At 35.9% G+C, this 57,671-nt stretch carries 55 protein-coding genes and 1 tRNA gene (2 of these 56 running past the window's edge); 45 read left to right on the forward strand and 11 right to left on the reverse strand.

The features are described 5' to 3' along the window. On the reverse strand, positions 1 to 105 hold the 5' end (the start) of the coding sequence (locus GJU43_RS03385; protein WP_154339427.1) for an aminotransferase class IV. It extends 732 nt beyond the left edge of the window; the window shows 105 of its 837 coding nt (coding positions 1-105); it begins with the start codon at positions 103 to 105; its stop codon lies off the left edge, out of view. 54 nt (positions 106 to 159) lie between these two features. Then, a complete protein-coding gene (locus tag GJU43_RS03390; RefSeq protein WP_026727620.1) occupies positions 160 to 552 on the reverse strand; it encodes an START-like domain-containing protein in 393 nt (130 codons plus the stop codon). A gap of 153 nt (positions 553 to 705) precedes the next feature. Here GJU43_RS03390 and GJU43_RS03395 point away from each other — a divergent pair. The 3 genes from GJU43_RS03395 to GJU43_RS03405 all read left to right on the forward strand — a co-directional run bounded on the left by GJU43_RS03395 (position 706) and on the right by GJU43_RS03405 (position 2,353). Further along, a tRNA-Met gene (locus GJU43_RS03395) sits at positions 706 to 779 on the forward strand. 57 nt (positions 780 to 836) lie between these two features. After that, entirely contained in the window at positions 837 to 1,115 is a 279-nt protein-coding gene (locus GJU43_RS03400) for a GIY-YIG nuclease family protein (RefSeq protein WP_154339428.1), read from the forward strand. Positions 1,116 to 1,348: 233 nt separating this feature from the next. Further along, on the forward strand, positions 1,349 to 2,353 hold the full coding sequence (locus tag GJU43_RS03405; RefSeq protein WP_154339429.1) for a chemotaxis protein CheB: 1,005 nt from the start codon (positions 1,349 to 1,351) through the stop codon (positions 2,351 to 2,353). A gap of 30 nt (positions 2,354 to 2,383) precedes the next feature. Here GJU43_RS03405 and GJU43_RS03410 read toward each other — a convergent pair whose 3' ends face one another. Both GJU43_RS03410 and GJU43_RS03415 read right to left on the reverse strand, forming a co-directional pair. Next, a complete protein-coding gene (locus GJU43_RS03410; RefSeq protein WP_154339430.1) occupies positions 2,384 to 4,828 on the reverse strand; it encodes a PAS domain-containing sensor histidine kinase in 2,445 nt (814 codons plus the stop codon). A gap of 34 nt (positions 4,829 to 4,862) precedes the next feature. Continuing rightward, on the reverse strand, positions 4,863 to 7,595 hold the full coding sequence (locus tag GJU43_RS03415; RefSeq protein ID WP_195760012.1) for a chemotaxis protein CheB: 2,733 nt from the start codon (positions 7,593 to 7,595) through the stop codon (positions 4,863 to 4,865). Between the two features lie 476 nt (positions 7,596 to 8,071). On the opposite strand from GJU43_RS03415, the gene GJU43_RS03420 reads away from it, so the two are divergent. The 9 genes from GJU43_RS03420 (at position 8,072) to metQ (ending at position 14,239) form a co-directional block, all read left to right on the forward strand. Continuing rightward, complete coding sequence (locus tag GJU43_RS03420) at positions 8,072 to 8,329, forward strand: hypothetical protein (RefSeq protein WP_154339432.1); 258 nt, start codon at positions 8,072 to 8,074, stop codon at positions 8,327 to 8,329. A gap of 252 nt (positions 8,330 to 8,581) precedes the next feature. Continuing rightward, positions 8,582 to 8,959: a VOC family protein gene (locus tag GJU43_RS03425; RefSeq protein WP_154339433.1), complete on the forward strand. Its 378-nt coding sequence runs from the start codon at positions 8,582 to 8,584 to the stop codon at positions 8,957 to 8,959. 32 nt (positions 8,960 to 8,991) lie between these two features. Then, on the forward strand, positions 8,992 to 9,342 hold the full coding sequence (locus GJU43_RS03430) for a DUF2200 domain-containing protein (protein ID WP_154339434.1): 351 nt from the start codon (positions 8,992 to 8,994) through the stop codon (positions 9,340 to 9,342). Positions 9,343 to 9,376: 34 nt separating this feature from the next. Then, positions 9,377 to 9,709, forward strand: a complete 333-nt coding sequence (locus tag GJU43_RS03435) for a hypothetical protein (protein WP_154339435.1) — start codon at positions 9,377 to 9,379, stop codon at positions 9,707 to 9,709. Positions 9,710 to 10,082: 373 nt separating this feature from the next. Then, positions 10,083 to 10,430, forward strand: a complete 348-nt coding sequence (locus GJU43_RS03440) for a hypothetical protein (protein WP_195760013.1) — start codon at positions 10,083 to 10,085, stop codon at positions 10,428 to 10,430. 397 nt (positions 10,431 to 10,827) lie between these two features. Beyond that, positions 10,828 to 11,391 (forward strand): DUF6642 family protein, encoded by a 564-nt coding sequence (locus tag GJU43_RS03445; RefSeq protein ID WP_154339436.1) that lies wholly within the window; start codon positions 10,828 to 10,830, stop codon positions 11,389 to 11,391. 321 nt (positions 11,392 to 11,712) lie between these two features. Continuing rightward, positions 11,713 to 12,744 (forward strand): methionine ABC transporter ATP-binding protein MetN, encoded by a 1,032-nt coding sequence (gene metN / locus GJU43_RS03450; protein WP_154339437.1) that lies wholly within the window; start codon positions 11,713 to 11,715, stop codon positions 12,742 to 12,744. Further along, positions 12,737 to 13,390: a methionine ABC transporter permease MetI gene (metI, locus tag GJU43_RS03455; protein WP_132036518.1), complete on the forward strand. Its 654-nt coding sequence runs from the start codon at positions 12,737 to 12,739 to the stop codon at positions 13,388 to 13,390. Before metN ends, metI begins: the two co-directional genes overlap by 8 nt. Positions 13,391 to 13,420: 30 nt before the next feature. Then, positions 13,421 to 14,239, forward strand: a complete 819-nt coding sequence (gene metQ, locus GJU43_RS03460; protein WP_154339438.1) for a methionine ABC transporter substrate-binding lipoprotein MetQ — start codon at positions 13,421 to 13,423, stop codon at positions 14,237 to 14,239. Between the two features lie 103 nt (positions 14,240 to 14,342). Here the strand turns inward: metQ and GJU43_RS03465 are convergent, their stop codons facing one another. After that, positions 14,343 to 15,518 carry an MFS transporter gene (locus tag GJU43_RS03465; protein ID WP_154339439.1) on the reverse strand — a complete coding sequence of 392 codons (1,176 nt, stop codon included), beginning with the start codon at positions 15,516 to 15,518 and terminating at the stop codon, positions 14,343 to 14,345. Positions 15,519 to 15,621: 103 nt separating this feature from the next. Here GJU43_RS03465 and GJU43_RS03470 point away from each other — a divergent pair, with 103 nt between their 5' ends. From GJU43_RS03470 to GJU43_RS03500, 7 genes are all read left to right on the forward strand, one after another. Beyond that, on the forward strand, positions 15,622 to 16,455 hold the full coding sequence (locus GJU43_RS03470) for an AraC family transcriptional regulator (RefSeq protein WP_154339440.1): 834 nt from the start codon (positions 15,622 to 15,624) through the stop codon (positions 16,453 to 16,455). A gap of 70 nt (positions 16,456 to 16,525) precedes the next feature. Continuing rightward, entirely contained in the window at positions 16,526 to 16,912 is a 387-nt protein-coding gene (locus GJU43_RS03475; RefSeq protein ID WP_154339441.1) for a hypothetical protein, read from the forward strand. Between the two features lie 171 nt (positions 16,913 to 17,083). Beyond that, a complete protein-coding gene (locus GJU43_RS03480) occupies positions 17,084 to 17,611 on the forward strand; it encodes a DUF3347 domain-containing protein (RefSeq protein WP_154339442.1) in 528 nt (175 codons plus the stop codon). A 2-nt stretch (positions 17,612 to 17,613) separates the two neighbouring features. Further along, on the forward strand, positions 17,614 to 18,174 hold the full coding sequence (locus tag GJU43_RS03485) for an AraC family transcriptional regulator (RefSeq protein WP_154339443.1): 561 nt from the start codon (positions 17,614 to 17,616) through the stop codon (positions 18,172 to 18,174). 219 nt (positions 18,175 to 18,393) lie between these two features. Next, entirely contained in the window at positions 18,394 to 20,934 is a 2,541-nt protein-coding gene (locus tag GJU43_RS03490) for a heavy metal translocating P-type ATPase (RefSeq protein ID WP_154339444.1), read from the forward strand. A 9-nt stretch (positions 20,935 to 20,943) separates the two neighbouring features. After that, complete coding sequence (locus GJU43_RS03495) at positions 20,944 to 23,175, forward strand: multicopper oxidase domain-containing protein (protein ID WP_154339445.1); 2,232 nt, start codon at positions 20,944 to 20,946, stop codon at positions 23,173 to 23,175. A gap of 129 nt (positions 23,176 to 23,304) precedes the next feature. Then, a complete protein-coding gene (locus tag GJU43_RS03500) occupies positions 23,305 to 23,871 on the forward strand; it encodes a hypothetical protein (protein WP_154339446.1) in 567 nt (188 codons plus the stop codon). A gap of 74 nt (positions 23,872 to 23,945) precedes the next feature. Here the strand turns inward: GJU43_RS03500 and GJU43_RS03505 are convergent, their stop codons facing one another. Beyond that, entirely contained in the window at positions 23,946 to 24,890 is a 945-nt protein-coding gene (locus tag GJU43_RS03505; protein WP_154339447.1) for an NADP-dependent oxidoreductase, read from the reverse strand. Positions 24,891 to 25,019: 129 nt separating this feature from the next. Here GJU43_RS03505 and GJU43_RS03510 point away from each other — a divergent pair, with 129 nt between their 5' ends. From GJU43_RS03510 to GJU43_RS03520, 3 genes are all read left to right on the forward strand, one after another. Further along, positions 25,020 to 25,379 carry a helix-turn-helix domain-containing protein gene (locus GJU43_RS03510; protein ID WP_154339448.1) on the forward strand — a complete coding sequence of 120 codons (360 nt, stop codon included), beginning with the start codon at positions 25,020 to 25,022 and terminating at the stop codon, positions 25,377 to 25,379. Positions 25,380 to 25,843: 464 nt separating this feature from the next. Beyond that, complete coding sequence (locus tag GJU43_RS03515) at positions 25,844 to 26,482, forward strand: M949_RS01915 family surface polysaccharide biosynthesis protein (protein ID WP_154339449.1); 639 nt, start codon at positions 25,844 to 25,846, stop codon at positions 26,480 to 26,482. A 115-nt stretch (positions 26,483 to 26,597) separates the two neighbouring features. Beyond that, entirely contained in the window at positions 26,598 to 26,762 is a 165-nt protein-coding gene (locus GJU43_RS03520; RefSeq protein WP_154339450.1) for a hypothetical protein, read from the forward strand. Positions 26,763 to 26,922: 160 nt separating this feature from the next. Here the strand turns inward: GJU43_RS03520 and GJU43_RS03525 are convergent, their stop codons facing one another. Continuing rightward, a complete protein-coding gene (locus GJU43_RS03525; protein ID WP_154339451.1) occupies positions 26,923 to 27,375 on the reverse strand; it encodes a DUF4442 domain-containing protein in 453 nt (150 codons plus the stop codon). 231 nt (positions 27,376 to 27,606) lie between these two features. Here GJU43_RS03525 and GJU43_RS03530 point away from each other — a divergent pair, with 231 nt between their 5' ends. The 5 genes from GJU43_RS03530 to GJU43_RS03550 all read left to right on the forward strand — a co-directional run bounded on the left by GJU43_RS03530 (position 27,607) and on the right by GJU43_RS03550 (position 31,928). Then, on the forward strand, positions 27,607 to 28,086 hold the full coding sequence (locus GJU43_RS03530; RefSeq protein ID WP_229654992.1) for a DUF4870 domain-containing protein: 480 nt from the start codon (positions 27,607 to 27,609) through the stop codon (positions 28,084 to 28,086). 128 nt (positions 28,087 to 28,214) lie between these two features. Next, on the forward strand, positions 28,215 to 28,547 hold the full coding sequence (locus GJU43_RS03535) for a PadR family transcriptional regulator (protein WP_017498072.1): 333 nt from the start codon (positions 28,215 to 28,217) through the stop codon (positions 28,545 to 28,547). 2 nt (positions 28,548 to 28,549) lie between these two features. Continuing rightward, positions 28,550 to 30,271: a PspC domain-containing protein gene (locus tag GJU43_RS03540; protein WP_154339452.1), complete on the forward strand. Its 1,722-nt coding sequence runs from the start codon at positions 28,550 to 28,552 to the stop codon at positions 30,269 to 30,271. 3 nt (positions 30,272 to 30,274) lie between these two features. Continuing rightward, complete coding sequence (locus GJU43_RS03545; protein ID WP_154339453.1) at positions 30,275 to 31,009, forward strand: head GIN domain-containing protein; 735 nt, start codon at positions 30,275 to 30,277, stop codon at positions 31,007 to 31,009. An 85-nt stretch (positions 31,010 to 31,094) separates the two neighbouring features. Further along, positions 31,095 to 31,928 carry a GIN domain-containing protein gene (locus tag GJU43_RS03550; RefSeq protein ID WP_154339454.1) on the forward strand — a complete coding sequence of 278 codons (834 nt, stop codon included), beginning with the start codon at positions 31,095 to 31,097 and terminating at the stop codon, positions 31,926 to 31,928. Positions 31,929 to 32,091: 163 nt separating this feature from the next. Here the strand turns inward: GJU43_RS03550 and trxB are convergent, their stop codons facing one another. Further along, positions 32,092 to 33,039, reverse strand: coding sequence for a thioredoxin-disulfide reductase (trxB, locus tag GJU43_RS03555; protein WP_154339455.1), 948 nt, complete (start codon positions 33,037 to 33,039; stop codon positions 32,092 to 32,094). Positions 33,040 to 33,513: 474 nt separating this feature from the next. Beyond that, positions 33,514 to 34,284, reverse strand: a complete 771-nt coding sequence (locus tag GJU43_RS03560) for a hypothetical protein (protein ID WP_154339456.1) — start codon at positions 34,282 to 34,284, stop codon at positions 33,514 to 33,516. A 407-nt stretch (positions 34,285 to 34,691) separates the two neighbouring features. On the opposite strand from GJU43_RS03560, the gene GJU43_RS03565 reads away from it, so the two are divergent. From GJU43_RS03565 to GJU43_RS03595, 7 genes are all read left to right on the forward strand, one after another. Beyond that, a complete protein-coding gene (locus GJU43_RS03565; RefSeq protein ID WP_154339457.1) occupies positions 34,692 to 35,411 on the forward strand; it encodes a hypothetical protein in 720 nt (239 codons plus the stop codon). A 184-nt stretch (positions 35,412 to 35,595) separates the two neighbouring features. Beyond that, positions 35,596 to 38,841: a hypothetical protein gene (locus tag GJU43_RS03570; RefSeq protein ID WP_154339458.1), complete on the forward strand. Its 3,246-nt coding sequence runs from the start codon at positions 35,596 to 35,598 to the stop codon at positions 38,839 to 38,841. 52 nt (positions 38,842 to 38,893) lie between these two features. After that, positions 38,894 to 40,591 (forward strand): hypothetical protein, encoded by a 1,698-nt coding sequence (locus tag GJU43_RS03575; RefSeq protein WP_154339459.1) that lies wholly within the window; start codon positions 38,894 to 38,896, stop codon positions 40,589 to 40,591. Further along, a complete protein-coding gene (locus tag GJU43_RS03580; RefSeq protein ID WP_154339460.1) occupies positions 40,584 to 41,603 on the forward strand; it encodes a hypothetical protein in 1,020 nt (339 codons plus the stop codon). Before GJU43_RS03575 ends, GJU43_RS03580 begins: the two co-directional genes overlap by 8 nt. Before the next feature lie 156 nt (positions 41,604 to 41,759). Continuing rightward, positions 41,760 to 43,082: a HEPN/Toprim-associated domain-containing protein gene (locus tag GJU43_RS03585; protein WP_154339461.1), complete on the forward strand. Its 1,323-nt coding sequence runs from the start codon at positions 41,760 to 41,762 to the stop codon at positions 43,080 to 43,082. A 236-nt stretch (positions 43,083 to 43,318) separates the two neighbouring features. Next, the gene (locus tag GJU43_RS03590; protein ID WP_154339462.1) at positions 43,319 to 45,217 is read left to right on the forward strand and encodes a class I SAM-dependent DNA methyltransferase; all 1,899 of its coding nucleotides are present in this window, start codon (positions 43,319 to 43,321) and stop codon (positions 45,215 to 45,217) included. A gap of 13 nt (positions 45,218 to 45,230) precedes the next feature. Further along, complete coding sequence (locus tag GJU43_RS03595) at positions 45,231 to 46,283, forward strand: restriction endonuclease subunit S (RefSeq protein ID WP_154339463.1); 1,053 nt, start codon at positions 45,231 to 45,233, stop codon at positions 46,281 to 46,283. Positions 46,284 to 46,439: 156 nt separating this feature from the next. On the opposite strand, the gene GJU43_RS03600 is transcribed toward GJU43_RS03595, so the two are convergent. Both GJU43_RS03600 and GJU43_RS23040 read right to left on the reverse strand, forming a co-directional pair. Continuing rightward, positions 46,440 to 48,197, reverse strand: coding sequence for a UvrD-helicase domain-containing protein (locus GJU43_RS03600; protein WP_229654993.1), 1,758 nt, complete (start codon positions 48,195 to 48,197; stop codon positions 46,440 to 46,442). 2 nt (positions 48,198 to 48,199) lie between these two features. Continuing rightward, a complete protein-coding gene (locus GJU43_RS23040) occupies positions 48,200 to 50,467 on the reverse strand; it encodes an ATP-dependent endonuclease (protein ID WP_229654994.1) in 2,268 nt (755 codons plus the stop codon). A gap of 573 nt (positions 50,468 to 51,040) precedes the next feature. On the opposite strand from GJU43_RS23040, the gene GJU43_RS03610 reads away from it, so the two are divergent. The 11 genes from GJU43_RS03610 to GJU43_RS03660 all read left to right on the forward strand — a co-directional run. After that, the gene (locus GJU43_RS03610) at positions 51,041 to 51,418 is read left to right on the forward strand and encodes a single-stranded DNA-binding protein (protein ID WP_154339464.1); all 378 of its coding nucleotides are present in this window, start codon (positions 51,041 to 51,043) and stop codon (positions 51,416 to 51,418) included. A gap of 43 nt (positions 51,419 to 51,461) precedes the next feature. Beyond that, positions 51,462 to 52,535: a DUF932 domain-containing protein gene (locus GJU43_RS03615; protein ID WP_154339465.1), complete on the forward strand. Its 1,074-nt coding sequence runs from the start codon at positions 51,462 to 51,464 to the stop codon at positions 52,533 to 52,535. Between the two features lie 53 nt (positions 52,536 to 52,588). Beyond that, entirely contained in the window at positions 52,589 to 52,786 is a 198-nt protein-coding gene (locus GJU43_RS03620; protein WP_154339466.1) for a DNA-binding protein, read from the forward strand. Between the two features lie 12 nt (positions 52,787 to 52,798). Continuing rightward, positions 52,799 to 52,993, forward strand: a complete 195-nt coding sequence (locus GJU43_RS03625) for a hypothetical protein (protein ID WP_154339467.1) — start codon at positions 52,799 to 52,801, stop codon at positions 52,991 to 52,993. 12 nt (positions 52,994 to 53,005) lie between these two features. Then, positions 53,006 to 53,605 (forward strand): PRTRC system protein E, encoded by a 600-nt coding sequence (locus GJU43_RS03630; protein ID WP_154339468.1) that lies wholly within the window; start codon positions 53,006 to 53,008, stop codon positions 53,603 to 53,605. Between the two features lie 25 nt (positions 53,606 to 53,630). Then, positions 53,631 to 53,849 carry a PRTRC system protein C gene (locus GJU43_RS03635; protein WP_154339469.1) on the forward strand — a complete coding sequence of 73 codons (219 nt, stop codon included), beginning with the start codon at positions 53,631 to 53,633 and terminating at the stop codon, positions 53,847 to 53,849. A 17-nt stretch (positions 53,850 to 53,866) separates the two neighbouring features. Continuing rightward, a complete protein-coding gene (locus GJU43_RS03640; RefSeq protein ID WP_154339470.1) occupies positions 53,867 to 55,042 on the forward strand; it encodes a hypothetical protein in 1,176 nt (391 codons plus the stop codon). Beyond that, complete coding sequence (locus tag GJU43_RS03645; RefSeq protein WP_154339471.1) at positions 55,039 to 55,767, forward strand: PRTRC system protein B; 729 nt, start codon at positions 55,039 to 55,041, stop codon at positions 55,765 to 55,767. Before GJU43_RS03640 ends, GJU43_RS03645 begins: the two co-directional genes overlap by 4 nt. Continuing rightward, the gene (locus GJU43_RS03650; protein ID WP_154339472.1) at positions 55,764 to 56,570 is read left to right on the forward strand and encodes a PRTRC system ThiF family protein; all 807 of its coding nucleotides are present in this window, start codon (positions 55,764 to 55,766) and stop codon (positions 56,568 to 56,570) included. Before GJU43_RS03645 ends, GJU43_RS03650 begins: the two co-directional genes overlap by 4 nt. Positions 56,571 to 56,929: 359 nt before the next feature. Next, the gene (locus GJU43_RS03655; RefSeq protein ID WP_154339473.1) at positions 56,930 to 57,241 is read left to right on the forward strand and encodes a hypothetical protein; all 312 of its coding nucleotides are present in this window, start codon (positions 56,930 to 56,932) and stop codon (positions 57,239 to 57,241) included. A gap of 85 nt (positions 57,242 to 57,326) precedes the next feature. Beyond that, positions 57,327 to 57,671, forward strand: partial view of a TonB-dependent receptor domain-containing protein gene (locus tag GJU43_RS03660; RefSeq protein ID WP_154339474.1) — the beginning only. The gene runs 1,827 nt beyond the window's last position; 345 of the gene's 2,172 nt are visible here — the first part of the coding sequence; the start codon lies at positions 57,327 to 57,329; its stop codon lies beyond the right edge, outside the window.

Genomic DNA, 57,671 nt, shown 5'->3' on the forward strand with positions numbered 1-57,671 from the left:
GATTATTTTTAGCGTTTCAAAAACACCATCTCCATACAAAAAAGCACGATTCTGAGTTAATATATTCGTTTCCTGCTCTACTATATTTCCGTTAAAATTGATCATAAAAAAACCCTGAATTTTGTTCAGGGCAAATATAAGGCATAAAATAGACTTTTACTAAACAGATCCTATAAGATGTTTCAAGTCTGAGATTTGGTTCTCCCACAATTGTTTAGCCTCGCCCACTTCTTCTTTTTCAGCGAAATCAACGACCATTAAGGATACATCTTTAGTCAGTTCATCGACTAAAATATGAAGTTCAAAAAAGTATTCTGTATCCTTACTGCTTTCATCTACCCATTTAAATTTTACTTTTTCACCGGTTTTTTTGGAAGCCAGACGCGCTTTTTCCTGCGAATCATTCCAGATAAAAGTAAAAAATTCACCTCGTGAGTTTACATTATCAGCGAACCATTCTGATAAACCCGACGGAGTGGATATATATTGATATAATAATTGCGGCGAAGAATTTATGGGAAACTCGATTTCGTAACGTATTTTTGAATCCATGTGCTACTTTTAATTTTTTCGAAATATAAGAATATATGTCCGAAAACAATGCGTTTTTAAAAATATTTTTTTTTCTTCATTTTATGCTTGTAAGCTCTAATATTATTTTTATATTTGCACCCGCAATGAGGAACACGGTTCGCTTGCAATCTCGGCGAGGTAGCTCAGTTGGTTAGAGCGCAGGATTCATAACCCTGAGGTCACGGGTTCAACTCCCGTCCTCGCTACAAAATAAAAAAACACCACTGAAAAGCTGGTGTTTTTTTCGTTTATACCAGTTACTTATGGAAGATTTTGTTGTCTATATTCTTTATTCTGAAACATTTAATAAAAACTACACTGGATTTACATCAAATCTGATTGAAAGGTTTAAATCTCATAATCATCCTGGAACAAAAGGATATACTGTAAAATTCAGACCCTGGATGGTGATTTACGTTGAGTTTTTCTACTCTAAAGCTGAAGCGATGAAAAGAGAAAAATACCTAAAAACAACTACTGTAATCATAATATCCCTTAATCTTGAAACAGATTGCTATTGTTGTGTAACTATTCCATGGTAAAATATAATAATTTAGACTTCACAAACAATAGCCCTCCTTTTTCCAAAAGAATAAGACCAGCCGAAAATAATAAAATCGAACATAACATTATATTCATCGATTTTTCTTTAAGTAATATCTCCTGCTCGCTTTACGCTTTTTTTGGAATCGAATAAGAATAGAGCATAGTGAGTTACCTTTTACTAAAGTTTAAAATAAAAACTGAGTTAACATTTTACAATTAATTAGAAATAATGAAAAAAAACGATTTTATAGTTGTTATTGGAACTTCGGCCGGAGGGATGAAGGCATTAACAGCTTTAATAGAGCAACTCCCAAAAGATTTTCCCGCCCCCTTACTGATTGTAAATCACATATCACCGGATGCTACAGGTGATACACTAATTAATGCATTAAATAAAATTGGCAAACTCAAATGCATTCATGCCAGACACGGAGAAAGAATTAAAGCCGGACAAATATATATTGCCCCTTCAGATAATCATCTAATGATCGAAGAAAATGGTTTTATACTGATAACAAAAGGTGCACAGGAAAATCGATCGCGTCCTGCGATAGACCCTCTGTTCAGATCGGCAGCCACTTCTTTTGGCAATCGTACAATTGGAATTCTTTTAACTGGATTTCTAGATGACGGAACTTCGGGTTTAATAGCCATTCATAGGTGCAGCGGTATTTGCATTATTCAGGATCCGGCAGATGCAGATTATCCGGATATGCCTAAAAATGCGCTAAATCAGATAAAACCGGATTATTGTATACCAATAGCCGAAATGGGCAAAACGCTGTCGATTTTAGTTAAAAGAAAACCTAAAAAACAGATACCAGTTCCGGAAGATATTACAAAGGAGGTTAAAATAGCCAAACGTGTATTAAGCGACCTGCCTTCTGTCAATTCACTAGGAGAACAAGTTCCTTTTAACTGCCCCGGCTGTGGAGGCGTTTTATGGAAAATGAGCAAAGGTCCTGATCTGCGTTACAGATGTCACACGGGGCATGCTTATACAGCTGCTGCTTTATTGACCGAACAAACTATAAAAATGGAAGAAACGATGTGGACTGCTTTAAGAATGTTTGAAGAAAGAAAAAATCTCCTCACTACCATTGCGCAGGATCAAAAAGGAGCTGTAGCGGCCTCAGCCATAGAAAGAGCCAAAATGTCACAGGTTCATATAGACAGGATCAGGGCCATTTTACTTAGCAACGATAATTCGGCTATAACTGATTCTCCACTATAATTTAATATTTTTGAAAGAATTTCAAAATAGTTACAATTCCGGGATGTAAACATCAAATTGCGCACCTTTCCCCTTCATTCCTTTAGCAGTAATAATACCTTCGTGATTTTCGACAATTTTTTTCACGATCGCCAGGCCAATGCCGGTTCCCTTAAATTCTACATTATCGTGCAAACGACGAAAGATTTCAAAAATTCGTGTTTCATATTCTGTTTCAAACCCTATCCCATTGTCTGAAAAACAAATGTGGCAATAATTTCTTTCAGGATTTTCAGATTTCTCTTTTATTTCTTTTTCTTTAATATGTGAACTTCTTATTATAATATGGGGCAAAACGCCTTTTCTTGTAAATTTCAAGGAATTCCCTATCAGATTACTAAAAAGCTGTCTCAACTGAAAAGGAATCCCTTTTACCTCACATAGATCAAACAATTCAATTACGGCTTTTTTATCTTCAATGATTTCTTTATAATCATTTACAACTTCTTTGGCGAGATCTTCCAGATTCGTATTCGTGAAAATTTTATCTAACGTATTTGTTCTGGAATAGTCCAGAAGATCTACAATAAGCGTCTGCATTCTATTTGCCGCCACTTTAATTCTTGTAAAATATTCCTTTGCATTTTCTGTAAATGCATCTTCTTCGGTATCATCTAAACGGCTGATAAACATTTGAATTTTCCGCAAAGGTTCTTGTAAATCATGACTCGAAACATAAGCGAAAGACCGCAATTCTATATTCATTTTGACCAGATCTCCATTTTTAGTTACCAATTCGGTCGTACGTTCCTGTACCTGTTTTTCAAGTTCATGGGTAAAAGTTTTCTGGTTCTGTATATCATGACTTGTACCTACCCAAATCTGAATATTGCCAAGAATATCTTTTTGTGCGGAGGCATGGCTAAGATGCCACCTGTATTGCCCTTTTACATTAAGCAACCGGTGTTCTATCAATAAATCAGTACCTGCCGCGATAGCATCCGCCCACAATTCCATAAATTGATCCCTGTCATCTTTATGTATGAGAGATAACAATCCACCCTGGCTCATATCACTTTCGGTTAATCCCGTATACTTATAAACTGACAAATTAAAATAATTTAAATTCCCCTGAGAATCAGCTGTCCAGATTAGCTGGGGTACTGAATCGGCCAGCATCCTGAATTTCTGTTCCCTTCCTAAAAGAAGATCTTCACGTTCTCTTTCATTGGTTATATCAAGGATGGTTCCGATCATTTTTAAAGGCTCGCCACTATCATCCATAAAAATTTTACCGTGTGACTTAATCCATCTGGCTTCCCCATCTGCCTTATGAATACGTACTATGTATTTATAGTAACCTGTATTCATGGCTTCTTCAAAAGCTTTGTCAACAATATCTGTCAGGTCGGCACTTTCGATATGTTCTAACATTTGAACATAGGACATTTTTACGGACGGCTGGTAACCAAAAGTTGTAGACAAACTTGCGGAATGTATCAGCTGATGCGTTTGCAAATTGAGATCCCAGGTGGCAATTTCTGCAATTTCTGCAGCAAGCGTTGCTCTCTCTTCCGCATCTTCTGCTTTTTTACGCACTTCTACTTTTTCAGTTACGTCGTATATGATGACCATGATTCCTGAAGTTCGCCCATCGGACTCCAGTAAAGGCGTAAATTCAAAATCAAAATAGAGTTTATACCGATCTCCTTCATACTGAACATAAACCTCTGATTCCTTCTCCTTTTTAATATGACCGCTTTTAAAAACCTCATCCAGTAAGTCGGGATATTTTTGATTGCGCATATTTGGAAAAACGTCAATAAGTTTCTTTCCTAAAATGCCTTTTCTTTCTTTTTGGAAGACAGTCTGAAACATAGCACTGTTCACATTCTCAATAATATGATGGGGTCCCCGGAGAATAGCAATGGGTATGGACGAATCTGCTACAATTTTACGAAACTCCCTCACACTCTGGGTGGCAGAATAACGTTCGATATTTTTTGTTAATTTCTTTTTTTCGTTTCCTGAAGTTGCGATAAAAGTGACTGTAATACCTGTCGTTTTTCCTAATTCATCGTTAACGGGATTAAAATTGATTGTGTAGGAAATATTTCTTTTTTCGCCTAAAAAAACTTCAAATAGTTGATTTTGATGGAGAACAGTGTTGCCATGCAGCAGAATATTTTTCAAAATGGGACCTATAAATTCCCACTCTTTGTTCAGAATATTTTTAAAGGGCTGACCAAAAGAAAACTTCTCTTTGTCACTTGAATTCAGAATTTCCAAAAAAGTGTCATTGTAAAAAACAACAAGTTCATTTCCCCAAAATAGTAATATTGGCAATTTTGAGTTTGAAATAATGATCAATGCTGACTTTAAAACTGGTGACCATAAATTGGTCCTTCCAATCGGATTATAGCTCCAATCTTTATTGCGTATAAGCTTCGCTATTTCACTATGTGGTGAAAGGAACTCAGGATTTGCGTTGCTCATGTCTTAAATATTTATGGGTTGTCGCTTCTCCTTTTTAGTTTAATCCATTGTCGTGATCAATCGTCACTTTTCGGGCTAAATCATTTGCAAGACTGCGCAGAGTCTTGACTGAACTGTCTACGATCGATAGTAACTCCGTCACGTCAACATCAGGAGACTTGAGATCTTTCAAATTTTTAATTCTCTTTTCAATATCGGTCAAAGGAATTGCAATATCGTTTGTTGCTGTCTTTTTCACATATTCCAGCTCCTCATTTATGCGCAACAAAATTTCATTTTTCTTATGAAGTTCAGACTGTGTATTTTTAAGTTCGCTAATATCATTAAAAGTAATAATGGCACCGTTTATTTTATTACCCGACTGTAAATAAGGCATAATCATAACCTGATACCATTTTCCATTGTTAGCCTCAATTTCCTTGGTAACTAAGGTGCTTTTTTCGATTACATATTTAGTGTCTTCTACAATCGTATCCAATTTTATATTGGTTGAAATATGATTAATTGGACGTCCTATATCAGAACTAACCAAATTAATATGCTTAACAGCACCCGGTGAATATTTCATTAATCTTAAATTGTTGTCAATAAAAATTTGTCCGTTTATATTACTTCTGAAATAGTTATTAAGATCGTCATTGATTTCAGCCAGTTCTTTATTTTTCAACTGATAATCAGTATTTATAGTATGAAGTTCTTCATTAACAGACTGCATTTCCTCATTGGTGCTCTGCATTTCTTCATTGGCTGAAATTAGTTCTTCGTTAAAAGACTGCATATTTTCATTTGAAGTTATCAATTTATCATGTGCCTCCTGAAGTTTATTTTTTACTTCTGTCAGTTCTTCTTCCAGTCCTTCAGTATATTTTTTATTATATTCTATTTCATTAAATAAAGGATATTTATCCTTATTGGAGCTTGTTGCTCTGTCATCATTAAAAATAACAATGAGGCCTTTTTGTTTCCCCCCATCAATATTGATCGGACTTATCGAAAGATTAACTTCCATTAGAACATCATTGAGTTTAAACATGATACCCTTTACACTTGCAAATTGTTCATTTTTCAGTACTTCTTTACTCAGTGTATTGTATGCTACGGCTAAAGCGCGGGGCAATAATTCCGGCAGATTGGTGTTAAAATTTTGTGGTAAAAGATATTTTGCTGTGTTTCCATAGGATTTGATTACCGTATTTTCGATATCAACACAAATTGCCAGATACCCTATATAATTTGCTATTAAACCATTAACCGTTTCTGTAAAACTATTATTGATATTTTTAGACGTATCATCCTTAATGGCTGCTGTCTGTCGATAAGCACTAAGTTCGGGCAGGGCAAACGTATCAAAGTTAACAGTCCGTTTATCTTTAAGGCTCTTATAAATCCGCCATTTTTTATTAACTACCTCTAAATTATCTATAATAGTTAACGGATTTTCACTTGAACCCAAAAACAGAAAGCCATTTGTTTTAAGCCCAAACAACAGCATAGTATAGATTTTTTTCTGAAGAATTGGTGTCATATAGATCAGCAAATTACGGCAGCTTATAAAATGCATGTTGCAATAAGGAGGATTTTTAACAAGATCATGTTGTGCAAATATCAGCATCTTGCGAATTTCAGGCTTTACAATGTAGTTTTTCCCATCAAAGTTAAAATACTCCTTCAGTCTCTTTGTACTGATACCATTAATACGATCAGCGCTGTAAGTTCCTTTTCCGGCATAAAGCAAGGCTGCAGAATCTACATCGGTTGCAAAAATCTTTACTACGGTATCTTTAAATTTCCCAACCAGCAATTCATTTAAAAGAATAGCAATTGAATACGCTTCTTCTCCCGTGGCACAACCTGCGACCCACAATTTAATTTCATCACCTGGATTGAGATTCTCTAATATTCTTGGTAAAACAGTATTCTCGATCAGATCGAAAGCCTCTGTGTCGCGAAAAAATGAAGTAACGCTGATTAAGTAATCTTTTGCTAATGCTTTGAGTTCTTCCGGATTTTCTTTTAGAAATAATAAGTAATCTTTAAGGTCGTAAATATTAATTGCAGCTGCTCTTCTTTTAGTTCTGCGGAGTATGGTGGTATCTTTATAATCTGAAAAATCAAATGGCAAATTCTGATGGATATAATCAACAATTTCAACGATATTAATCTTATCCGCTTTGGTATTCTCTGATACTTCATCATTACTCTTTACATACGATGCAATAACATCCGGCATAAACTGAGGTTCCAAAATAAAATCAATACTATCTGTGGCAATAGCGTGCTCAGGCATACTGGTGAATTCTGTATTTTGCGGATTTCTGGCAATTGTCATTCCGCCAGCCTGTTTTATGGCTTTTACACCTTCACTTCCATCGGAACCCAAACCCGAAAGAACAATTCCAATTGCTTTTTTACCGTTGTCAAGAGCAAGAGCATTAAAAAAAGTGTCAATTGTAAGATGCGGGCCTTTTATTTTATCTTTCGAAGTTAATTGTAGTTTATTGTTTTTGATTCCCATAAATTTATCATTGGGAATAAGATAAACTACATTTCTGTGAACGGTCATTCCCTGTTTTGCCTCTTTGACTAACAAACTGCTGTGCTTAGACAATAGTTCTACCATGGCACTCTTAAAATCGGAAGACAGATGTTGTACAATAACATATGATATACCATCATGCGGTGTACGCTCAAAAAAAGTATTTAATTCTTCTAAGCCCCCAGCAGAAGCACCGATTGCAACAATATAGTTTGGTTCTTCATTACTCATAAAACTTAGATTAGGATTTTTTTTGCTAAATAGCAGGGGTATCAAATGTACGACTAATATTATAGGAACCCTATTAAATATAACCATAAGAACAATAAAAGATGATTATCCGATAATTCCTCCTGTAATTTATTATAGCGTTGAAGCTATATATTACTACTAAATGTTTTTACTTGCCTGAAGCAATAAGAATAAAAGCAGTAATAAATCCCACTTTCTGCACATTATTACACTTGTATCTGTATACTAAAATGATTAGTACTGATAATCCAAATCCCGAGCACTGTTTTTACTATAGTGCTGACTTGATAAAAAATAATTTTGAATTATTGATTTTCAAAAAGCTAATAAAGAATATTACCTTTGCCAAATCTCATCAGTGTCCGGAATATTTTATTCATTATTTCCAGAAAAAAAACGAGAAAACAGAACTTATTAAAGTAAGTCAGCTACCTAAAAAAAAAACAAGTAACAATATGGATATAGTCAAATTTAAAATCACATCAAAAACGATAAAAGTAGAAGTACGCAATTCGAATAACTATGTTTTTAATTTTAATACCGCTTTGGAGATTGAAAAAGAAGACAAAGATGTTTTATTAAGACTGTACCATGCCTTAGATCTTCTTTTTAGGAAAGAAACTGCTGCCGAAGTAAAAAACTACATCTCGCCCAACCAAACCAATATACTGGACCAGATTTCGGCCGTTGACAATTTAGAAAACGAGAAATAATAACGAACGTTAACATTACTACTCATTTGCTGGTGTATGCTTAAAGTTGGCTGATGGGCTCTTATTGTTTTTTTTAAACGTTGAATCCTCCTATTTCAAAAATTTCATCTCATACCTAAATTTACTAAGATATTTAGTATAAAAATTCTTAATTTAGCTATGTCATAAAATCAATTCGAAAAAAAACAGAATATCCACTGATTTTTCAGTTTCGCTCCGATCTGATTTTAAAAAAAAGAAAAAGCAAAAAAAATGAAAAAAGTAACAGGTATTGGGGGCATTTTTTTCAAATGTAACGACCCTGAAAAAATGAGAAACTGGTACAAAACCCATCTGGGCTTCGATACCAATGACTACGGAGCAACATTTGAATGGAAGGAAGCCACAGACTCTTCCAAAAATGGCTCAACACAATGGAGTCCGTTTCCTGAGTCCACAAAATATTTTGAACCTTCGGCAAAAGACTTCATGATCAACTACAGAGTAGCAGATCTGGAGGCATTGGTCGAAGAATTAAAAAAAGAAGGCGTGACAATTGTTGACCAGATAGAAACGTATGATTACGGGAAGTTTGTTCATATAATGGACATGGAAGGCAACAAAATCCAGCTTTGGGAGCCTTACGATTAGACCCGATTCTAAAAATAAGTCCATTAAACACTATGGAAAAGCATAGAATATTTACAACATCATTTGCAAGTGTCTATCCACACTATATCAATAAAGCAGAGAAAAAAGGCCGTACCAGGGAAGAAGTAGATACTATAATTTACTGGCTGACGGGATATAATAAAAAGGAATTACAGAAAATACTCGACAACAAAACTGATTTCGAGACTTTTTTCGCGGAAGCCCCCCAAATAAATCAGAATACTTCAAAAATTACCGGCGTAATTTGCGGTTATCGTGTAGAGGAAATCGAAGACAAACTCATGCAAAAGATCCGGTTTTTAGACAAATTGATTGATGAACTGGCAAAAGGAAAAGCCATGGAGAAGATTTTAAGAACCTGATCTTATTTAAAACCTTAACTTTATTCTATTCGAAATGCTAAAAATAGAACGCACGGATCTGGCAGTAATCGAAGATATTATTGGGGTCGCCTATGTATCAACAACATCGGGTGAAGGGCTTGTATGTCTCGCAGAAGAAATAAATGTGAGACCTGAATTCCTGGAAACTTTTACTAAAAAGCATGTTCAGGCCTATATTTTAGATCATATTCGTTATGAAAAAAGTAATGGAAAAAAATTAATTCCTTCGTTGATTAAAGTACCCTATCCCAAAGATTCGATTTCTTTTTGGAATAGTGTTTTTAAAATTAACCCGACTGATTTAAATATTTTAAAAGAGAGTACTATTATTGTGTCCTTTTTTTAAAAAATTAAGTCGGATCAATAAGAATTCCTGTCTTTATCTCCTTATTTTATTCCAGGGAAACAAATCAGAGAGTATTAAAAAAGCTTACTCAAGACAAATTCATTTTTAAATTGGTCTTGAGTAAGTTTTTTTCAGGCCTTAAAATTGGGACTAATTTCAAAAAACAGGTATTTCTACTCGTTTTTTTCTTCATAAAAAAAACGATTTTTGTATTCAAATGTGAAAAACCATAAGTATTTATCAATAAAATAACTCAAATTAGCACAATAAAAAACTGAGTATCACAAAAAGCAAAACATTACATAAGTTGAATCAGTAAAAAAATTAAACTATGCAAAATCTTTGGTGTTGGCGTTGTAAAATGGAAATCCCCATGTTGAACGAAGAGGAACATTTAATTGCGTCCAAACTTTATCGCCGAGGTTTTGAAACAGGAAAATGTAACATGACGAGACAGGAGCGCTTTCAGGAACTACTCGACTATTACAAACAGCTGACCGGTTTTGAGGAAACCGAACCTAATGCGATAATGCATCATAGAATTGAACTGTACGGCCCACCCTGCGAAAACTGCAACAAGCCATACAGAACTTCTAAAGCTTCATTTTGCGCAGCTTGTGGACATAAAAGAACAAATAATAACCTGATAATTGATGAACTTCTGCATAAGACAGAACAAAAATGGTGGCAGAAGCTCCTGATTTTGGACAGAGATAATTAAGTTCCCGGTTTTTATTCGCATTTACAGAAAGAAAAACAGCTACATCATAAACTTTTATTAAATACCACATTATAAAAATCTCAGTCTCAGTAACAGTTTCATTTGGGGATGGACACTGTAACTGTAAACTGAGATTTTAATTTTTAATACTGCTGAATGCTTCAAACGAGTGAAGTAATTCAACTGTTACATAAACATTTATTCTAATGCAAGGGCATTTTCAGAGATTCTGTAAATGCCTTTTGTGCTTTTCGTAAAATAGACATTCCTTAAATAATCTAAAAAAAATGCGTTAAAATGTATTACATATAACAGTTTTTATCCAAGAAAAAATACATTTGTCAGTTGGAAAAGTGATCTTATTGGCACTCTAAAAAAAACCGGTAAATACAATTGTATGGATAATGATAAATTTATTTTCTGCCTTGAAGGTGTTCCCGACGCAGATACAATACTTACTACTGACGTAGTTAAAAACCTGGAAGAAATAGCTATCAACCAGGGCATTGCCAGTATTTATAAAGCCTGCGATACCATAGAAGGATTAGAAGAGAGCCTGAATGTACTACTGTATGAAGATCATAATTTTAAGGACTATGAGATTATTTATCTGGTAATGCCCGGAGAAGCCAGCAACATCTGCCTGCATGATTATTATTATAGCCTTCAGGAAATTGCGGAACTTTTTGAAGGAAAAATGAAAGGGAAAGTGATTCATTTTGCCAACAAAAAAATCCTGGACCTAACAAATGATGAAGCACAATATTTTTTAGACATCACCGGAGCGCGTGCCATTTCGGGTTATGGTTCTTCTTATAATAAAATAGCAAGCTGCAGTACAATCGATAAGGCATTTTTCAGTTTATATCAGGACAATGATGATCTTACTGAAGTTGTAGAGGAATTATTCCAGAAACATTACAATCTTTGCCAGCTGCTCGATTTTAGATTGTATTATTAAAATGGTTATTAGTCGTAGTTTTTAAAGGCTAAGGTTTCAGTCGCAGCTTATCTTCATCATCTGAAACCGAAAGTGACTATAATCTATAGCTCTAAACTGATTTTAACAACACCCTCACAATTAAACATTTGAAAAAATATTGAATTAAATTCTTTCATTGTTAAAACAAAAATCATTCATTAGATCAAAAATTTAACATTTTATCAATATTCGACTTAGCCGATAGATTTGATTATAAAATAAATATCACTTACATTTGCACCAAAATTGAGAAGAACCTTTTTTCTTCTTTAGCTTTCAATGGATTGCAAATAACAAAATATGATAGAATTAAAGAATATTACCAAAACCTTTTATAAAACAGGCCGGGAAATTAATGCTTTGCAGGATGTTTCACTTCATGTACCTCCCGGAAAAATTTTCGGTGTTATAGGAACTTCCGGAGCCGGAAAAAGTACTTTGATCCGCTGCATTAATTTACTGGAGAAACCAACTTCGGGTGAAGTCATTGTGGACGGAAAATCACTGCTGCTCTTAAGCAATTCACAGCTGGCGCAGGAAAGAAGACAAATCGGGATGATTTTTCAGCATTTCAATCTTTTATCCTCAAGAACTGTTTTTGAGAATGTTGCCTTTTCCTTAGAATTAGCCGGTGTCTCTAAAAACATCATTAAAGAACGTGTACAGGAACTATTAGAACTTGTCGGGCTAACTGAAAAAGTCAATGATTATCCGGCCAGTCTCTCCGGCGGGCAAAAACAGCGTGTGGCCATTGCAAGAACTCTTGCCAATAACCCAAAAGTGCTTTTGTGTGACGAGGCTACCAGTGCACTTGATCCCGGAACTACAAGGTCGATCTTAAATTTATTGAAAGACATTAACAAACGTCTTAATATCACAATACTCCTAATCACTCACCAAATGGAGGTCGTTAAGGCAATTTGTGACGAAGTTGCCGTAATCAGCAACGGAAAACTAATCGAACAGGGAACTGTAGGTGAAATATTTGCCAATCCGCAGCATGAATTAACACGCGAGTTTATCGCCTCTTCTTTACACATTGATATTCCGGATGTGTATCAGGACCGTTTGGAAACAGTTTACAAAGAAGGCTTACATCCTCTTTTGCGTTTAGAACTAAACGGAAAATCGGTAAACGAGCCCATTCTGACTCAGGCTGCCATTCAGTTTGGTGTAAACGCCAATATTATTACTGCTCAGACCGCATACGCCGGTGAGACCAATTTCGGAATTCTGATCGTCGAATTGTCCGGTAATGAAACGCAGCAAAAAGAAGCAATTCAATTTTTTAAAGAAAAACACGTAAAAACAGAAATATTAGGCTATGTCTGAATCAATTATAACATTATTAGTACAAGGAACCTTAGAAACAATTGTAATGACATTCCTGGCCGGCTTCTTCGGTTTTTTATTAGGACTGCCATCGGGAATTTTATTATTCCTTACCCGAAAAGGTCAGATTTTAGAGCATGTGGTATTCAACCGCATTCTTTCGATCATCATCAACATTTTCAGATCGATTCCTTTTATCATTTTAATTGTATGGATGATCCCTTTTACCAGAGCTTTGGTCGGAACTTCCATTGGCGTTAGTGCTGCATTAGTACCCTTAAGCATTGGTGCCGCTCCTTTTATCGCAAGACTGGTAGAAAACAGCTTGCTGAGCCTTCCGTCAGGGCTTATCGAAGCGGCAAGAGCGCTGGGTGCAACACCTTTACAAATTGTGTACAAAGTACTATTGCCGGAGGCACTTCCTTCCCTTATCAATGCAGCCTCGATTACCCTGATCACACTTGTGGGCTATTCTGCAATGGGTGGTGCCGTAGGTGCCGGCGGACTTGGGCAAATTGGATATCAATACGGTTATATTGGGTACGATGCAGCAATTATGAACACGGTCCTGATTTTACTTGTCACCCTCGTGTTTATCATTCAATTTGCAGGTGACAGACTTTCTAAATATTTTGATCACAGATAAAAAACGCAGCTTTAATTTTAAAATAAAAACATGAATACAAAAAATAAATTTTCGATACTGACAGGAATCTTGTTAGTCACTCTTTTGCTGTCAAATTGCGGAAAAGACAAGAAAAACGATCCAAATTTCATAAAGGTCGGAGTTGCAGCCGGACCTGAATTTACAGTTGCACAGGCCGCTCAAAAAGTGGCCAAAGAAAAATACGGTTTAGAAGTAGAACTCATTAGCTTCAATGATTATGTAGTCCCGAACGAAGCCTTAAATCAGGGCGATATTGATGCCAATGCCTTCCAGCACAAACCTTATCTGGATGCACAATCAAAACAAAGAGGATACAAACTGGCGATTATAGGCAAGACTTTCATTTATCCGATTGCAGCATATTCCAGAAAAATAAAAACGCTGGCCGAATTAAAACCGGAAAGCACCATTGTAATTCCAAATGACCCAACCAATGGGGGACGTTCTTTATTACTGCTTCAAAAAAATGGTATTTTAAAGCTGAGAGACAATGTGGGTCTTTTACCAAAAGTAACCGACATCATAGAAAATCCTAAAAATTTAAAAATATTAGAATTGGAAGCTCCGCAAATTCCAAGAACCTTAGACGATCAAAATGTAACAATCGCCATTATCAACAACACTTTTTCCTCACAAGCGGGACTCGTACCCTCCAGAGATGCCTTATTTGTGGAAGACAAAGATTCTCCTTATGTGAATCTGGTGGTTTCAAGAGAAGACAACAAAAAGGACCCGAAAGTCTTGAAATTCCTGAAAGCATTTCAATCTGACGAAGTGGCAAAAGTGGCCGAAAAAGAATTCAAAGGCGGCGCGGTAAAAGGCTGGTAATCCCTTAATTCTTTAGATGAAAATATAAAAGAAGGCTGACAATTAGTATTGTCAGCCTTCTTTTTTGAATATTAAATTCTAAATTCGGTGTATTAAAGATAAATTAAACCGTTTGCACTTCCGGTAATTCTACGGCAGCACTTCTTCTTTGAATCAGCACAAGAGTAATAATCATCCCGATAATTGACATTCCCACACCAATAAGGTTCGGAGAAGCATAACTATATCCTGCTATAAGCGGCAAACCACCAAGGAAAGCACCTAATGCATTTCCGATATTAAAACTCCCCTGCAACGAGGCCGAAGCAATCATCTCTGCGTCTTTTGCAGTTCGGATCATCAGCATTTGGATAGGCGCAATAACAGAGAATGAAATAGCTCCTGTTAAAAACGTGAAGAACAGAGAAGCATATTGATTATAGGAGAAAAAGTACACCAAAATCAAATCTATCGACATAACAAACAACAAAGCCAGGGTAGTCGGTGCAGGAGAAAATTTATCCGCCAGTTTTCCGCCCAGAAAATTCCCTACCACCATTCCAAAACCGGCCAGAATTAAAATATACGAAACATCTTCCGGAGAAAACTTAGATACATTAATCAAAAGCGGCGCGATATAGCTGATCCAGGCAAACAATCCGCCAAAACCAATTGATGTGATTCCGATAATGAGCCACGCATCTATTTTCTGGAAAAATTTTAATTGCGTTCTCATATTTACATCTTGGTTTTTCTCCAGATTCGGCATCCACCAATAGATAAACAAAAAAGTAAGCAACCCCACAATGGCAATCAGTATAAAAGTATAACGCCAGACAAAATTATGTCCGATATACGTTCCGATAGGCACACCAATCAGATTCGCCAGCGTTAAACCCGAAAACATAATCGCAATCGCCTGTGCTTCTTTTCCTTTATCTGCCAAACGGCTTGCCACAACCGCTCCTACTCCAAAGAAAGCACCGTGCGGCAGTCCGGAAAGAAACCTTGAGGCGAATAAAAAATTATAGTTAGGGGCAATGATGGATAACGCATTAAAAACCGTTAACATCATTGCCAAAATTAAAAGCATTTTTTTAGGAGCAAAATTTCTGCCCAGAATTACTAATAAAGGTGCTCCAATTACCACTCCAAGCGCGTAAGCCGAAATTAAATATCCGGCAACCGGAATCGTAACTTTCATATCTGAAGCAATATCAGGCAACAGGCCCATCATAACAAATTCGGTAATTCCGATAGTTAAACCACCCAATGACAGCGCAATAAGACTTTTTTTCATTTGTTTTTTACAAGAAAGGAATAGATTTTCTATGGGGCAAATTTACGTCAGCTTTACAAGGAAATAATTGTATATTTGCGATATAAACTTGTACATTTAAGTTATGCCGAAATTAAATCAGTTTGAAACGCTTTTAATAGATGAATTTGAAGAGGAAAAATTTCACCTTCCGCCGCATACACATACTTATTACGAAATCATCTATATAAAAAAGGGCAACGGAATTCATCATTTAAACAACAACCTGCTGCCTTATAAAGCCGGTGATCTATTTGTGATTTCGCCGGATGATGAGCATTATTTTGACATAAAGAAAAGCACGCGTTTTTTCTATATCAAGTTCACGGACAACTATTTCAATTCCAAACAAAACCTTACGTGTGATGAATTTTTAGTGCATACACCCGAAAGTTTCATGCGGGACAAAACGCTAAAAGAAACCGTTTTAAAATTGGATGACCCGTGTAAAACGATTTTAAAAAATACAATTGAAAACATCGCTGCTTACAATTGCAAAACCGATGTTTCGAATTCACCCATTGTATTTTATCAGATCCTTTCCATTTTTGGTCTGATCAAAGAAACGATGCGCGGACTGAATCTTGTCGTAAAAGGAAATTCTATCGACAACGAACAGATTACTTCTTATATTCATCAGAATATTTACCAGCCGAAACTGGTTCAGATTAAAGTAATTGCCGCTCATTTTAATATTGCCCAGACTTATTTCAGTGCCTATTTCAAAAGGACTTTTGCGATTAGTTACCGCGATTATATTCATAACCTGAGAACCACCCTGATTGAAAAACGTTTTCAGAACAATCAATTGCCGGTCAAACAGATTGCTTACGAATTCGGTTTTACCGATGAAAGTCATTTGTCCAATTATTTTAAAAAAAGAAAGAATATGAAACCTACTGATTTTAAGAAGCTTTAGTTATTGAAATCTTAAAATAACGCTCACCTGAATATTTTTATTTAAATTTGTCCTATCAAATAAATTTTCGTTGACTAAAAAAGCTGTCATATTATTTCTCATGCTCACCATTGGTTTCTTCCTGATTCCGGTATCGGGTTTTGCATGTAGCAATAATACGGGCAAAAGTTCTCACAAAAAAGAAATTACTGTTGAGAAAAAAGAAAAAGGCTGCTGTACGAAAGACTGTTGCACGAAAACTGAAACTCCTGAAAAAGAGAAACACGACTGCGACGGAAAATGCAGTCATACCAATTGTACAACCTCCTCTTTACAGTTTAGTATTCCGGCTTTAAATGACTTTGATTTTCAAAATATGCTTTTCAATTTTTCAATGGAAAAGTCTTTTTCCTATTACAATGAAGCCAATATCTCTGATGGTTTCACTTCTATCTGGTTGCCGCCGAAAATAAAATAATTCTATTTTTGACAGCCATAATTGTGCTTTCTCAGCACCATTGATGGGTGAAAAATTCCTTGCAGAGACACCAGGCTTCGGGCTTGTTTTTCTTTGTCATCCTTAGGCACAGTAATATTGAATAAAAACTAACTTAAAGGAAACTTAATCCTTTTTCAAAAACATATAAAAATGAAAAATGCAATAACAGCTGCACTGGCAGCAATTACAATAGTATTATCAGTAAACACTATTTCAGCAAAAGAAATAAACCCTCAAATTACAACAGAAGACGTTCAAAACTCCCAACTGAAACCTGTTTTTGATGAGTATTTTGCAATGAAAGACGCGCTAATCAAAAGTGACGCCAAAACAACTTCGGCAAAAGCCAAAGATCTCTTAACTGCAATCGGTGCGGTAAAAATGGATCAGTTAAAAACTGCAGAGCACAACGCCTGGATGAAAGTTATGAAAAAAATAACCGCTGATGCTAAAGCAATTTCATCAAATCAGGATCTGAAAAAACAACGTGAGACTTTTAAATCCTTATCTAAAAGCACATACGAACTGATCAAAGCTTCTAATCCTGCAGAAACGGCTTACTATCAATATTGTCCAATGGCAGATGCGAATTGGCTAAGCAAAGAAAAAGCAGTTAAAAATCCGTATTACGGTGCTTCAATGCTTACCTGCGGAAATGTAGTAGAAACGATCAAATAAATATGACGCTCTATATCAAGAACATGGTATGCAGCAGATGTAAAATGGTAGTGAAGTCTGAGTTTGAAAAACTCGGGCTTCATACTATTTCTGTTGAACTGGGAGAAGTGGAAATACAAGAGGAAATTACAGAAAATCAGAAAAGGGATTTACTTGAAAGACTGCATTCTTTAGGATTTGACCTGCTTGATGACAAAAAAAGCAAAACAATCGAAAAGATAAAAAACCTGATTATCGATTTGGTGCATCATAAAAACAATGAACTGAAAATCAATTTATCAGATTATTTGTCTGAAAACCTCCATCAGGATTATAACACGCTGAGTAATTTGTTTTCCGAAACAGAAAACACCACTATCGAAAAATATTTCATCAGTCAGAAAATAGAAAAGGTAAAAGAATTACTGATTTACAATGAACTTTCGTTAAGCGAAATTGCCGATATCCTAAACTACAGTAATGTAGCACATCTGAGCAATCAGTTCAAGAAAATTACCGGATTTACACCCACTTATTTCAAACAGCTGAAAAACAAAAAGCGCATTCAGATCGAAAATTTGTAAATGTTCTTTACCGCAAAGGGCGTAATCCCATAGCTATCCGGATACGCAAAGAACACAAAGCTTTGCGAACGCTGCATTTGGATCAAACCCGGCAAATACAAAAACTTTGTGCCCCTTGCGGTTATTTTTTTGTAAATCTTACAAATCATTCTCAAAATTATACAAACCGAAGTAACCGTTACTTCGCAACTTTGCATTGTAATACTTAAAACAAAAACAATGACACATCAATATATAATTACAGGAATGTCTTGTGACGGCTGTCGAAAAAAAGTCGAAAAAACATTGAATACCATTGAAGGAATTCAGGCTGAAGTGACATTGAATCCTCCATTGGCAACAATTACTATGGAGAAACATGTACGCACAGAAAAATTTCAGGAAGTTTTAAACGAAGCCGGAAAGTATACTATTGAGATGGTCTCTTCAAAAAAGCCTTTAGAAACCGCTGCAAAATTGTGTTGCTCCGGTCAGAATAAAGACAGTCATGATGGGTCTGAACCTAAAAAGAACCCACTAACTCACCATCACAATACCACCGGTATTTTCTATTGCCCAATGCACTGTGAAGGGGATAAAACATATGACAAATCCGGAGATTGTCCCGTTTGCGGAATGGATTTAGTGGCACAAATAAGCATCGGCAAAACAAAATTTACATGCCCAATGCATCCCGAAATCCTTTCGGACGAACCTGGTGATTGCCCGATATGCGGAATGGATTTGGTTCCCATGCAAGGAGATTCAGACTCTGAAAAAAACAAAACGTACTTCGATCTGTTAAAGAAAATGAAGATTGCCATTTTATTTACGCTTCCCATTTTTGTGATTTCAATGTCAGAAATGATTCCCAACAATCCTTTGTATAAAATAATGGCTATTGAAAGCTGGAATTGGATTCAGTTCTTATTTTCAATTCCGGTACTTTTTTATGCAGGCTGGATGTTTTTTGTCCGGGCCTGGAAATCAGTCATCACCTGGAATCTAAATATGTTCACCCTTATCGGGATTGGTACAAGTGTGGCTTTCCTGTTTAGTATGGCCGGAATGTTTTTTCCGGATATCTTTCCATCCGAGTTTAAATCACATCACGGAACTATACATCTCTACTTTGAAGCCGCCACAGTTATCATCACGCTGGTCTTATTAGGACAATTACTGGAAGCTAAAGCCCACGGCCAAACCAGCGGGGCCATAAAGGAATTATTGAAACTTGCGCCAACGGAAGCAACTCTGTTAGAAAACGGAAACGACAAAACAATTTCTATCGATGCGATTCAAAAGGGAAATTTACTTCGTGTTAAACCGGGAGAAAAAATTCCAGTTGACGGAAAGATCACGACCGGAGAAAGTAGTATAGACGAAGCGATGATTACCGGAGAACCTATTCCTGTTGATAAAAAAACGGGAGACCCTGTAATTGCCGGGACCATAAACGGAGCAAAATCATTTGTAATGATAGCCGAAAAAGTAGGGTCTGAAACTTTACTTGCTCAAATTATACAAATGGTAAATGATGCAAGCCATTCGAGAGCACCAATTCAGAAATTAGCAGACCGTGTGGCTAAATATTTTGTACCCGCCGTTGTTATTATTTCTGTTGCAACATTTTTTCTCTGGGCAAAATTTGGCCCGGAACCCGCTTATACTTACGGATTAATTAATGCCATTGCCGTATTAATTATTGCCTGCCCGTGTGCTTTAGGATTAGCAACACCAATGTCAGTAATGGTAGGGGTTGGCAAAGGAGCAAAATTCGGAATATTGATAAAAAATGCCGAAGCTTTAGAAAATATGAACAAAATTAATGTGCTGATTACAGACAAAACCGGAACTATCACCGAAGGAAAACCATCTGTTGAAAAAATATATGCTGTCAACGGTAATGAAGATTTTTTACTACAGCATATTGCTTCATTAAATCAATATAGCGAACATCCTTTAGCACAGGCCGTAGTCAATTTTGCCAGAGCTAAAAACCTAAACATAGTTGACATTCCGGATTTTGAGGCGGTTGCCGGAAAAGGAGTTACAGGAACCATAAACAACTCAAAAATAGCTTTAGGCAACAAAAAACTAATGATTCAGATTGGCGCTTCGATTTCTGAAAACATTGAAAACAAAATTATTGCCGAACAAACCTTAGGCAAGACCGTTTCCTACATAAGTGTAGATAAAATGGTTTTAGGGTATGTAAGCATTACAGATGCCCTCAAACAAAACAGCATAAAAGCCATAAAAGAATTAATAGGGCAAGGTGTTGAAGTCATTATGATGACAGGGGACAATGCAAATACCGCAAAGGCTGTCGCCGCTCAGTTGCATTTAAGTTCGTTTAGAGCAGATTGCCTTCCGGAAGATAAACTCAGAGAAATTCAGCATTTGCAGGCTGAAGGCAAAATTGTGGCCATGGCCGGTGACGGAATCAACGACGCTCCTGCCTTAGCACAGGCAAATATTGGAATTGCCATGGGAACAGGAACAGATGTAGCTATAGAAAGTTCTAAAATAACACTTGTAAAAGGCGATTTAAACGGCATTGTAAAAGCTAAAAAGTTAAGTCATGCTGTTATGAAAAACATCAGGCAAAATCTGTTTTTTGCCTTTATATACAATGTCGTTGGAATCCCGATTGCCGCAGGAATTTTATATCCTGTATTCGGAGTTTTACTTTCACCCATGCTGGCTGCTTTAGCGATGAGCCTTAGCTCGGTTTCGGTAATTGTAAATGCTTTGCGATTGCGAAATCTAAACCTTTAAAAAACAAACATGAAAGTACCTATTATTTTTCTTGCCCTTATCATCACTTTTACTGCAAAAGCACAAAAAACAGTTCGTTATGACTTATATGTAAGAGACACAATTGTTAATTTTTCAGGAAAGGAAAAACATGCTTTTGCCGTAAACGGACAAATTCCGATGCCGACGCTCACTTTTACAGAAGATGATGTTGCGGAAATTTACGTGCATAACGAATTAAAAGAAAACACTTCGCTGCACTGGCACGGTTTATTTTTACCGAATAAAGAAGACGGTGTTCCGTATCTGACCCAAATGCCGATTGCTCCCAAGACCACGCATAAATACAGTTTTCCCATTATTCAAAACGGAACCTACTGGTACCACAGCCATTCCGGACTTCAGGAACAGGTGGGTTTATACGGCCTTTTCATTATCAACAAAAAGAAAGACGATCCGACTTTCAGAAAAGGCATTGATGATTTGCCAACCGTTCCTGTCATTTTAAGTGAATGGACTGACTTAAAACCAGAAAACGTTCAGCGAATGCTTCACAATGCCAACGATTGGTTTGCGATAAAAAAAGGAACCACTCAAAGTTATGCCGAAGCCCTGAAACAAGGTCATTTTTCAACCAAAGTCACCAACGAATGGAAACGAATGAATGCCATGGATGTCAGCGACGTCTATTATGAGAAGTTTTTAATTAATGGGAAAAACCAGCAGCAGCTTTCGCAATTTAAGCCCGGAGAAAAAGTCAGGCTGAGAATTGCAAACGGTGGTGCTTCCAGTTATTTCTGGCTCACGTACGGTGGCGGAAAGATAACGGTTGTCGCCAGTGATGGGAACGATGTGGATCCCGTGGAAGTGGATCGTCTTATTATTGCAGTTTCTGAAACTTATGATGTTATCGTGACGATTCCGGAAGATCAAAAATCGGTTGCTTTTTTGGCTACAGCCGAAGACAGAACGGGATCAGCCTCTTTATTTTTGGGAGACGGAATCAAACAGCCTGTCGCACATCTTTCGAAATTAAAATATTTCGAAGGAATGAAAATGATGAACGACATGATGAAAATGAACGGCGAAATGAATGACATGGGCATGCAAATGTCCCTGAATAAAATGGACATGAATGCCGTCATGTATCCTGAAATTACCGGTGAAGCTGAAAATTCAAAACCGATGAAACACTCCGAACATGCAGAAGGCATGCACATGGATACTGAAACTACAGATACTCCTGAAATAGTCACCTTAAATTACGGAATGCTGAAATCACCAACCAAAACCACGCTTCCAAAAGGCGCTCCCGTTAAGGAATTGCGTTTTGAATTGTCCGGCAATATGAATCGCTATGTCTGGAGTCTGGATAATAAAGTCGTTTCTGAAACTGATAAAATTTTAATCAAAAAAGGAGAAAATGTACGCATTGTATTGTACAACGGATCGATGATGCGACACCCCATGCATTTACACGGACACGATTTCAGAATCCTGAACGAACAGGGTGATTATGCACCGCTTAAAAATGTAATTGATATTATGCCTATGGAAACCGATACCATCGAATTTCAGGCGAATGCAGATGGCGACTGGTTCTTTCATTGTCACATTTTGTATCATATGATGGCGGGAATGGGACGTATTTTTAGCTATGAAAATTCAGCACCGAATCCGCTCATCCCTGATCCTAAAATGGCATATAAAATGCTAAAAATGGACGACAGAATGTTCCATTTTATGGGAGAAAATGATTTTGCTACTAATGGAAATGACGGTGAAGCCATGTTCAGCAACACCCGCTGGAGCATCGGAACCGAATGGAGATTAGGCTATAATGATAGTCACGGTTACGAAACGGAGACTCATATTGGACGTTACATTGGAAAAAATCAATGGCTGATGCCGTTTATAGGTTTTGACTGGCGTTACCGAAAAATGGGAATGAACGAACAGGAACAAAATCTTTTCGGGCAATCTAATACCAAAGACAATCGTTCTGTTTTTAGTGCCGGTCTGGAATATACCTTACCAATGCTCATAAAAGCCCAGGTCGAGTTATACACCGACGGAAATGTACGTTTTCAGCTGGAACGCAAAGATATTCCGCTTTCGAAACGCTTGCGCATGAACCTAATGTGGAATACGGATAAAGAATATATGGCAGGTCTGAAATATATCGTGGCAAGAAACTTTGGAGTTACTACACATTATGACAGTGATATGGGAATTGGTTTCGGAGTGAATCTGAATTATTAGCAATGAAATTTCAAACTGTTCTTATTTTATTTTCATAAAAAAATAACAATGATCTTTTCCGGTAAATACTAAATCCTGTTATATTTGATTCCGTATCAAATTTATTTAAGGAATAGAAAAAAAAGACCTATGAAACTAGATGATTTTAAAAAGAATTTTAACGGCCCAATTACCCATGAACTGACTTTGTTTTTTGAGATCAATGACAAACTCGGATTCGAAAATTATTCTCAGGGTTTTGGTTTATACAGAGATAACAAATCCGGAATTTCAAGCTGGTCTGAAAACCAAGACTTTTTAGACCGATTAATGCCTTTTGCTCAGGCCAACGGTTCCGGGTCAATGTATGTTTTATGGGATGATGGTAAAAATAAACCGCTAAGTGAATTACCAGTAGTCGTTTTTGGCGATGAGGGCGGTTACCATATTGTGGCCAGAAAAATAACTGAATTAATGCAACTGCTTACTTTTGACTCTGAAATAACTGTCGATCATGAAGAAGTTTATTTCTATAAAGAGGAAGACGATTATGAAGAAAGTGAAAGCCTTACTGAATACAAAAACTGGCTTAAAGAAAACTTTAATCTTGACCCTGTTAAAAACGAAGAAGATACAATCTCAATTATTGAAGCAGCACAGGAAGAATATAAAGAAATTTTTGATTTATGGATTTCCGGTTATTATGCAGAAGACTAAACCTCATCATAAAATAAAAAAACATCAGTTCATCTTTGCCTTGAACTGATGTTTTTTATTTAAAAAGAAAACACTTAAAGCTTAACTACAATTTTACCCACCGTTCTTCCGGTCTCTAACTGCAAATGCGCTTTATCTATTTCATCAAACGAAAATACCTGCGACACGTGCGATTTGACGATTCCTTTTTGCATTAGATCAGCAACAGCTTTCATATCAGCACCCGAAGAGGCAACCAGAATAGCAAACAAATCCACATTTTTGTTTTTGGCCTTTTCTGCATATTCCGGAGCAATGGTACCTAAGATGTAAATTATTTTTCCGCCCGGTTTTACAACATCGATCGATCGATTGTTGATGGCATCTGAAATTGAATTTAATACCAAATCAACATCAGCAACTTCTTTTTCAAAATCGGTTTTAGTGTAATCAATATGCTGGTCCGCTCCGTTTTGCAAAACAAACTCTTTGTTTTTCGCGGAAGAAGTTCCGATTACATGTGCTTTGAAATGTTTGGCTATTTGTGTGGCATAATGCCCTACTCCGCCCGACGCTCCGTGAATTAACACTTTATCGCCTTCTTTTATTTTTCCGTTGGTCACCAATGCCTGCCAGGCCGTAAGCAAAGCAAGTGTTCCCGCTGCCGCTTCTTCATGAGAAATATTCTCCGGTTTTAAAGCCAGATGCGAAGCCGGAACCGCCACATATTCTGCATAAGCTTTTCCTTTTCCCGGAAAATTAACCATTCCGAATACTTCGTCATTTAATTTGAAATCTGTTACATTTTCCCCTGCTTCCACAATGGTTCCGGACAAATCCCAGCCTAAAATAACGGGACGTTCGTCTTCAAAAAAACGTTTGATCCCCCCTTCAGAAGATCTTGTCTTGTAATCAACCGGATTGATACTCAGCGCACTTACTTTTACCAAAACCTCATCGGCATTAATTTCCGGTTTCGGAATCTCAACATATTTAAAGTTGGATACACTCCCCGCTTCATTCAATATAATTGCTTTCATCATAATTTAGTTTAAAATTAAAGTACAAATGTATAATATCAGTATCTTTGCCACAAGTATGCACTTTTTGGTATGCTACATACCAAAAGTATACTATTATTGATTATCAATAATTTAAAAAATAAAAAAATGGCAAAAAATAATTATACCGATGGCTGTACAGATGTAGTTTGCTCCGTTGACTACGCTTTTAAGAGAATTGGCGGCAAGTATAAAGGAAGAATTTTGTGGAATCTGAGCAACAAAAACATCCTCCGATATGGCGAATTAAGAAAAACGCTTGTAGATGTAACTCCAAAAATGCTGACCCAGACCTTAAGAGAACTCGAAGATGATGAATTGGTCGCCAGAAAAGTATATCATGAAGTTCCGCCAAAAGTAGAATATTCGCTCACGGATATTGGCATGGAGCTGATTCCGTTTATCAATCATTTGAAAGAATGGGGCGATAAGCAGCGTGCAAAAGAGAAGGTTTTGTCTTCAAAATGATTCCTCTTTATGGAAATAGATTTAGAAAGGTATAACTGTCCTTTAGAAACTGGCATTACTTTTGAAATGAGCAAAACCAACAAAACCTCTTTAAATTCATGTACGGAATCAATCCTTTTTTATTACTGGTGTTACCTCTGATTTTTCAAATTATATTTGGAAGAAACTTTAAACCCGAAACTATAAAATTATCTTTTTTTGAAGTCAGCATAATTAGCTTTCTCTCACAAATACTATTGTCTTATCTGGCTTTTCAAATCTTTTCCAACAATCTTAGAAGTAACTCAAATGGACAAATCCATTGCGGAATGCCGTTGATGGGATTAATTTTCCTCGAATTTATTTTTATAATCATTTTAGTACTAACCATAGTCATTCAATATTTTATTAAGAGATATTACCTCCGTAATACTAAATAATACCTGAACATTTCACACCTTAACTTAAAGACAAAAGCCTGATAGATGAAAAATAAAATTACGTTTCTAGTCCTGTTTACCATCCTTTCCGTAAAACTCATTGGCCAGAATACTGCCATTGTTCCGAAAAAAATAGAGCTGAATAAAATTCCGAAAGAAATAAAATATACCGGAAAAGTCAAAAATGCAGTCTCCTGGAAAGACAAGCTTGGAGAGAATATTGTGGTCTTAACAGAAACAGGCGAGTTTACGACTAAAAACTCCGACAGTGAAGATTCGCGTGACGCAGCATTATATGCCTACCATTATATTTTATCCGGTAAAGATTCAAAACTAAACTGGAAAATTTATGATTTCATACATGATTGTCCGGTTGACATAGAAGCCAACTTTGTAAAAAACACCTTTAATATTACCGATTTAAATAAAGACGGAATAGCTGAAATATGGGTAATGTACACCACGGTTTGTCATGGAGATGTTAGCCCTTCCACTATGAAAATAATTATGCACGAGGGAAATGAAAAATTTTCAATGCGCGGCGAAAACAAAGTTAAGGTAGATGAAAAACGCTACTTAGGCGGAAAATATACTTTTGACAAACCTTTTAACGATGGCCCTGCGGCATTTAGGGAATATGCTAAAAAGCTGTGGCAAAAACATGTTAATAAAGTTTGGGAGTAGCCACCTTTCTGCACTTTTACAAAAACATTAACGATACGCTTATTCGTACGAATGCTAAATCGGACTATATTTGATGCATCAAAAACAGAATCATCAACATCCAAAAAACAAAGAAATGACAAAACTAATTACCTTTATGACTGTGGCTTTATTCTCAATTGGTTTAACGGCTCAGGAAACAAAACCGGCAGCAAAAAAAGAAAAAGCTAAAAAGGAATCCTGTTGCACAAAAACAGATGCGGCAAAAAAAGACAAAAAAACGTGTTGTGTTAAAAAGTAAGATGACACCTATTCCATAAAAAAAGACCTCAAATAATGAGGTCTTTTTTGTTGGGTAAAGTTTTTTGCCACGAATTTCACGAATTTCCACAAATTCAAAATGCTTCTGCATTTTGTAAAAAAATAATTCGTGCAAATTCGTGAAATTCGTGGCAAAAAAACTATTTAATTCGAACACTCCATTCGAAATCCATTTCTGAAACCTGGATTCCTTTTTCATCTGTTCCGATCGATTTCATCCAGAAGGTTTGCCCCTCACCTGTCGCAATTGTTTTTTCAATGGCTTCGGCAATAAGATGTCCGTCATTACAAACAAATGTAATTCTGCCCGTTGCTTTTTTGGTAAAGTTACCTTTATTGTTGGCCACCAGCATAGAGATTTTTTTTCCGCTTTCCTGAATTTGAGAAATTACCAAAGCTCCCGTTGTTAATTCGGCAGCCATTGCCTGAACCGCAAAATACATCGAATTAAAAGGATTCTGATTGATCCAACGGTGTTTTACACTTACGACACAACTGTCTTTATTGATCGCTTTTACGCGAACGCCGCAAATATATGCCGATGGTAATTTGAATAATACAAATTTGTTGAGTTTGGAAACTGAAATTGCCATGTGATTTATTTTTTTATGTAAAAATACAAAAAAACTATGCACGCACAATAAATTGTTTTTACTTTCCTAAGAGGCTAATAAATTCAGGGCTTCACACTGATTTTCAGTCTTTATTCTTTAAGAGTTCAATTTTAACTTTATTAAAATTTTGTTAATATTTGGTACTATGCAAAACAAGATACTGTCTTTTGACCATATATTTGCATAAGAAAATACTATATACTTTTAATCATGGAAACCACAACACCACTCATCATGGAAACAACATCAGAAAAGAACACTGCAACGTTCACACATTTAAGTACATTAAGCCAGTATATCATTCCTTTTGGAAATTATATTTTTCCAATTTTAATCTGGACGAGTTATAAAGACAAATCAGAATTTGTAAATCACCATGGAAAACAAACCCTTAATTTTCAATTGAGTTTATTGCTTTACACTTTGGTTCTGGCTTTGATTGCGATCCCGATTTTTATAATCGTGTTTTTTCAAAACCTGCCAATGGAAGCTGTTTTTAACGACGAAGATTTCGTAATTAGAAATTTTCATTTTGATGGAAACATTGGATTAATCAGTATTGGAGCAACAGCCGTTTTGCTTTTTGGACTGTTAAAAATAGTAGAATTCTTTTTAGTGATTTACGCTTCTATAAAAACATCAAACGGAGAATATTACAAATATCCAATGACGATTCCTTTTATAAAGTAATTCGCAAAAGATTAAAAGTTATACGATATACGAACGCATTCCAAAAGAATAAATTCGAAATCAATCATCAATCAATCATCATCAATCAAAAAACGAATTGTTCAATCTAAAAAAAACAAAATGAAATTATGAACATTGAAAACACAAAAGCACAGATGCGCAAAGGTGTTCTTGAGTTTTGTATCTTATCTGTACTAAAAGAAAAAGATGCATACACATCAGAAATATTAGACACTTTAAAAAACGCAAAATTACTCGTTGTTGAGGGAACAGTTTACCCTCTTTTAACCAGATTGAAAAACGACGGTTTGCTCAATTATCGATGGGAAGAATCGACTTCAGGGCCACCACGAAAATATTATGGATTAACCGAAATAGGACAAACATTTTTAAACGAACTTAGCGGAACCTGGACAGAATTGTCTGATGCCGTAAAACTAATCACCAATCAAAATCAATAATCATGAACAAAACAGTAAATATAAACTTGGGAGGTATGTCTTTTCACATCGATGAAGACGCATATTTGAAACTAACTCGTTATTTTGACGCTATAAAACGATCATTAAACAATTCGTCTGGTCAGGATGAAATTATTAAAGATATCGAAATGCGTTTTTCTGAATTATTAACAGAAAAACAAAAAAGCGAAAAACATGTTGTGGGACTGAAAGATATTGACGAGGTGATCGCTGTTATGGGACAGCCTGAAGATTACATTATTGAAGACGAAGAAAAATCAAATCAGTCCTTTAATGATTACGGTAGCAGAAAACATAAAAAATTATACCGTGATAAAGAAAAAGGTATGATCGGTGGTGTAGCGACCGGTTTAGGACATTATTTTGGAATTGACGCTGTCTGGATAAAAATCATTTTCCTGATATTTGTTTTTGCAGGTTTCGGAACTGGAATTTTAGCTTATTTCGTACTTTGGGTTGTAACTCCGGAAGCAGTTACAACCTCTGAAAAACTCGAAATGACGGGGGAGCCGGTAACCATTTCGAACATTGAAAAAAAAGTACGTGAGGAAATCGAATCCTTGTCTGATAAATTCAAAAACGCAGATTACGATGCAATGGGAAACCAGGTAAAGTCAGGAGCTGAGAGAATAAGTAGTTCATTTGGAGACTTTATAATGACGGTTTTTAAAATCTTCGCAAAGTTTTTAGGCATCATCCTAATCATGTCAGGAATTAGCGTTCTGATCATGTTATTGATTGGAGTATTTACTTTAGGAACCAATGTTTTTGTTGATTTTCCTTGGCAGAACTTTGTAGAAGCCGGAAACTTTACCGATTATCCGATCTGGTCATTTGGTCTATTAATGTTCTTTGCCGTTGGAATTCCGTTTTTCTTTTTAACACTTTTGGGTTTCAAATTGTTATCTCCAAACTTAAAATCTATCGGGAATATTACCAAATATACTTTGTTAGCCATCTGGATTATAGCCGTTGCGATTGCCATCAGCATCGGAATCAAACAGGCTACTGAAATCTCCTACGATAATAAAACCGTAGAGAAAAAAGCAATCAATATTACTCCAAAAGATACTTTGTTCATCAAATTCAAATACAATGACTATTACGCAAAAGATTTGAATCACTACAGGGAATTTGAATTCGTACAGGATTCGGCCAACAATCAGTTATTATATTCCAATGATGTTCGTCTCCATGTTTTACACACTGATGAAGCCACACCTTTCATTCAAATAGAGAAAAGTGCAAGAGGAAATTCGTTTATCTCTGCCAAACAAAGAGCAGAAAAAATCAATTATAAGTATCAAATTAAAGGAAATCATTTAATTTTGGATAATTATTTTCTTACAGATGTAAAAAACAAGTTCAGAGGTCAGGAAGTAGATGTGTTTTTATACCTTCCTGAAGGACAATTATTCAAACCGGATGCCTCTGTACAGGATTATGATGACTCAGAAGATGATTTCTTTAACCTGCACTTTAGCGGTAATTACAACTATAAAGTAGAAGGATCAAAAATCAAATGTCTGAACTGTCCGTCAGATGAAAATGACTATAATGATGTAGACGAAGAAACTGATGTTGACAACGATACTATAAACGAAGTTTCCGTGAAAATTAATGGAAAAGAAGTTTTAAACGGAAAAAAAACAACAGGAAAGCTAACCACTGATAAAAACGGAGTTATAATCAAAATTAACTAAGCCATGATAAAAATAATCATTCACATTACAAAATTCGTTGTTGCGACCATTACCGCGCTATTGTTTGCTTCTTGTAACTTTAACGTAAACTCAATTCAAGGAAGCGGAAATGTTACTACCGAAAAAAGAATTGTTCAGGGAGATTTTACCAAAATATCCGTAAGCAACGCAATTGATTTAGTGATCGAACAGGCTGATGCCACTGAAATTGTTGTGGAAGCTGATGATAATTTACAAAAAGAAATCACTACAAAAGTCGAAAACGGTACTTTGATCATCAAATGCAAATACAGTTCTTTTAGAGATATCACGAAGAAAAAAGTAACGGTAAAGATGCCTAAAATTGACAAAATAGAGGCTTCAAGCGCTTCTTCTGTCGTAAGCACAGGCATTATTGAAGGTGTAGATATAGATCTGGAAACTTCAAGCGCTGCGACCATGGATGTTAAGTTAGAATCTGACAATATTACGGTCGATACCGGAAGCGGAAGTTCGGTACATGTGGAAGGAAAAGCTTTAAAAATTTCGACTTCAGCCTCAAGCGGATCTACTATAAGTGCCAATAAATTATTCGCTAACGATGTTACAGCGGAAGCTTCAAGCGGAGGACATGTAAGTGTTCATCCAATTGTAAGCCTGAAAGCGGAAGCCAGCAGCGGGGGAAGCATTAATTATGACAGTACGCCAAAAACAATTGAGAAAACTTCAAATTCAGGAGGAAGTATCAGCCAGGGGTAAACGATATTTATCTGTTAAATATAAAAAAATCATTCATCGAAAGTGGATGATTTTTTTATATTTGTGAAAATCAAATCCAGCATTAATGAAAAAAAATACAGCCCTACTCCTATTATTACTGATTACAACATTTACTTACGCCCAAAGGCGGGAAAAAATAAAAGGATCTAAAATCGTTACCACTTCTATTAAAGAAGTCGGAGAATTTGACGGTATTGAAGCCGACGATAATTTAGAAGTTTATTTAGAAAGAGGAGAAAAAAACGAAATCAAAATTGAAGCCGACGACAATCTTCACGATATTATCGGAATGGACCTCAGAGAACGTACACTTCGTTTGTATACCTCAAAAGAAAGCTCCATTTTTAAAAAACTGATTGTGCGTGTGACTTATACCAAATCATTGAAGAGCGTAATTGCTAAAAATGAAGCGGCTATTTATGCCATTCAGGAAATTCAGCTGGACGACATTACATTCAACAGCTTTGATTATTCCAAATTATTTTTGAATGTAAATTCGAAAAAATTCTCTCTGATTGCTGATGACAAATCAAAAACGGAATTAAACGTAAAAGCAGAAGATGCCAACTTACAATTAAGCAAAAGCGCTTCTGTCAAAACATTGGTTTCTGCCATAAAATTCAAATGTGATTTGTATCAGAAAGCGGCAGCCACTATTGAAGGTATTGCTGAAAAAGCGACCATTCGTTTAGATAACAATTCGGTTTTTACCGGAACAAAATTTACTTTAAAAGATTCCAATGTTACGGTTGAAAACTATGCGACAGCCAGTATTTTGGCAGAAACGACCATTTCGATAGCGGTTAGTGACAAAGCAGAGCTTTCCCTTTTTGGAAATCCGGCAATACAACTTACCCGTTTTTCTGAAGAAGCGAAGCTGATTAAGAAGATCAAGTAAAATTTTAGTCTCAGTCGCAGTTTCCAGTCGCAGTGGCAGTCTAGAACTTCATAAATAAAAAAGTCCCAATCGTAAACTGATTGGGACTTTCTTTTATTGCATAGTTTTGTTCAAACCAGAACAAAAACTGAAAACTGAGACTGCAAACTGAAACTGCGACTCTTTACTCCTTCGCTGCCAAATATCTTTCAGCATCCAAAGCTGCCATACAACCTGTACCCGCAGCTGTAATCGCCTGGCGGTATACGTGATCTGCAGCATCACCTGCTACAAAAACACCGGCAATATTGGTATTGGAAGTTCCCGGAGTATTGATAATATAACCGGTTTCATCTAAATTCAGATACTCTTTAAAAATATCTGTATTTGGTTTATGCCCAATCGCTACGAAAAATCCTGTTGCCGGAATCTCTACGACTTCAGCAGTAGTTTTGTTTAAGGCTTTTATAGCGTGTACCACATTTCCATCCCCTAGTACTTCAACAGTATCGTGATTCAGTAAAATTTCGATATTTTCGGTTTTGCGAACACGTTCTTCCATGATTTTAGAAGCTCTGAATTTTTCACTTCTCACCAACATGGTTACTTTTTTACAAAGTTTAGATAAGTAGTGCGCTTCTTCACAAGCAGAATCACCCGCACCCACAATTACAACTTCCTGATTGCGGTAGAAAAATCCGTCACAAACGGCACAGGCAGAAACTCCGCCGCCCATTTGCAAATAATGCTGTTCGGATGGCAACCCTAAATATTTAGCCGAAGCACCTGTAGAAATAATTACCGTTTCACAGTGCAATTCAATTGAATCGTTAATCCATACTTTATGAATGTCTCCTGAAAAATCAACTTTAGTAGCCCAGCCATCACGAATATCAGAGCCGAAACGTTTTGCTTGTTCCTGCAGCTGAATCATCATTTCAGGTCCTGTAACTCCATCAACATAACCCGGGAAATTCTCCACTTCATTTGTTGTAGTCAACTGACCACCCGGCTGCATTCCCTGGTACAAAACTGGATTCATATTAGCTCTGGCAGCATAAATAGCAGCGGTATATCCCGCAGGACCAGAACCTATAATTAGGCATTTAATTTTTTCGATAGTATCTGACATAATATGATTGTGTTAAATTGATGGTGCAAAAGTAAGTCTTTATTGTCGGATTTAAGAAGCCTGATAATCAGTTTTTGTTATTCTAAAATAGAGAAAATAAAACAGATATAACTAAAAAATCCTTTCTGCAGATACAGAAAGGATTTTCGTCGGGGTGGCAGGACGACCTGCCTATTCCTTAATTCGTTGATTTTATTGGTGTTTTCAAGTCTTATTCCAAAAAGGGTAGCCGAATAGGTCTCATATTTAATGAGTTACCTTGGAGCCCTCTGTAGCCTTGATCAATTTAATAGCAATCAGTCAATGTACTTTAATAAATGTAAATGTATTAAAATTATTGTTCAGCAGCAAATTTACACCTCTTTGTAATAGATATATTTGTGTTTCCAATCCATTTCTGTGCACCTTAAAATACAAAACTCGAACCATTTGCTCGAAAATTTGAGGCTTTTGAGCTAAAAAGTAATAAAGGTTCTAGACCTGATTATCAACTTCCGTAGCTAATTCAATAATTTTGTGGATTAAGAAAGCTTCAACCAACGAAAGTGCGTAGTCCCGATCGATGGGTAACATATCTGGCTTTATAACTTCCTCAATATATTGTTCAGGATTCCATAATTTTCGTACTAATTCAGGATGTGTATGTTCAATACTTTGCAGTGTATCCTCGAATTTCCAATTTGCTACTTTAATGAATTCATTGTGATCTTTTTCGGCCAATGGCAGGGTAGTAATTTTAATTGTAGATTTATTTTCCATGGGGTTAATTTTTTGTTTTTCAATTGATGGTTTCTCTCTTTTAGTCAGACGGTAGTCGTAACCACCACTTTGGTGGCCATCTACATCTGCAAAAACCGCTTTAAAAATGTCCAGTTTAAACTCGTCATCAAATAAGAAACCTTTCTCGTTTTCCTCGCCCGAGATATACATATCCCATTCTTCGATGCTGATTTTATGCATGTTATCGAACAACAATTTTGATAATTCCAGTCCCTCTGGATTTGCTTTCAGAAGCATAGTCCATTTTTCACATCCTCCCAGCTTGGCAATTATATGCTGTGCATTCATCAGTGTGAAATGGTTTTCATCGATTTCGAAGTCAGTGACCAGCGCGTCAACATCGAAAAATTTTGGCGAATACTCAAAGAGGTTGTCGCCTAACGAAGAATCGAAATAAGGTTTTTGTGTTTTAAAATCTTTGTGCAGATTTTTTGCCTGAAGTTTGAAGTACTCAATAGTTTTCATAATACATTCCTTTAGTACCAACTTAATTATCCTGGATGTTTGCGTTCGTAATCTTTATTTGGATAATAAGCAGGTAGGTTAGCATTATTAAACTATTGGCTGATGAAATCTTTGCACGAACGAGCAAGCTTGCCAATAAGCATACGCAATTTTAGGAATAAAATTTTAATCCACCAAATTTATTGTACAGATTTAGCATACGAATGATTAAGTATATCTTTGTATTTCAGTATTATACTAGATGTAGGTGGATATTTTGCAATAGGAATTAAAAGTGCTAATCTGCTTTCCTAAATTAATCATTGCGTATAATTGTTTTGCGGCAAGACTAAGTTAATCAGGTAGTAATACTTATTGTCCAAGTGGAATTAAAACGTAATTTTATACGTCACCAATAACCAAATCTTATGAAACTAAATTTACTTTTACCTATCGTACTGCTTTCAAGCATTTGTTTTTCTCAGAGCAACAACCTGAGTGAGGAAGTGACTATCTCTCTTCATAAAAAAAAGGATACCGGAATATTTATTTCAGAAGAACAAAAGAGTTTTGACCATACTAGGTCAGAAGTAAATGGTGTAGTAATCTCTGTTACGTTAATCGAGAATGAATATCACGTGAAATATTTTGACACAGATGGAAAGATACAAACCAAGAAGTATCCGATATCACCAGCTTTTGTATTGAAGACAAACAAAACAGGTAACTTTTCGTTTTCTGTGCTGACCGTTCCTTTTAAAATTAGGCCAGCACTCGGAAACACTGACCAGTATGTTCGTGCAGATATAAAAAACTTAGGATTATATTGTGGACCGTACAGTAAAACTACCAATTATTTTTTTGATGGAACCTCATCAATTCACAAGTGGAGCTTTGGAGCGCTTATTGCTCCCTCTGTTGAAGAATTTAACTCTAAGAATACAGAGGGCAAAGTCACTGATGCTTCAAATCGATTAGTTCTGTCCACAAGTGCGGCCGTAACATATACCTACAATGCTATAACTGTAGCAATAATACCAGTTGGTTTTGATTTTGCATTATCCAAGGATAATCAGGATTGGATTTACAATAGTAAGTACTGGTGGGGCTTTGGTCTTGGGATAGACAGCAAACTTTTAGGTTTCTAGAAACAAATATTAATTCAAGTTTCTTCGATTACGGAAAACCGTAAAGAATGAATCATTTCATTTTTTAAGTTTACACGCTTCGTGAAATTTAATATTGCAATTCGGTTAAAAGTTTAAGTTTAAGTAGGTTCGCTATATTTGTTTTCTCCAAATAAATTTCTGTCATTTTTAAATTATAAATCCTATGAGAAACGCTTTCTATGGCTACTCTTTTCAAAAACTTGTTACGTCGCTGATGCTGACAAAGATGGATGTAGAAAGAACTATTGATTCCATTGAAATTGAAGCCTTGGTAGATCATAAATTTGACGATATCAAGGTGCTTATCAACGACAAGGAATTTTATTTTCAGATAAAAGATTATGCTTCCATCTCACTAAACGAGATCGTCGTTTCAGAAACCGAAATCTCTATTGCCGGAAATCTTCACAAATTGTCAAATGCAATAAATGTTTTATTTTTCAACAGGCTCGAAATTACACCTGATTGTGAGATACTAGGAATACCGGCACTCCGTCTTGAAAATATCTATATAATATCACAATCAGGATTAGACATAGAACAAAGGATAGAAGAGCTTTATAAAACAGACCATCTTAGGAAATATCTCATCGATCAGTTTTTCAGTAAATGTCTGGACAAACGAAAACTTCTGATAAAAATAAGTGACCTCCCAGCTTTGAATATCTTCAAAACATATTTAATAGAACCTACTGTCAACCTGACAAGGAAAGTGCTTGATGTTGAGAATATATTACTTATAGAAGGCAAGCCAGGTGTAGGAAAAAGTCATCTGGTGGTAAACCTAGAAAAGCAGTATAAAAAGAACATTGTTTATCGTTTCTGGGTGTCCAATCAGGATAATGATTATAACGAGCGGCTGAAGTACAATAACTTCATTCAGGATTTCTCCAAAAAGCTGTTCCATAACCTAAAACCATATACCGAAGTACAGATAATAGCAAAATTGGAAGAACTTGAAAAGACTGTTATAATTGATGGCCTCGACCATGTCGAAAACTATAATCCAAATGACCTGGAGAAATACGTTACATTTATTAATAAACTAATGCAGTACTGCAAAGTAATCGTGTTGAGCCGTCCTTTACAACGCTTGTTACCTTGGAAAAAACAATTGCTGGGAAATTGGAATCAGGGACAGACAAAAACAGTTTTAAATGAACTTTACCATATCCAGAATTACGAAATCATTCAAAAAATATTTAAAATAACCAGCGGTTATCCAATACTGGTGAGATACATTGCAGAACAATACAGGATTGAAGGCTATGTGCCCGATTTCGAAGCATTTGATGACATTGATAGGTATTACGAGAAAATAATTGAAGGAGAAAAGGGAAAACAGGCGCTAGCACTCTTTATTTGTGTTCGGTCATACCTGATGCACTCTGAAATTGACTTATTCCTTGATGCATATGGCGCGATGTTCGTAAAGGAATTTGTCACTGATCATCCATATCTTTTTGAGCTGCGTCTCAACAGAATTTCGATGTTTCATGATAGTTTTATTACATTCCTGCGCAAACGCAACACCGATTACAAACTCATATCAGATAAGGTTAATGCCGTTGTATACGCGTCGATAATGAACATGGAGAAGCGATTTCAATCACGATTTTCTTATTTTGATCATTCAAAGGAAGAAAAGCAAAACATCATAAGAAAATACGCTTCCATAGAGGAGTTTAGGAAACTCATGGTTGACGTTATTGACTTCGAAGCTGTCAGAGACTTTTATTTTCAGATTCGTGAAGCACTTTCCAAGATGGAACCGGAAGTTTTAGAAATCAGACAATATTATGATTTAGCCCTCATATTAAATATGGTTTCTCGTGATCATATCTCCTCTCTAAATGGATTTCACTTCACCTATTGTCGATCTTTACTTTTTAATGGTTATACTATCGAAGACATTACAAGCAACCGTTATCTGTTCGGAATGTTTTACTATTTAGAAACAAACGATGGGTCTCTTCTTTTAAATACTACAAGCGATGACAACTATGAAACACGTCAATTCTTTAGCAAATTACAGAATGAAGCACAGGAGGAAATAGAATTCTTTGAAAAACATCAAAAGCCACTTTCGGCTTCTAAAATCCGTTCACTCTTGGATGACAGCTCCAATATGGATTTCAGGGAAATTTTTACTTATATTCTTGAAGATCTTTTTATACATAAAGAGAACAGGAAAGCTTATAAGATTTTGTACAGAGGAATAAGTGAATATATGAAGGGCAGTGATTGGAAGGCTCTTACTATTTTGGAGGAGGTCACAGACGATATGGGTATCAATCAATACGCGTTATCTTACATATTAAAACAGGCAAGAGAATATCTATTGGCGATTGGAATGTTAGCCAAGGATAATGATTTCTTGAATTTGTCGCTAAGACAGTATATCCACAACCATAAAAATGATACCAGTTTCACGATGTGGGCGGACATTCTCAGTTATGTGAGATTAGCTCTATATCAGGAGCGTAAAATAGATCTGAATTCAATTTCATTGTTTTGGACAAAATACTATGCACGTAAGGACCATTCTCTATATGCTCTGGACGTGGCGCTGCCAGTATTTGAAAAGCTAGGATATATAGAAATGTATGATTCGGTAAGTCTGATCAATAAGATTCAGGTAATGTCTGAGAAGGGATATCGCGGCCTTCTGGCAGACTATATAATGCAGCACCCGCCCGAATTTATAGCTTTAATTCTCAATGATTTCCATGCGGATAATTTAAATATTTCGTGGTTTTTATTAGAGCCTGAGTACATAAATGTACTTCCCGATCAGGTCTACAATATCGAGTTAAGAAGTCAAATAAAATACCATCGCACCAATAATAACATTCCTTATGATGACATAAAAAATCTATTGGAGTCAAATAGGCTGGATAAGTTTCGCGAAGATTTGATTTTTCGTCGGTACAGCATTTGGATTAAAGAAAAAAGACCGGAAATTAAAAAGCTTAAGGCTTTAAAAATTCCCTATAAGACATTTAAGGAAAAAGAGTATGCCAGCAGCTCAACACCAGTTTCATATTTTGAGCAGGGAATTTTGGACAATTCCAACAAGCACCTTGTTATAGAAAAAGGACTCAATCCATCTGAAGTTGCTGCCTTCGGTGATGGTTATTATGCTGCTCTATCTAACATCGACATCTATAACGTATTTTCAAAAGAGGAGATGAGAGCAAACATGCAGGGTATGCTATTCAATGCAATTACTTCCCGGTTAAGGACAATCGACCATTTTCATTCACTATGGCCACTTCCAGGAAATGTGATCAAGCTTCTTTATTCAAATGAAGCGACTGATGATTTTGAGGAATATTTCAGGAGCTTTATGGCCTATTTAGATCTTTCAATGTTTGATTTAAAGAATACTATTGGAGATCCATTTTAGATAGTTGCATATTTGCTGCCTTCGGTTAATTTTTTTTGAAAGATTTAAAACTATGATAAATATTAAGCAATTACTTGAATTTAAAGATATCTTTCCAGACGAAAAAATGGAACCTATTATTGCGTATCTAGGCAAAGTCTCAAGAGAATCTTTATTGAGATCCATTGGCTTTTTTAATACCAAACCTGTTCCTAACTATGATAATTTTTTTAGTAACCAAGAGCTACATTACCAAGCAGTAAAGAGAGTTGAAAATTATTTATTTGATAGACAAATCACATCCAAGCCACAAGTAGTCAGTGGTCAAACTGCTTTAAAATTTGCGGAAGCAGTTCTGTCTAATTCGAAGGAATTACTAGAAAATAATACAAACGATTCTCCAGATGATGATGAAATAAATTTGTTTAAGGCCTTCTTATGCATTAATACAGAACTTATAAATAATCAAGTGCTGGATAATGTAAATGAAGGTAATTTTGAAAAGATTGTTGATTTTAGTATAATATTTACTTTTCCATTTGCAGATCTTGGCATTTCTGAAAATGACAATATCGAATTTTTGCATTTACTTTACGCCACTTTTTACAAGGTTGAAGCATTATTGGGATTTCTGAATTCTAGGCCTGAGTATTTAAATCTTAAAGATGAATTCATTCGATCATTTATGGTTGCAAATGAAAAGGAATTCGTAGAGCAGATGACATTTTTATTTGGGAAATTAATGCAATTAAAAGGAACCAACAGTTATCTTTGGGAGGTTGAGGATAAAGACGCAAAGGCATTTTTAGATTCAATGGTTTCTGACGACATAGCTCCTGATGAAGATTTTACCAATATCAAAAATAATCCCATTTATAAAGTTGGAGATAATCTCTATTCAATCATCCATTACTTTTTTGTAATTGATAAGTTTTACAAAAGTGCCAAGTTTAAGCTAAAGGAAATTTATGAAAAGGATGATGTTTTAAAAGCTTCACATGGTAATTTCTTCAGCTTTTTCAATAGCGAATTTTCTGAAAACTTTCTTATGAAAAACCTGCTTGACGAGATATTTGCAAAAAAATATTTTATAAAGAAGCCCGAGAGGGAAAAGGAACTTTCAGGAGAACCTGATTATTATGTTAGACATAATAATGAAGTATTTGTTTTCGAAAATAAAGACGTATTGATTGCGAAGGAAATTAAATCATCAGCTGATATTGAGCAGATTAATGCTGTTTTAAAAACAAAATTTTTGATCGATGGAAAAAAGAAAGTAGGGATTGGACAACTAGTTACTACTATCGAAGAAATTGGCCGCAAGAAATTCAGGTTTGATGATTATGTAAATTCTAAGAACTCACTTACGGTCTATCCTGTTTTGCTGGTACATGACAGAATATTTCAGACATTGGGTATTAACTACAGACTTAATCAATGGTTTAAGGAGCAGTGTATAGAAAGGCTCGGCGATTTAAATAAAAACTTCAACATTAAAAGCCTTACTGTAATAGACATTGATTCATTAATACTTTGGCTTCCTTACTTCCAAGTTAAGGACAAGAATTTTAAAGAAGTGCTCAATTATCATTTGGAAAAAATGAATAAAATCAAGAAAGTCAACACTGCTCCCAATCAAGAAACACTCCTCGATAGAGCTAATCAAAATATAGCTGAGCAGTTATCGCCAATTTCAAGAAGAAAAATACCTTATAGTATTGACTTGGAAAGGCTTATGGATAGGTTTAAAATTGTAATAAAAGATGAATAGTGCTAAAAACATCCTTAGAGTAATTTTTGAAGGATTCAACACGAAAAACCAAAATTACAACAACTGCATCTTAATGATAGATGAAAGTGATTTTTCACGGTTGAAGCTTTATACAATAATTTCTAATAAAGGCTATCTTGTCAGTTCAGAAATAAAAATTGATAAGCTTATCCGTTCACTTTGCGAAGACGTCGGCGGAGACTTATGGGAAGCTTATATTACAGCTGAACATGATGGCTATTCTTTTACAAGTTTTTCTGAAGCTAGCTTTTCAAATCTCTATTACCATAATATCCCTCGATTTAATGAGTCCGATTTTGAAACTATTATTTGTCAGTTAGGAGGTAGTAAAATTCCCGAAAGAGCAACTATGACTCCCGATTTTATGCTAGGAGATTTAGTTATAGAATTGAAGGATCTTCAAAAGGAGAGTTTATATAATGAAGAAAGGCGTAATACAATTACCAAAATATTTGAAGAAGATAATGGCATTTCTGTAAATATCAATTTTTCTGCAGCGTCAGGAGAAGTCAAGACAGCATATAAACGTGTTATAGCAAATTCAATAAAAAATGCTGTTGGTAAAGCTTCAAAGCAAATAAAGGAATATCGTAAGATAAATTCAGTCAACATGGGCGGAGTGTTCTTAATCAACACAGGGTATTTTAGTCTTGAGCACAACCTTTTCAAAGCTATTGTGGAGGAAATAATTGCAAGAGACACAACCACTATCAATTTTGTGTATATTTTTACACAAAGTGTCTTTCATAATGCAATTGGCGATTTAAGAGCAGATTATAAACAGGATTGTATCGGAGATCTTCCCAGCAAACTTGCTGGTATTTATGATGCGTGCAATATGCTTGTTGATATAAAAATGTCTTCTATCTTTCAACTTGATAATGTCGAAAGTTCTTTCGCTGCACCACAGTATCCGATTTCTTTTTTTGCAGATAATAAAATATTTTATTGGAAACCGGAACGTATTGAACCTTCTATTAATTTTAATTAACTACTAACTTATTATATTTGAAATTGACTATTAAAAAAAAGCAGTTATAAACAGGATAAAATGGCAATGAATCATTAGATATTGCTTTTAAAGTTTAATCGGGGCTTCCTTGCATTAAAGAGAAAATAATTTAAATATTTACAGTAATAAAAAGCTATGGGAAGTTTTTGCGCATTAACATTAAATGGTTATGAAATAGATCAGTCTAAAAGCTACATCAGTACGTTTTGGTCATGTTTTTTTAATGAAGATGACCGACGAAGTCGTTCTGTTCCCTACGATCTTTATTATACACAGCCTATTGCAGATAATAATAATGTGCCTACCTTTGAGTATTCGGCTTCTGTCGATACGATGAAGCTGCGCCTTGAAATCATGGGTTATACTTTAGATAAAGTTAAACTTAAATATGCTGAAGGTATCGAGAATGCTTTAAAAACTAGGCAGCAATACAATACTGAACTATTTAATACAGTTGAAAATAGTGATGAAAAACACCTCAATATTTTAAAGAATGGTGGATTTGAATACTGGTTAAAATTAATTAAGTATATTTTTGATAACAAAATTACCAACTTGAGCGATAACCTTCAGGTACATGACAATATCTACAGCTTTATTCTTGATTATAATGATGTTGACGAAAACTTGTATTTAGGTTACCCTAATATCGGTATAGGTTACTTTCTTCGAGGAGCGTTGGAAGCCGTAGAACCTTGTTCAGAATTAATTTTAGACATAACCTCTGTGGTTGATTCGGGATATTACAAAGAGGATGAGCCTGTTTGTGCAAGCACCTCACAGATGTATCTTGATTCTACTTTACCATTCCAAAAAATCATAATCCTTACAGAAGGTTCTTCTGATAGTAAGATACTTAGTAAAGCTTTGAAATTACTCTATCCCAAGGTGTATAGCTACTTTTCATTTCTGGATTTTGATACCTATAAAGCAGAGGGCGGATCAGCTATGCTTGAAAAAACAGTCAAATCTTTTGCAGCGGCTGGAATCAGCAATAAAATTATAGCGTTATTTGATTATGATGCTGCAGGTGTAGCAGCGACTGAACGCTTAAAAAAAAGAAAATTCCCTAGCAATTTTAGAGTAATAACTTTGCCGCCAATTGAACTTGCAAATAACTACCCAATCATTGGGCCAGATGGAATAATATATGAAAATGTCAATGGACGTGCATGTAGCATTGAAATGTACCTAGGCATTGATATTTTGACTGGCGCGAATAACACGTTGGTTCCTGTTAAATGGAAAAATATTGAAGCGCAAATAAATACTTGCCAAGGAGAGATTTCCCGTAAAGCTGAATTGCAAAAAAAATACTTAAAAAAAATACGCGTCGCTATAGAAAATGGCTCGCTTCAATCCGATCATGATTGGACAGGTTTAATGTCGGTATTAGACAGAATTTTTGTCGCTGCATCTAGTATTGATCATGCACCAACATACTTGAATTATCGGTAATCCTATTATTTTTTAAATTTAAATGTGAAGCAAGATATACCTAAAATTGATGCTAAAGTGGTATAAGTATTAATAGTTTTCTTGTAATTTTTATTTACATCCCCTTTTGCTGAAAACATTTGTGTTAATATCCTGCATACGAATAGTTGATAAATTGAAAGTTTTTGAAAGGTAAAAGAGTTAAAAAAACTTAACTTTACCAACTATTACATATGATTTATAATTTGAGTGGATAGATGGCAAAAAAAGAAGTATTGACAGATTTGTGGGTTTATGAAATGCTTAAAGAAGCGAATGTTAATTTGCATCCACAAGGAAGCAACATTAAAGATATTGACGATGCTTTAAAATCGGCTTCAAAAGCAGGTACAGGAAAAGTTGGTTTTCCGGAATATTGCGGAGTTGTCAAAGACTTTGTTCTAATTATCGAAAATAAATCAGATGTTTCACTTCATGTAAGGCGAAATGAAAAGGACTTAATATGTAATGAAATTGCGAGCGTAAAGAATTACGCTGTAAATGGCGCTTTATTTTACGGCAAACATTTAGCTCAGAAAACTACCTATAAAAAATTCGTAGTTTTTGGAGTTTCAGGAAATGAGAAAAGACATAAAATAACGCCTATATTTATAGATGAAAGAGGAGGTTATAAAGAACTTGACGATGTAGAAACGTTTACTCTTTTCAATGAAAAAAATATTGATGAATATTACACTAAAAATATTCTCAAAGAGCAGACACCTGAAGACAAAACCACAGAAGAAATTCTCAGGGATGCCAAGAATCTTCACGAAGATTTAAGAAACTATGGTAGTATTCAGGACAAAGATAAGCCATTAATAGTTTCAGGGATTCTTTTGGCATTACGGGAGATGGAACATAAAGGTTTCAGTATTGATAGTCTTGTAGGTGATCAAACAACAACAGATGGTGAAAAAATTTATGAAGCTGTTGAAAAAAACTTAAAAAGAGCCAATGTTTCACCTCAAGTAAAAAAGGATAAATTACTTAGCCAGTTTTTGGTAATAAAAGATACCAAAGCCATTAACGAAGAAAACGAATATTTAAAGAAAACTCCCTTAAAGCACTTTACAGAGTTTTTATACGAGAACATTTATAAAAACATTAAATACATACAGTCTGCTGAAGATTATTTGGGAAGATTTTATGGGGAATTTATGTCGTATTCTGGCGGCGATGGTCAATCATTAGGTATTGTATTAACACCAAAGCATGTTACGGAGTTGTTTTGTGACTTGGTAGAATTAAAACCTTCGGATTCGATTTTAGACCCTTGCTGCGGAACAGCAGGTTTTTTAATCGCATCTATGCATAATATGTTACAAAAAACTGATAATCCGGAAGAGCAAAAAAATATTAGGAAAAACCAGTTGCATGGTTTAGAACTACAACCTTATATGTTTACTATTGCTACCACAAACATGATTTTGCGTGGTGATGGAAAAAGTAATCTTGAACAAGAAGACTTTTTAAAATTTAACTCTTCCTTATTACAGGAAAAAGGTTGTACAATTGGAATGATGAATCCACCTTACTCAATGGGGAGCAAAAACAATACGAATTTATACGAGATAAATTTTACTGAACATTTACTAAATTCTATCGTTCAAGATGGTAAAGTAATTGTAATTGTTCCTCAATCTTCTATGACAGGTAAAACTAAGGAAGAACAGGCAATAAAAGAAAATATTTTAAAACATCACACTTTGGAAGGGGTGATTACGTTAAATAAAAATACGTTCTATGGAGTAGGAACAAATCCCTGTATTGCAGTTTTTACTGCAGGTGTTCCACATTACAAAGACAAGAAAGTAAAGTTTATTAACTTTGAAAAAGATGGATTTGAAGTCCAAAAACATAGAGGACTTGTTGAGACCATCCACGCTAAAGATAAAAAACAACATTTATTAGATGTATGGTTTAACCGAATTGAAGCCGAAACGAAATTTTGCGTAAAAACTACTATTGAGCCCGAAGATGAATGGTTACATTCATTTTACTATTTCAATGATGAAATTCCAAATGCAGATGACTTTGAAAAGACCATCGCAAACTATCTAACATTTGAAATAAATATGGTTTTGCAAGGCAAACAATATTTATTTGATAACTAATAATCTTATTAGAATGGACTTAAGAGATATTAAGTGGAGTGAATTCAATTTAAACGAAATTTTTCCAAGTATTCAAAGAGGAAAACGATTAAAAAAGGATGACCATAAAGCAGGTAATCAACCTTACATTTCATCAACTGCTTTAAATAATGGTGTTGATGGTTTTATTGGAAATACTGAAAATGTTAGAAAATTTGAAAAGTGTTTAACAATTGCTAATAGTGGTAGTGTAGGCGCAACCTTTTTTCAGCCATTTTCATTTGTAGCTAGTGATCACGTTACCAAACTTGAGAATAAAGATTTTAGTAAAAACGTTTACTTATTTATATCAAGTATTGCAAAAAGACTAAATGAGAAATATGGTTTTAATAGGGAAATAAACGACAAAAGAATTCAAAGAGAAAAAATTTTGTTGCCTGTAAATTCCAAAGGTAAACCTGATTATGCTTTTATGGAAAAGTATATAGAGTTTAAAATGCATGAAAAAAACAAACAAATTGAAAATTACATTACTAAAAAATTAGAACAAGTAAAAGATTTCAAGGAGGTTGAAACACTTAATGAAAAAGAGTGGGGAGAATTTTTTATTGAAGATGTTTTTAATATAAAGGCTGGTAAAAGACTGACAAAAGCGGATATGTTTAAGGGTGAAACCCCATTTATTGGTGCATCTGATTCAAATAATGGGATTACAAACTTTGTCTCAAATATCAATTCTTCTTTAGATTCGAATGTTTTAGGAGTAAACTACAACGGAAGTGTTGTAGAAAATTTTTATCATCCTTACAAAGCTATATTTTCTGATGATGTAAAAAGATTAAGCCTAAAAGAAGTAAAAGGAAATGAATTTTTATATTTGTTCATAAAAACAAGTATTTTAAACCAAAAGTCCAAGTTTCAATATGCCTATAAGTTTAATGAAACCCGGATGTTAAGACAAAAGTTATTATTTCCGATAAATAAAAATGGGCATATCGACTATGACTATATGGAAAACTACATAAAGAAAATAGAATACGAGAAACTCACAAACTACATTAAGGTCAAAACCGCTAAGAACCAATAACGAAGACACTATATAATAATTTTTTTTTGCTTGTGATCGTGTCTAGGATAAGTAGGCTTTTCAATCTTTTACTTTTAAAAATGCGCGTCTTCACAAAATAGAATTAAAATAGAGACTTTCTCTAGCCGTTTATGTACTTTTATGATGAACAGCTACTTAAATGGGCTGTACTATTTCACCAAACCAGCGCTGTAAGCCTAGAATAGCATTAGCCGATAATTCTTGTGTAAATAAAAGGCTTAGACGATGCTTAGGTCGAGAACACGCAACATAAAAAAGATTTCTGTTTCTTTCAAACGCATCTCGATTGGCCTCAGGTACATTTCCGGAGTTGACATGCTCAAGCATCTGATTCCAATTATAATGATTCCATCCCCTTCCAAACACAACAATTACGTTGTCAAATTGAGCGCCTTTGACTCCGTGCTTCGTGGAATATATGGTTTTGTCATCTATGTATTTCGCCAAATTACCAATTTCGGGATAAGGAATTGTGCGAATACCATCATATTTCGTTAGGAAATTTTTATCCTCGTCACTACGCTCTGATTCGGGCTGAAGTCGAACCGTCGCTATGCGGTTTTCACGCTCATCGATTTTCTTTGACAGCCTTGGTTTTGAAGTCACTTTAAGCAAATCTATAACGCTGCCAATTGTACCATTGGTACGCTCATCATTTAACTGCATCATAGCGTCATGCCAGACCTGCTTATCACTATGTCTTGTAATTCGATTGGTATTAATTCTAAATGCTTCTATCAGTAAGCCATAACGCTTTTCTAAAAATGCCGCAGCACCTATCTCTACCGTGTCGGTTAAAAATGAAATGTATTCGTTGTTCTTTTTCAGGTAATCATCTGAGTCAGAAAATGCAGAGGAAACAGTTTGATATCCTTGTTCAGAAGCAAGAACATTGTTTGTCAGCATTAATATTTTTGTAGTTTCAGGAGAAATATTCCATCCTGATGCCCGCAGGAGTTCTTTGAGTGTTTCCAAGCGTTCATGCGCTACATCTTCGGGTAAATCACCATTCCAGTGTGCTCCAATACGTCGCTCTCCAGTAAAATTATTTGTATGATAAACACTGATTTCGCCAGCAGAATTTGGGTCATGTTCGTGTTGAGGTAATTCAGGCCGCATATTATTTAATACATCAACAATGCTTTTATCCGATCTGAAATTAGCCTGCTTTCCGATTGAAAGTAATTTACCATCTGTAGCTTGTATCAATCCGCACGAGCTTGAACCATATATTTTTTGCCAGTGGTCTCCAAAAAAACCAATCAATGGTCCTTCTTCGGTTTCGATAAAATTCTCCACCAATGTATTTGCTAAAGATAAGTTCGTATCTTGATATTCGTCAATCAATAGCACCGGATATTTGTTTGCAAATATCTTTCTAAATTTTACGTCGCTTAATAGTGATGTAAAAAGTTTAATTACATCGTCATGATGCAAGAAAATCTCCGTGTCAGTAATTTTGGGATATCCCAAATTATAAATGACTTTTTGGTCAGTAATACCACCGGCCTCTTCAATTCTTGCAACCCATTTCTCCCCCAAGGCAGATATCCTATCACGTAAAGGTTTTTGAAAAACCTGCATGACTTGCCAAGCAAAAGCATGAATTGTATCGGCGATTATAACCGGATGATTGTCAGTACGAGATTTAATTTCATCTTTTGCGACATTAGTATAAGTGATACAAGCTATTTTTTTATTTGCTCTTTCAAACTCCGCTGAATATTTTGATATTAAATGTTTTAATGCTTTAATGAGCGTATATGTTTTTCCTGCGCCTGCACCTGCTTCAACAAGAAAATTTTTATGCTCATCAATCGCCTTGAGCACTTGCATTAAACATTCTTGCGATGCTTTTTCTGCCGGACTGGTTTGATCTTCTTCTGCCATCATTTTTATTGTACAAGTTCAACAATTGCTTCCTCAACTTCTTGTGAAGGCTTATTCGGTCTGAGTGCTAGCCATTGTAAACCTTCAACAATATATTTTGGTGCTTTCCAATCAGTTTTTTCCAATCCGTACTCTAAAGCGAAACCAGACTTATTCTTGTTGTCTGGCGCATTATCGTCAGCAAACTTCTCTATCTCTGAAACCGACACAGCTGTTACTGCAAATAGATCGCGATTGGCTAAAATTAAAGCTTCTTCGAAACTTCTTCCGCATCCAATAAGCCCATCCTCTGGGATTTGATAAGCAATCCGTCGGGAACCTGCAACTTTTTGATCAGCTGTTTTAGCTAAGCAATCAGCCATTGGGTAATAGCCGGCCGTACCTGGTGCGAACCAATTTTTTATTCCTGCATTTGAACTATGTGAGCCTTCGCATACAAGTGATCCTGGATATGTAGTTTTATTCTCCTTTACGGTGGAAACAACGGCATCAATGTCAGTGATAACGAGGCACCTCAGTTCTAAAAAGTCTAAAAATTTATAAAAATGGTGTGCATACGCACCACCAACTTCGATTACGCTAATGTATTGTGTCTCCAATGTAGGATAGTCTTCGACTGACAACGTGGTTTCGTCCAATGGAGCATTGTCAACTGCTTCTGCTGCCGTAATGGGAACTTCGTGAGTTGAAATCGCCTCGGGAGCGTTGGTATCCTTTTCAGCTTCTTTCTCTGTATCTGGAAGCTGAGCTTGAATTTCTCTGGTCACAGTAGCTTCTAGATCCTCTTCATCAATAACAATATCAGTTGAAGGATTTACAGTTAATTTGGCCTTCGTCATAGCATCGCTTTTGCTAATTAGTAAAGGCATCATTAGTCGCTCTGCAATACCTTCAATCAAAATGGCTTTATCTGCAAAGTAGAGATCACATTTTGTAAGAGTTAGATATTTGTGCAAAAATTCTTTGTCAACCTGAAGTTCATCAGCACGAAATTCTTTTCGCAGATCTTTTATTGTTGTTTCTCTTTGTTCATTATTGGAAGTTAGAAAATATCGTATAGCCTCAAATTCCGCTTCGTTGGCAATATGAGTTGAGTGTGTAGTTACAACAAATTGTACGGGCCAAGGTTTTCCTTCATTTAAAACATTTGAAAATTCTTCCGCAATTTCGTAAAGCTTCTTAATAAATATCTGCTGCATCTGTGGATGAAGGTGTGCTTCAGGCTCTTCAATAAAGATTATGTCTAGACTATTGCTAACCGGTCTACTTTGATATTGACGAAAAAACTCAAATAATTGAAACAAAATATAAATTAGATTTCTTGATCCAAGGCCATTGTATGTTTCTGGCAAGAATAGATTGTCGCCCTGATTGTATCTTATTTTGGTATGACTATCTAAGATGTTTGACACGTCTAGACGCGTTTCTGTGCTTAGGTTTGGGTCGGCCAAACCAGGGTAGCCAAATAGTGCTAACGCAGGAAGAAGTTTGTCAAGTTTTCCATTAAAATCTGTATCAACTTTTTCTTGAATTTCATCTATAATAACTTGCAGTGCCTCTGACTTTTCTTTCATGTCTTCAGGTGCTGAATCCGATTTTGATGTTTTAAAAAGTTGCGACAACACTTTACCTAGTACATCCTTTTCTGAATGTGTCACATCATCAAGGCCACGCTGTGCATTGATGAAACCTGCTCCAATAACGGCTTTAAATTTAGAGTGATCCATTGCCGCAACATTAGTTTCATCATTTGGGTCTTGTGCAAATATCTTAGCTTCAAAAAGATTAGGAATTTTTTCTCGTAATGACTTAAGAAATGCCGCAATGCTTTCAGCACTATCGTCAGTAGTTCCTTCAAATAAGTTATCTAATTTGCCATCTTTCAATGTGTATTGAACCAAGATAACGGCAGTGTTACTTGCTACGTTAAGATCGATAATAAAATCACTTAGTGCGCCCAAGTCTTCAGCGTCAATAGGATATTCAATTGTAATTTTAATTTCAATTGAGGGAATCTCAGCTCGAATTTCTTGATCATTTGCGCCGCTTAGCTTTTTCTGCAATGCAGATTTAAAACCTTCGATGGAAGAAATACTGAAATCAAAAAGAGAAAAAGTTGGGTTTTTATCCCCTATCAGCCTTCGGAAAATTTCGGTTAATGAGGTTTTTCCAGAATTGTTTCTACCTACCACGACGGTAGTGTAATCTTCTAAGCTAAGAACAACCTTCTTTAATAGCCTAAAATTTCTTATTTCTATTGTTTTAATCTTCATTACGCAAACTTTCTTAAATCAGGTTACTATCTAGTCAAAGATACCTAAAATTTAACAAAATGCTGTGCTAAAATAATCTTACAAGATCTCGATAAACATTAAGTACAGTTACACTAATTCAATGATTAATAGTTATTAAAACTGACTGTTTCGTATTTAGTACTACATCCTGCATCTATGTACATGTATTGATCTACAAACTTTTATTCCCTCCTGTAATTCATTCTTCCATCTCATTTTTAAATTCAATAACCAGTATGCTTTTGTCTCATTTCAGCAGCAAAGGTAACTCCGTGTCCTTAACGCAATAGCAAGGCCAGGCCCTTGAGGTTTAATAAAAAATCTCCACCCATCCGGGTTGTATTTTTTGTCAAAACCTTGCTATTGCTAGACACTAACCTTTTTATGCTCCCGAAACGAAACATAGCATACTCCGGCTCTTTAGACGAATAAAAAAAATGTCAGCAATGAAAAGTAAAATATTAAAGATGGATTTGATGAAACAAAACAGCACCTCCTCTCATTGCCGAATAAAATTTCAAAAAAAATTAATCACTAAAAATCTTAGGAATTATGAACATCACAGGAAGAGTGACAGCGGATGCGCAGGTACGCAACGTGTCGAACAGCAAAACAGTAGTAAACTTTTCGGTAGCCATCAACGACAGCTACAAGAACAAAGCGGGCGAACGCATAGAGCAGACAACGTATTTCGACTGCGCCTATTGGCTTAGTCCAAAAGTAGCGCAGATACTCACTAAAGGTACGGTGGTAGAACTGACAGGGAAAGTGAGCGCAAGAGCGTGGACAGGCAGTGACGGACAACCGCACGCAGGACTGAACTTCAACACCTCACAAATCAAACTGCACGGGGGCGGTAAAAAAGCAGAAGCGGTACAGGCTCCTTCAGAAAATAATAATGATGATACAAAGGACGACCTACCATCTTAACAACGAGCACCTAAATAATTCAAACAATTTAAAATTTAAAATCATGGCACATAATATCAATTTTAACAGCGAAACAGGACGTTATTCATTCTTTAGCGTAAAGGAAAAAGCTTGGCACGGACTAGGGCAAATTGTAGAGCAATACCCAACAAGCGAGGAAGCTATAAAATTTGCAGGGTTAGATTACGAAGTCGTTAAAAGTCCGCTATTTACAAAAGGTTCGGGTATTATTCAAACTGCTGACAGTATCGAGATTGGCAGTAATGAACTGGAAGTCCCTAATTATTTTGCCAATATACGCACGGATAACAATGCAGTATTGGGCGTGGTAGGCAAAGACTATCATATCGTGCAGAACCGTGAAGCATTTAACTTCTTTGATGCCATTGTAGGCGGTGGAGAGGGAATACTATATGAAACCGCAGGAGCGCTGGGTAATGGGGAACGCATATTTATCACAGCCAAACTACCCGACTATATCCGAGTTGGAAATGGCGATGATGTAACCGAAAAATACATTTTCCTGACCACTTCGCATGATGGTAGCGGAAGTATCACAGCCGCTTTTACGCCTATTCGTATCGTATGCCAAAACACGCTTAACGCCTCCTTACGCAGTATGACTAATGTAGTGCGTATCAAACACACTTCGGGAGCAAAACAGCGTATTGAGAACGCTCACAAGATTATGGGATTGGCGAACACCTTGAGCAGTCAGTTAGAGAACATTTTCAATGAATGGGCAAAAGTAAAGGTAACAGACCAAGAAGTAAGAAAGCTAATCCAATTGGCACTTTGTCCAAATAAAGAAACTTTCGATTTACTCAAAAAAGGTGCGGAAGATGAAATGTCGACCGTGTTCAAAAATACAGTTGAGGATGCTTTTGCATACGCTATGATCAGCGACACACAGCAGATGGAAACGACCAAAGGCACATTGTTCGGGGCATATAACGCTGTTACAGGCTACTATCAGAATGTCCGCAAATACAAAGACGATGAAGCCAAGTTGCAGAGCATTGTTTTGGGGGGTACTGCCCAACTCAAATCGCAAAAAGCATTTGACTTGTGTACAGGCTTTGCCTTGGATGGTGCAGAAATCCTAAACCTTAATTAGATAACCATAGGCTACCGCCTTAATCGGTGGTAGCCTGTTATAAAATAACTGATATGAAAGCAAAATCAATAGACGAAGCTAAAAGCATCGCCAAATCACAAAGCCTTGAAACGACATACAAAGACGAGGCTGTATATATCATTTACTGCAATAGAACCGAGTATTTCTATATAGATACCAATAGCCTTTTAAGGACTTGGGAACAGCTTACAGGCTATTACGAGAACGGAGTTTATACCGCTGAAAACTGAACTGATAAAGTGATGAAGATAACAGACTTGAACGGTTACCCTATTGAGGTGACCAACATTAAAGAAGCCATCAAAATGGCAGGGCAGTACAAGGAATACCGCCACGAGGATAAACGTTTCTCCGAGTTCGATAAAAGGCAGAAAACCTATTGGACAGATATGTACGAGAAACTCAGAGCCATTAAAAAACAATTAGACGACAATTAAAATTTTAGAACGATGAATGCAAATTTTTTCCATCAGATAGCGCAGTTGCAGATTACAGGTGATTTGCAACTCACAATATCAAAAGGAGCAGAAAACAACCTAATCGTATCGGTTATGCTCCAAAACGAACAATGCGGAGATAACGCAAAGAACATCATACCGCCGCTCAATCTTCGGGGAACAGCCGAAGAACTCGACAACGGTTTTTTCGAGAAGATAACCACACCCATACAAACCGCCTCTGGCTTAATGGTCGATATGGAAAGCTTTATGAAGCAGTTGGAAGAAACCAAAAAACAGTCGGCAATGGAAAAAGATAAAGCCGACAGGCAGAAGAAAGAACAGGAAGCCAAGGACAAGAAGTTCAAGGACGCAATGGCAAAAGCGGATGAACTTGAGAAAGAAGGAAAGCACCGTGAAGCGTGGGTAAAAGTACCCGAGATAACAGAATTCCCTGAAAAGGCTGACGAGCTACGCAGACGCAAAAGAGAACTGTCCGACAAGTTTTCTGCGCCAAGTCTTTTCGGAGCTATCGAGCAAGAAAATGCCGAACCCGCAAAAGCGGAAGCAGGAACTGCCGATTACTCAGCAGAAACTGCACAGGAAAACTAAATGTAATAACTTAAAATTCATCATCATGTTATTAGCAACGCAATTGGAAAGAGTGTTTATACTCAAAGATAAAGGACACGATATTATATTGACCGATCCCGAACCACGTTGGAGCATCGAAGCAGTACTAAATTTTTATGCCAACAGGTATCCCATTTTGACAACTGCCAAAATCTCTGCACCCGTTATCAGAGATGATGCGGTTGAATACAAATTTGAAAGTGTTATGGGAACTAAGGGTTAAACCAAATTTTTAAAGCAATGGAATATGCACAAACATATCATATCGGGAACAATCAAGCCACCCGAACAAAAAAGACAAAGGCAGTTGTACAAACAGCTCAGCGAGTTCGCCCAATGGATGCAAAAACCCAAAGATGCGAGCGAGGTTCAAAAAGACAAACGCAGGTCAGTACCTGTGGAAATGTTGCCAATGGTTTTCTAAAGACTTCGTTCCTGCCAAGGCTGAAAGAAACTGAAACGGTACAGGCTTGTATGGAAACAGCAAAAATGCACAAGGATTTTTACAAGTCGCTGTCATTACTTGCAGAGCATTATAATATTGAACCTATGCAAACCAACCAATTTGACTATCCGTACAATATGGCATTGGCTATAAGGGATATGGAAGAAAAGTTAAAGCAAAGTGTTCTGAATTGGCAGGAAATACGTTTGGTGCAGGACAGTAAGAAAACGTATTTTATCAGTGAGGAAAAATACAATACAGGCACTACCCTGTATTATATACCGATTGAACCGCTGTATCAGATGCTACACGACCCCAAGTATAAAAGAAACGCCCAACTGCTTATTTCTGTTTGTTCTTACCTATATCACATTGCTGATATTCCTTATTTCAGACAGGAAAACAGTTATCTGTACTGGATGTATGAAATGCACAAAGAGTGGGCGGAGCAGGACGATGAAACTGAAGAAAATGAGCCGTGTAAACTTGAGTTTGAAAAAGCGGAATTCATTGGAGATTATATCGAGCAAAAGATTTTTCACCCTATGAGTTTACAGGTATTTCAAAAGCGTTTAGACACTTTTAAAAGAAGTAATGCATTCGACCACGAATGTTGGCTGACAGCTTCTAATGCCTTTGCACTATTTACGGAATATCCAAAGGCAAGCATTTTCCGAAATGCTCCAATGCGGGAACAAGACCCTGATAATGACGACGACGACAATGAAACCATTGGTATGGAAAAGTATATTTCTTTTATATCGCACACAAAAGGATGGCTATACGAGAACCTTGCTCAGAGCATCAACAACGAGTTTAATGAATACGCAGAAATGCAGGAACCGACCATCTGCAAACGATTTGACACAAAAGCGGTAACGAAAAACACCCTTGATTTTGAGAACAGATTATTTGCCCTTTTGGACGATATATGCGATTTGCTTTATAATTATAAAACCACAAGAAAATGAAAAATACAATAGATATAACAGAAAGCTTTGGTACGTTGTACCATCCTAAATCTGCACTTGTTTTCTATGAAACCAAAGGAGCGGACAGCGATGTATATGTGGAGCATTTTGATATGGACAATAACGGCACTCCTGTTAATGCCCACCCACTCACAGAGAGGGAAGCAAAAGTATTGGCAAGGGCATTGGTAACAGAAAAGGACAAGGAACAAGATTTTTTAAAATCCAATGGGATTTTGGGGTCGAACATACTGCATATCAATCCTAATAAAGAGAAAGGTACTGTACTATGGCACTCAAAAGCACAAAAGCGACAACTGTATTTTGTGGAGAATTTGGATATACCCAACGGAATTGCGTATGTACCACCAATGATTTGGTATGCCAACAAAAACAGCCTTACGGTTTATGCACTTGTAAGCGATAGAAGACCAACAGAGAAAACACCTTTGTATTGCGCACCATTTTTTAACATCTACCAAGATGGGAAAGTATGTATGGGTTCGGTCAATATCAATATCAAAAACTCCGCTTCGATAGAAGAATTTACACTTGCTTGGGAAGATTACTTTTTCAACAGTTACTTCAGCCATTTACTAGGAAACAACAGTCCGATACAAGGCAATTGTGTAAACCTTTGGAAAGAGCTTATCCAAACGGGTAAACCTTTTCCTAAAGAAGTATTGAAAAAAAACAACAAAACACTTAAAAATCTATTGCCATGAATACCGAGAAAACAAAAATACATTTTACGGATAACTACCTCATAAATCCGACTAACCCTATCACTGTGAACATAATTGGTGCAGGAGGCACGGGTTCAAAAGTACTGACCGCCTTAATGGAAATGAACCACAGTTTAGTTGAACTTGGACACGCAGGACTATCCGTTCGCCTTTGGGACGACGATGTTATCACGACTGCCAATTTGGGCAGACAGCGTTTTGCCGAGTGCGAGGTTGGCTTATGTAAATCCGTTGCCCTGATAAACCGAGCCAATCGTTTTATGGGAACTTATTGGAAATCGGAAACGGTGAAATTTGAGAAAGATAGTTTGGGAAGACTGCCTCAAAATGCAGAGGCAACTATCTATATTACTTGTGTGGACAATGTACAGGCGAGGTTTGGCGTTGCTGAAATACTTAAAGAATTATGCAACCGTAGAAATCATAGAGATACGCCAAAATACTGGTTAGACTTTGGCAACAGCCAACATACAGGACAGGTCATATTATCCACTATTGGAGAAATTAAGCAACCCAACTCTGAGAAGTATGAAACGGTGGCAAGCCTGCCATTTGTTACCGAAGAATTTGGGGAATTGCTACTACAGTCCGAAGAACAGGACGACACACCAAGCTGTTCCTTAGCAGAAGCCTTGGAAAAACAGGAATTATTTATCAATTCTGCCTTGGCACAAATGGGATGTTCGCTGTTGTGGAGTTTGTTCCGCTACGGAATGACCGAGTACAGGGGTTTTTTCCTTAATCTTGGAAATTTTCAGTCACAGCCCCTCAAAGTCGCCTGATCCGAAAATCGGGCGGCAAAAAGACACTCCCTCCCAAAAGGTCGGGACAGTCTTTTTGCTTTTAAGCGGTGCACCCACTTTAATAAAAATGCACAATGCGCCATTTTATCAAACAGGCTGCGAAAATTTTATAAGGGATATGCAGTATCCCTTTTGTTATTTAAGAGAACTTCTTTTCTTTCCGTAAAAGCGGCCAAAGAAAAGATTCTGTGTTATAAACCAAATATATTTTTTAAAAAAGATAGAAATTTAATACTATCTCTTCTCTAATTCTCGCTATATATTATTTAAAAATAACAGTTGATGTTCTAATTCTTTATTACTATGTGAAATTGAGCATAAATTTATACATTTGCCAAATGAAAAATTTATCATTCATATTGGCTTTTATGGTGTTGATTCTATCAACAGCACCATCATGCTTAAGGGAAGATAGATGTATTAAACCTAGACAGCAAACAACACAAAACGACAAACAAGGAAAAGACGGTTGTACGAAATGTTGTTCGCCATTTATGAATTGTAATACCTGTATGGGGTTTGTAATGACCTTTTATCATTTTTCAATTATACATCCAGTCATAGAAACTGAAAAAAAAATAGCACTAAGTTTTATAAAACCTATTTCAGATTTCCCTTATTCTGTTTGGCATCCTCCACAACTTACTTAATGTGTAGCTCTTACAGCACAAATTAATTCGTAACGATGCTTCGCGTTGTTATCCTTATCTATTCACATTAAGTATCATCTTTACAATGAAAAAAAAACTCATTGTGTCATTTCTTATGGCACTAAACCTTTGTGCATATGCACAAAACACATTAAATATTGTTGTCAAAAGCATTGAAACAAATGAACCATTAAATGGTGTAACAGCATCTATAAAAGGAACGTCAATCGCCGCGACGTCTGACGAAAATGGGCAAATCACATTAGCAAATATTCCTGACGGATTACAGGGAATCAAATTCAATTATATGGACTTTAATGAACATATTGAAACCTTAGAATTTCCATTAAAGGACAAGAATGTTATTGAAATCTTACTTCAAGAAAGTTCAGAAGAATTGGATCAAGTAGTAATATCGTCTACAAGAAGT

Source organism: Flavobacterium sp. LC2016-23 (assembly GCF_009674775.1).
Taxonomy (GTDB): Bacteria; Bacteroidota; Bacteroidia; order Flavobacteriales; family Flavobacteriaceae; genus Flavobacterium.

Bases quoted from the DNA above. Each gene is read 5' to 3' on its own strand.
- GJU43_RS03490 (WP_154339444.1), top strand. From the start codon at position 18,394: ATGACACATCAATATATAATTACAGGAATGTCTTGTGACGGCTGTCGA.
- GJU43_RS03435 (WP_154339435.1), top strand. From the start codon at position 9,377: ATGCTAAAAATAGAACGCACGGATCTGGCAGTAATCGAAGATATTATT.
- GJU43_RS03535 (WP_017498072.1), top strand. From the start codon at position 28,215: ATGAACATTGAAAACACAAAAGCACAGATGCGCAAAGGTGTTCTTGAG.
- GJU43_RS03560 (WP_154339456.1), bottom strand. From the start codon at position 34,284: ATGAAAACTATTGAGTACTTCAAACTTCAGGCAAAAAATCTGCACAAA.
- GJU43_RS03485 (WP_154339443.1), top strand. From the start codon at position 17,614: ATGACGCTCTATATCAAGAACATGGTATGCAGCAGATGTAAAATGGTA.
- GJU43_RS03545 (WP_154339453.1), top strand. From the start codon at position 30,275: ATGATAAAAATAATCATTCACATTACAAAATTCGTTGTTGCGACCATT.
- GJU43_RS03640 (WP_154339470.1), top strand. From the start codon at position 53,867: ATGGAATATGCACAAACATATCATATCGGGAACAATCAAGCCACCCGA.
- GJU43_RS03540 (WP_154339452.1), top strand. From the start codon at position 28,550: ATGAACAAAACAGTAAATATAAACTTGGGAGGTATGTCTTTTCACATC.
- GJU43_RS23040 (WP_229654994.1), bottom strand. From the start codon at position 50,467: ATGAAGATTAAAACAATAGAAATAAGAAATTTTAGGCTATTAAAGAAG.
- GJU43_RS03575 (WP_154339459.1), top strand. From the start codon at position 38,894: ATGATAAATATTAAGCAATTACTTGAATTTAAAGATATCTTTCCAGAC.
- GJU43_RS03405 (WP_154339429.1), top strand. From the start codon at position 1,349: ATGAAAAAAAACGATTTTATAGTTGTTATTGGAACTTCGGCCGGAGGG.
- GJU43_RS03440 (WP_195760013.1), top strand. From the start codon at position 10,083: ATGTTGAACGAAGAGGAACATTTAATTGCGTCCAAACTTTATCGCCGA.
- GJU43_RS03480 (WP_154339442.1), top strand. From the start codon at position 17,084: ATGAAAAATGCAATAACAGCTGCACTGGCAGCAATTACAATAGTATTA.
- metN (WP_154339437.1), top strand. From the start codon at position 11,713: ATGATAGAATTAAAGAATATTACCAAAACCTTTTATAAAACAGGCCGG.
- GJU43_RS03635 (WP_154339469.1), top strand. From the start codon at position 53,631: ATGTTATTAGCAACGCAATTGGAAAGAGTGTTTATACTCAAAGATAAA.
- GJU43_RS03510 (WP_154339448.1), top strand. From the start codon at position 25,020: ATGGCAAAAAATAATTATACCGATGGCTGTACAGATGTAGTTTGCTCC.
- GJU43_RS03500 (WP_154339446.1), top strand. From the start codon at position 23,305: ATGAAACTAGATGATTTTAAAAAGAATTTTAACGGCCCAATTACCCAT.
- GJU43_RS03445 (WP_154339436.1), top strand. From the start codon at position 10,828: ATGGATAATGATAAATTTATTTTCTGCCTTGAAGGTGTTCCCGACGCA.
- GJU43_RS03655 (WP_154339473.1), top strand. From the start codon at position 56,930: ATGAAAAATTTATCATTCATATTGGCTTTTATGGTGTTGATTCTATCA.
- GJU43_RS03595 (WP_154339463.1), top strand. From the start codon at position 45,231: ATGGACTTAAGAGATATTAAGTGGAGTGAATTCAATTTAAACGAAATT.
- GJU43_RS03565 (WP_154339457.1), top strand. From the start codon at position 34,692: ATGAAACTAAATTTACTTTTACCTATCGTACTGCTTTCAAGCATTTGT.
- GJU43_RS03525 (WP_154339451.1), bottom strand. From the start codon at position 27,375: ATGGCAATTTCAGTTTCCAAACTCAACAAATTTGTATTATTCAAATTA.
- GJU43_RS03645 (WP_154339471.1), top strand. From the start codon at position 55,039: ATGAAAAATACAATAGATATAACAGAAAGCTTTGGTACGTTGTACCAT.
- GJU43_RS03390 (WP_026727620.1), bottom strand. From the start codon at position 552: ATGGATTCAAAAATACGTTACGAAATCGAGTTTCCCATAAATTCTTCG.
- GJU43_RS03415 (WP_195760012.1), bottom strand. From the start codon at position 7,595: ATGAGTAATGAAGAACCAAACTATATTGTTGCAATCGGTGCTTCTGCT.
- GJU43_RS03495 (WP_154339445.1), top strand. From the start codon at position 20,944: ATGAAAGTACCTATTATTTTTCTTGCCCTTATCATCACTTTTACTGCA.
- metQ (WP_154339438.1), top strand. From the start codon at position 13,421: ATGAATACAAAAAATAAATTTTCGATACTGACAGGAATCTTGTTAGTC.
- GJU43_RS03530 (WP_229654992.1), top strand. From the start codon at position 27,607: ATGGAAACCACAACACCACTCATCATGGAAACAACATCAGAAAAGAAC.
- GJU43_RS03505 (WP_154339447.1), bottom strand. From the start codon at position 24,890: ATGAAAGCAATTATATTGAATGAAGCGGGGAGTGTATCCAACTTTAAA.
- GJU43_RS03520 (WP_154339450.1), top strand. From the start codon at position 26,598: ATGACAAAACTAATTACCTTTATGACTGTGGCTTTATTCTCAATTGGT.
- GJU43_RS03650 (WP_154339472.1), top strand. From the start codon at position 55,764: ATGAATACCGAGAAAACAAAAATACATTTTACGGATAACTACCTCATA.
- GJU43_RS03410 (WP_154339430.1), bottom strand. From the start codon at position 4,828: ATGAGCAACGCAAATCCTGAGTTCCTTTCACCACATAGTGAAATAGCG.
- GJU43_RS03580 (WP_154339460.1), top strand. From the start codon at position 40,584: ATGAATAGTGCTAAAAACATCCTTAGAGTAATTTTTGAAGGATTCAAC.
- GJU43_RS03425 (WP_154339433.1), top strand. From the start codon at position 8,582: ATGAAAAAAGTAACAGGTATTGGGGGCATTTTTTTCAAATGTAACGAC.
- GJU43_RS03620 (WP_154339466.1), top strand. From the start codon at position 52,589: ATGAAAGCAAAATCAATAGACGAAGCTAAAAGCATCGCCAAATCACAA.
- trxB (WP_154339455.1), bottom strand. From the start codon at position 33,039: ATGTCAGATACTATCGAAAAAATTAAATGCCTAATTATAGGTTCTGGT.
- GJU43_RS03465 (WP_154339439.1), bottom strand. From the start codon at position 15,518: ATGAAAAAAAGTCTTATTGCGCTGTCATTGGGTGGTTTAACTATCGGA.
- GJU43_RS03610 (WP_154339464.1), top strand. From the start codon at position 51,041: ATGAACATCACAGGAAGAGTGACAGCGGATGCGCAGGTACGCAACGTG.
- GJU43_RS03515 (WP_154339449.1), top strand. From the start codon at position 25,844: ATGAAAAATAAAATTACGTTTCTAGTCCTGTTTACCATCCTTTCCGTA.
- GJU43_RS03585 (WP_154339461.1), top strand. From the start codon at position 41,760: ATGGGAAGTTTTTGCGCATTAACATTAAATGGTTATGAAATAGATCAG.
- GJU43_RS03470 (WP_154339440.1), top strand. From the start codon at position 15,622: ATGCCGAAATTAAATCAGTTTGAAACGCTTTTAATAGATGAATTTGAA.
- GJU43_RS03430 (WP_154339434.1), top strand. From the start codon at position 8,992: ATGGAAAAGCATAGAATATTTACAACATCATTTGCAAGTGTCTATCCA.
- GJU43_RS03420 (WP_154339432.1), top strand. From the start codon at position 8,072: ATGGATATAGTCAAATTTAAAATCACATCAAAAACGATAAAAGTAGAA.
- metI (WP_132036518.1), top strand. From the start codon at position 12,737: ATGTCTGAATCAATTATAACATTATTAGTACAAGGAACCTTAGAAACA.
- GJU43_RS03600 (WP_229654993.1), bottom strand. From the start codon at position 48,197: ATGATGGCAGAAGAAGATCAAACCAGTCCGGCAGAAAAAGCATCGCAA.
- GJU43_RS03615 (WP_154339465.1), top strand. From the start codon at position 51,462: ATGGCACATAATATCAATTTTAACAGCGAAACAGGACGTTATTCATTC.
- GJU43_RS03590 (WP_154339462.1), top strand. From the start codon at position 43,319: ATGGCAAAAAAAGAAGTATTGACAGATTTGTGGGTTTATGAAATGCTT.
- GJU43_RS03570 (WP_154339458.1), top strand. From the start codon at position 35,596: ATGAGAAACGCTTTCTATGGCTACTCTTTTCAAAAACTTGTTACGTCG.
- GJU43_RS03630 (WP_154339468.1), top strand. From the start codon at position 53,006: ATGAATGCAAATTTTTTCCATCAGATAGCGCAGTTGCAGATTACAGGT.
- GJU43_RS03400 (WP_154339428.1), top strand. From the start codon at position 837: ATGGAAGATTTTGTTGTCTATATTCTTTATTCTGAAACATTTAATAAA.
- GJU43_RS03550 (WP_154339454.1), top strand. From the start codon at position 31,095: ATGAAAAAAAATACAGCCCTACTCCTATTATTACTGATTACAACATTT.
- GJU43_RS03625 (WP_154339467.1), top strand. From the start codon at position 52,799: ATGAAGATAACAGACTTGAACGGTTACCCTATTGAGGTGACCAACATT.